This window comes from Methanosarcina sp. 1.H.A.2.2 (assembly GCF_000979975.1).
GTDB lineage: Archaea > Halobacteriota > Methanosarcinia > Methanosarcinales > Methanosarcinaceae > Methanosarcina.
Map to the genome: position 1 here is coordinate 1 of NZ_JJQL01000063.1, position 57,671 is coordinate 57,671.

Genomic DNA, 57,671 nt, shown 5'->3' on the forward strand with positions numbered 1-57,671 from the left:
ATGTGTATAAGAGACAGTCTAATATTCATAATAATAATTATAATTATTATACTTTTTTTTCTTATGAAAATATCAAAACTTATTTATATCGGTACGTTCCCTAAACCAATTTACACAGTAAACGCTGTAAACCGTTTTCATGATTTTTTTCAGGAAAGGAATAAATATGATTCTCACATTTGAATATTTATCAATAAATTCTTTGATTTAAATAATATTCATCCTTATTTAAAAATAGTTCTGGACTTGCTTCTGGAAGCCTGATACTATTAATATCATGGAATCATACCATTACATTATTACATTAAAAAAGTTCGAGATTCAAGATTGCTTGTTTCCAAAGTTGGGGGTCAAAACCAATCAATTTGATTTTCTGAAATTTGCAGTTAATCACTTTGCTTATCGGGTTTTTCAATATTTGAGATTTAAAGTACAGGATTCAAAATGTAAGAACTTCTAAATTTATAACATGAATTTTTGGGATCGGCTTAAAGTATGAGATTCTCTTACGGCAGCTTTTTCAGGCTATGAACCTTGCTATGGATCAATTTACGTACCTGTTATTTGTTCCTGAGCTTATGTTTGGATAATATTCTTGTGTTTGGACAACATCTTGTATCTGAATAACATTTCCTGATCCACTTTGAGACATTCTAAGTTGCCTTTTAAAACTTGCCTTATTATTCAGGTGATTTTATTCAATACTTTTATACTGGATTAAAATAGAGAGTAACTGGAACATGTTTAACCGTGATACACCATACGAGTCTCGAGGCGGAACAACCGACAGAATCAAAAGTTCTGTTTCTACAAGCCCATCGATGGCAATTATTGCCCTGTGCGTAATTTCTTTTTTTCTGGAAATGGTTCCGGGCATGGGGTCTCTCTATATAAGCGCTTTTCAGTTTGATCCCGGTTCTATACTGGCAAGGCCATGGACGCTTGTCACATACATTTTCCTGCACAACGGATTATGGCATCTTTTTTTTAATATGCTCGTCCTGTATTTCTTCGGGACTGCACTCGAGAGAAGGGTAGGGAATAAACAACTCCTGGGGATCTTTTTCACTGCAGGAATTCTATCTGCAATAGGGTACACTTTCTTAAGCCGGCCTATTTTCAACATTTACCCTGGTCCTATGATTGGGGCTAGCGGAGCGATTTATGGGGTTTTTGCAGCCCTTACCGTACTTGAGCCAAATATAAGGGTGTATGTATATTTTATCCCTATGCGTTTAAAGCATGCCTTATTGCTGTTTGCTGCTTTTGATTTTCTAATGGTCAATTCGTCGGATATGATAGCCCACACAGCTCACCTGAGCGGACTCTTCGTAGGGCTTTACATGGGTTTTCGTATGAAGAAAATCCATGAAAAATATCTGAAATCGAGGTATACCGGCAGGTGGTGAGTCTGGAAGGAGAGATTTTTTCTCAGGACAGGTATTATTATACTAGGCCCGACCCCGGGGAAAAAGTTCCAATACAGGTTTTAAATTTCAGGCGGGTTTTTGCAGCCTGGTCTCCGAAGCTGAAAAACACTCTCTACTTTGAAAAAGCACCTGAAGAGCCTGAAGAAGAAGGTCTAAAAAGAGTAAGAGAAATTGTCCTTCTGCAGGTCTATGACTGGTTAGCGGGGAGAGAAGGGTTAATAGAGCTTACGGAGTCGGAGTTCGAGCAGTTTATGAGGATCTATGAAGTTTTCCTCCAGCAGTCAGGAGAAATCCGGTATAGCAGGCAGAAGAAGGGAAGAAAAACTGAAAATCTCTTTGAACTTCTGGAGTCCCCTTACATCATTCGGGAAGTTAAAAAAGGCCCCTTTTCCGATAAATTATAATTATATAAAATATATATCGTGTTTTATAGTTAGATCGTTTAATTTTGAGAGGTTTAATTATATCTCATACAATTATATCTCATACCTTACCTTTTCCAGGGCAGATCAGGTTTTTAGTCCAATCTCTCAGATCAGGCAAAATTAAGACCTTTAATTGTCAAAGTATGCAAATGTTTTACTACAGAAAAGCAAATATTTAGATATAACAGATTATTACCCGAACTGCCGGGTATCAAGCTTTAAACCTGATAAACCATAGTTGTAAACTCATGGCTATGAACACTAAAACTGCGGTCTTTCGAAGGTTAAAGCAAAATCTCAGTACCGATTGACATGAGAGGGCTGCTGGAATCTCTACTGCCCTCAGATCAATTCTCCCCGATGATCGGGAGCATTAAAAGTAAAAAGATGCAGGTCGAGTAAAACTGTAAGGATCACAGAGGACATTAATAATGAAGCCTGTAAAAAGCGGACTTGATTCCATTTCTAGATACCTCCGTACTAAGAAAGAAGTCGGCAGGAGGAAAATAGGACTTCTGGTGGATGGGCCGAATATCCTCAGAAAAGAGTTTGATGTAAATCTTGAGGAAATAAGGGACGTTCTGAAAGATTACGGGAATATTAAGATTGGACGTGTTTTCCTGAACCAGTACGCCTCTGACAAGCTTGTCGAGGCTATTGAAAACCATGGCCTTGAGCCCATCATCTGTTCCAGTGATGTGGATGTGCGCCTCGCAGTGGAGGGCATGGAACTGGTCTACAACCCCAACATAGATACCCTTGCAATCGTGACCCGAGATGCGGATTTCAAACCGCTCCTGAACAAAGCAAACGAGCATGGGAAAGAGACCATTATCTTTGGGGTTGAGCCCGGATTTTCCACCGCGCTCAAGAACTCTGCGGATTATGTCATTCTCATGGGCAAAAATCGCATGAGTGGTTATGATGATGAAGTCAAAGAGGGAAAACTTGAAGCCTCGGAGTTCGAAGAATATAATGAAGAAGAGTATGAAGAATCTGTGGAAAAGACCTGATTCTTCTCTTTAAGGATAGCCTTTCTCCACTCTTTAAGGATAATCGACATCTACCCCGAGGATCTGTTTTTTTCCGGCAGAAACGTCCCTTGCTATCTCGGCACAGCCGATTGCAGCGTGCCACTTCCCGAGGCTCCGGCACTCCTGGTCCAGGTGTGTGCAGATCTTTTTCTGTACGTACTCTACTTCCCCGACCGAGCCTGCCAGAAAGACTGCTCCGGTAACCCCATAGTCTTTCATGAGAAGCTGCATCGAAACGATTTCCATGGCTGCAAAAAGGGCTATCGTATCAAGGGCAAGCAGGGCAGGTTTTTCTCCTTTTTCGGCTGCATTGAGCAGTTCTTCCCTGTCTTTATATGGAGTCATCTTCAGGGTCCCTGCTTCTATAAAAGCCTGGTTTGCTGTCTGGCGCCCGTCGTCAACGTTCCTGATTGCCTGCAGGTCCAGAGGTCCGTGGTGAACTCCCGGAGCAAAAATACAGGCGTCAATTGCACCAATTACTTTTCCTGAAGCAACTGCAAGGGTCACAGTGTTAGAACTTATATCGGAAACTACAAAGTCTTCATAGCCAAGACACCGGATATGATATGCAATCCCAAGCTTTTCCGGGCTTGTGAGATGGGAAAAGACCTTCATTCTCGGATCTACTTTACTTCCCACGTGAAGGCCAGGAATTGCTATTGCCGGAATTCCGGAGTTTCTGACGGCATCAAATACTCGTGTGCCTCCTCCTGTCTTTTTTCCTGCACCTTCGGTACTCTGAAGCCCTCTCCCTTCAAGTTTCCTTACGTCCTTGATTGCAGAAAAGCCGTCTCCCATAGAGTAGGTCAGAGCGATCAGGTCGATGTCTCCAATCTTGATTCCAAACTCTTTTTCAATGGATTCCAGAATTTCGTTTTCTGACATTGCAGCCGCTTCAGCCCTTCCGAGTTCAAAGGTCAGAACCTTTTCATCCCCAATAAGTGCAAAACGCATCGCTGTTGTTCCGTGGTCAACCCCTATGAATGCCAAGTAATAACCTCTCCCTCAACGCCTCAGAGGGCATTTTTTAAGATCTCATTTAATTCGTTCATGATTCTGTCCCCTTCATCAGCGGTACCAACTGTTGTCACCAGCCTGACTTCCTGGAAACTTCTCCCTTCTGATAGCAATAGCCTCAGGTTCCCTCTGGCGTCAGTACGCAGGACTTTTCCAGCCAGTTTTCCTCCTGCAACACCTTTTACGGAAATTACTGACGGAATTACTTTTTTTATTTCGGGGTGCTGGCTTACAAGCTTTATGAGTTTTTTTCCAGCTCTCCCTCCAATAATTGTAGTATGAGATCCGCCAAGTTTATTCTTTGAAAGGTTTTGAGTATTTTCCTGCAAGCTATTTTTATTCTCTGTCATTTTAGTCAAACCGGCTGACTTTACTTTTTTGTCGGTCAAATCCCTGTTTACTGTTGTATGGATTGCCTTTTTTATTCTCAAAAAAGTCTTTTTCTGTTTGCTCTTTTTATATTTATAATGGTATCCTGCATTCAGCAGGTGTTTTATATTTTTGGAATATTTTTCCGATGCCGTTTTTTGCCATATTTTTAAACCAATCTCCAATATCTGTTATTCCATACACGATCTCTTACTGATTTCTGAACCGAGATCTCGAATATATGTACACATTGTCAAAAATTTTAAAGTAGATCTTCTAGTTTCAAAAATAGTATCCGGAAAAATGTTTTACTTTTTATATCGACCTGTCGAATATTGGATGTATATCTATTCCGAGTATTGGATGTATATCTATTGTATGTATATTTATTTACACAGGAGAGGCTCAGAAAATCTCTTATAAATACTTACGGCTACAAGTCTCTCCTGGCTGCAAAATCTTCTATATATATCAATTGCCACTCAGGCAAGAATCTGTAAAAAGAGAACTTCCAGATTGCTCCGGCACATCAATATAATGTGTCGGGCTCTGGATTATTTCCTGTTTTTTTCTTTAAAGTTGTCTTCCCGGAAAATCCGGTGCACGATCAAAATCAGATCTTTTCAAGTTCCTTCTTGCCGATTAGTTTTATATTGTTCTCTTCCAGCGTTTTTACCGCCTTTTCAATCTCGTTTACCCGGACTATAAGAAGGGCTTTCTGTTCCCTGGTGACAAAAGCATAGGCATAATCAAGGTTGATATTAGCTTCTCCGAAAACTTCCGCAATCCGGGACATGCTGCCGGGGACGTCTTCCATTTCGATTCCAAGAACGCTGGTTTCTGAAACTGTGAACCCGGCATCATGGAGTATACTGTGAGCATAGTCTGACCTGTCCACAACCATGCGAATGATCCCGAAGTCTCCGGACTCGGCAATGGTAAATGCCCTTATATTTATGCCGGCGCTTTTCAATTTATTTGCCACACTTGCAAGTCTGCCAGGTTTGTTTTCCGCAAAAAGGGAAATTTGTTTTATAATTTTGTCTTCCATTCCAGCACCCATACCTTTTATCCCGTATTCTGTTACATCTTTTATTCTTTTTTCTATCGAATTAATTAAGATTCTTTAATTTTTTTCCGTCCCTTCTTTTTCAGTTCCTTCTTTTTCAGTTCCTTCTTTTTCAGTTCCTTCTTTTTCAGTTCCTTCTTTTTCAGTTCCTTCTTTTCTCAATATTTTTCTCAGAATATAATATAAGTTTCTGTGTATATTTTAAGTTTATATATGTATTGTTTTAACAGTATAAAGACCCGTTCCGGATTTAAAAGAGGGGCTTAAAAAAGGAACCGAAATTAGGAATCCCCGGAGGGAAGCATTACTCTATAGTTTTTCCCGGGCATTCCTTTTTTCTGGAATTTTAAATTTCTTGACCTTTTAATTTTCAGATTTCAAACTTCAGATCTTTCGTTTATCGATGACTTTCTTTGATTTCCCTTCCGAACGCGGCAGAGAACCATGTTCCACAAGCTCTACCTCTACTGCAAGGTTCAGCACGCTCTTTAAAGCGCCTGCGATTTTCTTTTTGAGTGCCATCATGTCCGACATCCGGTCGCTGAAGGCAGACTCATGCATTTCGATCTGGACCTTCATTGAGTCGAGGGGTCCTATCCTGTCCACGATAATCATGAAATGGTTCCCTACTTCAGGGATATTCATCAAAACCGACTCGACCTGTCCTGGGAATACATTAATGCCGCGCACGATAATCATATCGTCTGAGCGCCCGCTGATACGTGTGATCCTTGGGTGGGTCCTGCCACATTTGCAGGGCTCCGAAAGTTTTCTGGTAAGGTCCCTTATCTTGTAGCGAATAAGGGGATTTGCTTCTTTTGCAAGGGTGGTGATTACGAGTTCCCCTGTTTCTCCATCAGGAACAGGTTCTCCTGTTTCGGGATTCAGTATCTCTACCAGGAACAGGTCTGCCCAGATATGGATGCCGCACTGTTCCTTACATTCTGTAAAGAGGGGGCCGCTGAGTTCTGAAGTTCCATAGATATCGTAGGCTTTAATCCCTGATTCATCTTCTATTCGTTTCTTGAGTTCCTCAGACCAGGGTTCAGCCCCGAAAAATCCCTTCTTTAATTTTGTATCGTTCCTGATACTGATGCCTTCTTTCCTTGCAGTTTCAATCATGTATAAAAAGTAAGAAGGAGTGCAGGCTATAGTTGTCGTACCAAGGTCTTTTATGAGTTCAAGCTGGCGTTCGGTGTTTCCCGAACTTGCAGGGAGGACGGTTGCTCCAACTTTTTCACTTCCATAGTGGGCGCCGAGTCCGCCTGTAAAAAGTCCGTACCCGTAACTTACCTGGAGGATGTCGTCTTTCCCCACCCCGACGGATGTGAACGCCCTGGCCAGGGACTCTGCCCAGTCATCAATATCCTTGCGGGTGTACCCGACTACCGTCGGTTTGCCCGTTGTGCCCGAGGAAGCGTGGAAGCGGGTGAGCTTTGAGTTCGGGACGCAAAACATTCCGGTAGGGTATGTATCTCTGAGATCCTGCTTAAAAGTAAAAGGTAACTTTCTAATATCTTCGAGAGTCCGGATGTCTTCCGGGCGAACGCCGTGTTCGTCAAACCTTTTTCTGTAAAATGGAGAATTCTCATACACGTAATGTACGAGTTTTTTCAGTTTTTCTTCCTGCAACTTTTTCAAATCATCTACAGGCATTGTCTCGATTTCAGGATCCCAGTATTCTGGCATTTTTTTCACGCTCTGTGTTCTTTATATTGAGACCTTTCATTTTCAGGTCGCGTCTCTTTCGACCTTCTCGTGCGTATATTTTTCATTTCATGCCCCTTTAAGGTCATGCTTTAACGACGATATCTCTCATTTCATAAACCCACAGCAGGAAACCCGTTAAATCTTTAGATTTAGCGGGTAGTTGACGCTGGTTTTTCATTCCGGAAGATCGAGGTACTTCCGGGCGGATACGACCTTCCGGTAGATATGATAATGTGAAGATTAAGTTGGATTCTCATATTAATAATAGTTGTTGTTATCAAATCTAAAAAAATATATTTTTCAGATTAAATTAAAAAAGGTACTTGGAAAAATATGCTGAGTTGGAAAAATATGCTGAATTGGAAAAATATGCTGAATTGGAAAAATATGCTGAATTGGAAAAATATACTGAATTGGAAAAATATACTGAATTGGGAAAATATGCTGAATTGGAAAAAATATACTTAATTGGAAACATATGCCGAAAAATAATATTTTTCAGGCATTGGGAACAATTATAGTTATTCTAACCACTTTTTATTATCTATTCATCTTCATTGACTTCAACTTCATCCTCAGAAATCTCTGTTGAGGTTGTTCCAAGGGAATTTTCAAGGATTTTCTTTGTCATTTCCCTGCATTTGTGCAGCACTTCTTCCATATTAGCGATTATATCTATTCCAGCAGCTCCTGAATGTCCGCCTCCTGTGCCATTATATTCATTACTGATATCTTCCATCAGCTGGCCAAGGTTAACCCCGACATTTACAGCATCGCGTTTTGCCCTTGCACTTACCCTGACACTTTCTCCTTTGGTAGTGCCAACAAAAGCCACATCAGCTCCGATGTTAATAAGCATGGAAGATGCCGAGCCTCCGAAAGAACTCACGTGAGAAGTAGCTATAAGCATATTTCCTACCCTCTCGAGTTCAACCCTGCTTGCTGCTTTCAGGATAGCTATGCGCATTGAGATATCCTGTGGGGTGGCAGCCATCAGGTCAAGCACTTCCCCGTATTCAACTCCGCTAGCCTCAATGATTTTCGCCACTGTTCGGAAAGTATCAACTGATGCGTGCTTGAAATGCCCGGTGTCTGTTACGATTCCTGTGAGCATACCGATTCCTACCCTTCGGTTAATCGGGGCTCCCATTGCTTTCAAAATATCATATACTATCTCTACAGTCGAGGTCGTGTTCCGGTGCAGGTAAAATTCTGCATTCTCGGTAAGGGCGGTGGTTGTATGGTGGTCAATTACGCAGTAACTGGTCAGCTCGATATCGTTTAGCTGCGCTTTTGTCGAAGTATCAACCACGACAACAAAACCATAATTTGCAGGGTCTGGCTTATCCACTACCTCTATTCCGAGCCTGTCGATCAGTACGGTAGCTACACGGTTGCAACCGTCTACGAGCCCTACCGTACCTCCCAGTGCCTCAGAAAGGGCAAAAGCACTGCTAACAGCATCCGGATCTGCATTCCGATGACACAAATATAAAATGTTTCGATAGTCAAGGAGCCGGTTGTAAAACTCCGCTTCATCAACTTGCATTGTCCACTCTGGCTACCGTTTTTTATAGGTATCAAAATTCCCGGAGTTCCGGGATTTCGGCACAATCTCCATTTCTATCTATAGCCGTTAGAGCTATAGATCTTATAACTATAGCCATTATGGCTATAGTTATGTCCTGCATTCTATTTACGCAAAAGAAAAATAAAAGGTTATTGTGCTCTGGGTCCAAGAGCCTGCTGGATCTGCTCCTGAAGCTGTTTGAAGCGGGTAGTGAGCCTTTCTTCCTGCCTGGAAATAGATTGAAGCCTGAGTGAGAGGGTTTCTTCTCTGTCTTTAAGTTTTGAAACTGACTCCTCTTTGCTTGTTTTTATTACCAGTTCTCCGACATTACGGTAGACAACCGCATCGTCAGCCAGTCGTTCTAATTCGTCAAGAGCCATTTTGGACTCTTTCTGCATAGCTTCAATCTGAGATTTCTGCATGGTCAGAGCCTGAACTTGCTGCTGGACCTGCTGAAGCTGTGCTATCTGGTTCTGGATTTGAGGAGGTAATTCTGAAGTCATATAATTTTCACCTGAGTCCTCAATAAACCTGAAATGATTTTAATGTTTCTGTCCTTACAGCTTCCGAAAATAATCCCCCCTCAGAAAGTAGCTTAAAAGCTCCTGCCAAAAACTTCAACAACAAGTTAAACTTAAATAAAGACATCCGAACAATTAAATTAATATAGAAAAGATCATGTGGAAAAGTTATGGGCCGAACATGGTCGCGGCCACGAAACATGTGTTAAACCTACGGGGACTAAAAAGCCTCAAAAGTCTTTCAGCAAAGGATAATCATAAATGGGCATTTATAATATGTTATATTAAACAGATTATTTAGCAAATCAATTGAGTGCACTTCAAACTGAATAAGCATCCACCAGAATTAAGATGTGCGCACTCAGACTAACACTCCAGATTAAACCAATATTCAGGAGATTTTCTTATATGGAAGCAAATATGGAAAAAGGCGGAAACCTTGACGAAATAAAATCTCTTCTCGAAATGTTCACAAACGCCCACGGAATTTCCGGTTTTGAAGGTGACGTCCGGAAACTGTTTAAAAAAGAGCTCGAACCCTATGTTGAAAGTATGCGGGAAGATGTCATGGGGAACCTCATTGCCGTTAAAGAGGGAAAAGGGCCTTCTGTAATGCTGGCTGCCCATATGGACGAAATAGGGTTAATGGTCAGATATATCGATGATAACGGATTCCTGCGCTTTGTCGGGATAGGGGGATGGTTTGACCAGACTCTTCTGAACCAGAGAGTCGTGGTTCATGGCAAAAAGGGTGCCATCCCTGGAGTTATAGGTTCCAAACCTCCTCATGTAATGAAAGATGAGGACCGGAAAAAACCCGTGAAACTTGAGGATATGTTTATCGACATAGGGGCAAAAGACAGAGAGGATGCCGGCAATCTGGGAATCGAGATAGGCACCGCAGCTTCAATTGACAGGGCATTCGTACCCCTGGCAAACGGGAAGGTTACCTCCAAGGCTTTTGATAATCGCGCAGGAGTTGTAATTCTCCTTGAGGTCATGAAACAGCTCCACAAACGTAAAATTGAAGCAAATGTTTATGCCGTGGGCACGGTTCAGGAAGAAGTAGGGCTCAAAGGAGCAAAAACCTGTGCTTTCGGGCTCTGTCCGAATGTTGCCCTTGCCCTTGATACAACTATCCCGGGAGATCATCCGGGTATCAGCAAGACCGATTCAGCTCTTGAATTGGGAAAAGGACCCGTAATAACTGTAGCAGACGCTTCGGGAAGGGGTCTTATAGCTCATCCCCAGATTCTCAGATGGCTCCGGGAAACCGCTGATACAAATGAGATACCCTATCAGCTGGGCGTAGGTTCTGGCGGCACCACCGATGCTACGTCAATACACCTCACAAAGGAAGGCATTCCTACAGGTACGGTTAGTATAGCCACACGCTATATTCACTCTCCAGTGGAAGTTCTGGATACGGCAGATATAGAAGCTTGCGTTTCCCTCATTGTGAAGGCAATCGAAAATGTCCAAAAATATTTCTAAATCCTCATTCTCAATTTTTTAAGGATAATTGCCGGGAGCACAGCAGGACCATTTTCCTGCAGTGCAACTTGTACGGACAGTTTTCTTAAGGGTAATCTTCAAAGGTGTTTCCGCAGGAGCAACTGCTATTGGCTGTTCCTGCAGATTTGCGAGAAACTCTCAGGATCCCATTTATCTCTCTTTTCAGTTTTCGGACTGCAAAGCTTCTGACCTGTGCTGGCCTTTACTTTTTTTATAAGTAAGGGGTATTGTTAACTGGAAACTAAAAATACTATGGTCTACCTATTGAAGAGAAGTTTCAGAGAGCCCGGGAATAAATTCGGGGAGATTCCCGGATAGAACGGGGATTCTGAGCTAAAATATCTGTAATATAATAAAATGGGTTTTGCAAAATGCGATAAAATAATATAAAATAATTCAAAATACTATAAAATAGTATTTATATTATATTCTGTCGTGCAGAACTAATCTATTGCAATAAACACCAAAACTGAGGGATTGTATTATTCGAAAATATTCGCTTTCTTGATACTACTTTGAGAGATGGTGAACAAACACCTGGCGTAGCCCTGACCAAAGAGAAGAAACTCTTAATTGCCCGGGCCCTTGATGAGATGAAAGTCTCTGTAATCGAGGCAGGCTCTGCAATTACTTCCGAAGGTGAAAGGGAATCCATCAAGGCTGTAGCGAACGCAGGGCTCAATGCCGAAATCTGCAGCTACTGCCGGATTGTAAAAATGGATGTTGACCATGCTCTTGAATGCGACGTCGATTCAATCCACCTTGTAGCTCCGGTTTCGGATCTGCATATCAGGACGAAAATCAAAAAGGACCGGGATGCAGTAAGGCAGATCGCAGCCGAGGTCACTGAGTATGCTAAAGACCACGGCCTGATTGTGGAGCTGAGTGGAGAAGATGCCTCGCGGGCAGACCCTGAGTTCTTAAAAGCCATTTATGCTGACGGAATCGACGCCGGAGCTGACAGGTTATGTTTCTGTGATACTGTAGGGCTTCTGGTGCCTGAAAAGACCACCGAGATTTTCCGGGACCTGTCTTCCTCCCTGAAAGCTCCTATAAGCATTCACTGCCACAACGACTTCGGTTTAGCAACTGCAAATACAATTGCTGCGCTGGCTGCAGGAGCAAAGCAGGCACATGTGACAATTAATGGTTTAGGGGAAAGAGCTGGAAATGCTGCTCTTGAAGAAGTTGTAATGAACCTGGAGTGGCTCTATAAATATGACACCGGCATCAAGCATGAGCAGATATACCGGACTTCGAGGCTTGTAAGCCGGCTGACCGGAATTCCCGTGTCCCCTAACAAAGCCCTTGTAGGGGGAAATGCGTTCACTCACGAAGCAGGAATTCATGTGCACGGGCTTCTGGCTGACAAAGCAACCTATGAGCCGATGAGTCCCGAATATATCGGACGGCAGCGCCAGATCGTACTTGGTAAACATGCTGGACGGAGCTCTATTACTCTTGCCTTAAAGGAAACGGGGCTTGAGGCTGATGAGGCTCAGACTGAAGAAATCTTCAACAGAGTCAAGCAGATGGGTGATCAGGGTAAACATATAACCGATGCTGACCTGCAGACCATCGCAGAAACCGTGCTTGATATTTACAAGGAACCTCTGGTAAAATTAGAAGAGTTCACCATTGTATCTGGCAACCGGGTAACTCCAACCGCTTCCATAAAGCTCAATGTAAAAGACAAAGTTATCGTACAGGCTGGAATCGGAAACGGACCTGTGGATGCTGTGATCAATGCTATCCGAGTAGCTGTAAGTTCCTGTGCTGAAGACATTATCCTTGAAGAGTACCATGTAGACTCAATTACCGGCGGAACTGACGCCCTTGTAGAGGTAAGGGTAAAACTCTCCAAGAACGGAAAGGTAATTACCGCAAGCGGAGCAAGAACGGACATTATCATGGCCTCTGTAGAAGCCGTAATGAACGGGATGAACCGCCTTATCCGGGTAGAGTAAATCATAAAAGGATGCGGAACTTCAAAGGGTTCTCAGGAGGACTTTTCTGTCCTCTCTTCTTTTTCCTGTTTGAAGAAATTTTTGAAATTGGGGATCTCTGACACTCTTAATACCCGGAGAAACCCTCAACCATATATAACATGATTGATTATGATGTATTTGCAGAATTCGCAATAAAAAAAGTGTGAGTGTGAGAGATAAGGTAGATAAAAAAGTATTTCTTATAAACACACCCTAACTGGAAAGGTGCTCACCTGAAATGTGAGTGTCCAGTTAGACCAAATCTCAAGAAATAAATAAGGAGATAAATAATGACAACCGGGTCAACAGAAAAAGTCAACGGCGCAAAGGCTCTTATAAAGTGCCTCGAAAAGGAAGGAGTTGACACTCTCTTCGGATACCCCGGAGGGCAGATCATTCCTTTCTACAACGAACTCTATGATTCAGATCTGCGCCACATACTCGTACGCCACGAACAGGCAGCGGCTCATGCTGCGGACGGGTATGCTCGTGCTACTGGAAAGACCGGGGTCTGTGTTTCTACTTCAGGCCCTGGAGCAACCAACCTGGTAACAGGTATTGCTACTGCATATATGGACTCAGTGCCAATTGTAGCCTTAACCGGCCAGGTACCAAGATCCCTTATCGGAAACGATGCTTTCCAGGAAGCAGATATTACGGGCATTACTCAGCCAATTACCAAGCACAATTATCTCGTACAGGATCCACAGGAAATCCCGAGGATTGTGAAAGAAGCCTTCCACATAGCATCCACCGGAAGGCCTGGCCCGGTATTAATTGACCTTCCAAAGGATGTACAGAATATAGAGATTGACTTACAATATCCTGACAAGGTAGAGCTTAGAGGCTATAAGCCCACTTACAAGGGTAATACTCAGCAGATAAAACGAGCCGCCGAAGAAATTGCAAACTCCTGCAGGCCTATAATCTACGCAGGAGGGGGAGTAATAAGTTCGAACGCGAGTGCAGAACTCATTGAGCTTGCCGAGACTATCATGGCTCCGGTTACTACCACTCTTATGGGTATAAGCTCTATCCCGACTGAACATCCTCTCTATGTCGGAATGCTGGGGATGCACGGGTGCAAATATGCAAACTATGCAATTCAGGAGTCCGATCTTATCATTGCCGTGGGAGCAAGGTTTGACGACCGCGTGACCGGTAAACTCGAGTCTTTTGCCCCCAACGCCAGGATTATCCATATTGATGTTGATCCTGCCGAGATTTCCAAGAATGTAAAGGTGCATGTCCCTATTGTCGGGGATGCAAAACAGGTACTTAAATCCCTGATTAAATATATCCAGCGCTGCAATTCCGCGGAATGGATTGAAAAGATAAATCAGTGGAAAAAGGAATATCCTCTTGGCTACAGTCAGGTGTCTACGGATGTAATAATGCCTCAGTTTGTTATCGAGCAGATATCCGAAGCCTGCAAGGACGCAATCATAGTTACGGAAGTTGGACAGCACCAGATGTGGGCGGCTCAGTTCTTCAAATACAGTACGCCTCGTACCTTCCTTACGTCAGGCGGGCTTGGCACAATGGGATACGGGTTCCCTGCAGCCATGGGCGCCAAGGTCGGCAGGCCGGATAAAACCGTTATCAATATCTCAGGTGACGGTTCTTTCCAGATGAACTCTCAGGAGCTCGCAACTGTGGTCCAGAACGATATCCCGGTTGTTACCGTGATCCTGAACAACGGTTATCTGGGTATGGTCAGGCAGTGGCAGGAACTCTTCTACGACAAGAGGTATTCCTACACCTTTATCAAGGGCAGTGTTGACTTCGTAAAGCTTGCTGAAGCCTACGGAGCTCTCGGGCTGCGCGCAGAAAAGCCGTCCGAAGTCAGGCCTGCAATCGAAGAGGCTATCAGGTCCGGCAGACCTGCTGTTGTCGACGTGATTGTTGAATGCGAAGCAAATGTCTACCCCATGGTGCCGGCAGGAGCTGCAATTAACGAGATCATTGACATGGAGGAACACTGATGAAACACACACTTGCAGTTCTTGTGGAAAATAAGTCCGGTGTGCTCTCCAGAGTGGCTTCGCTGTTCTCAAGGCGTGGATATAATATCGACAGCCTGGCTGTGGGAGTTACTGAAGACCCTGATATTTCGAGAATAACTATTGTGGTTCAGGGGGATGACCATGTGGTCGAACAGGTAACAAAACAGCTCAACAAGCTCATAGACGTTATCAAGGTCACGGATATCGGAGGTGACGATGCGGTTGAGCGGGAACTTGTCCTTATTAAGGTCGCAGCCGATGTGAACACAAGGGCAGAGATTATTCAGATTGCAAATATCTTCAGGGCCAGGATCGTGGATGTTGCTCCGAAGTCCATGACTGTTGAAGTTACAGGGGACGAAGGCAAGATCCAGGCAATTGAAAAACTTCTCCGCCAGTTCGGGATCAAGGAACTGGTCAGGACAGGCAAGATTGCACTGGTGCGCGGGTCAAAGAAGGTTTAAATATTAAGGGCAGGTAAAGAGAGGTAGCTGCTCAATTATTTTTTCACAGATTGGGGCAGCCGGAAGCCTTTTCTAATTCAAAAGGTCTTCTTAGAAACTTTCCGGGTTTCCGGCCTCTCTCTACATCTCAGAAGGCTGCTCAGACCCAGAGACAGTAACTTTTCGAAAATCAGTTTGTTTAATTTCAGGGAAGTATGTGTGTTCGAAATTTGAACACTTCCCCGAATAATGCAGGGAATTCTCATTACATAATTAAAGAATCAATCAGAAAAATTAATCAGAAAAATTAATCAGAAAAATTAATCCGTAAAATCAATCAGAAAAATTAATCCGTAAAATCAATCAGAAAAATTAATCCGTAAAATCAATCAGAAAAATCAATCCGAAAAATCAACCAGGAGAATTTAGTAATGGCAACGATAATTTATGATAATGAAACTACCTTTGATGCACTTAAAGATAAAACAATCGCAATAATGGGCTATGGAAGCCAGGGCCACGCACACGCAAGGAACCTCCATGAATCGGGGCTCAATGTCGTTGTGGGGCTCAGGAAAGGCAGTTCCAGCTGGGCAAAAGCTGAGTCTGATGGCCTGAAGGTTATGACTGTTGAAGACGCTGCAAAAGCTGCAGACGTTATCATGATCCTCCTTCCGGACGAAAAGCAGTCCTCTGTTTACTATTCTCAGATTGAGCCCAACCTGAAAGCCGGCAACGCCCTTGTTTTTGCTCACGGCTTCAATATCCACTACAACCAGATAGTGCCTCCAAAAGATGTGGACGTCTTCATGGTCGCCCCCAAAGGTCCCGGGCACATTGTCAGGAGAACTTACACAGAAGGCATCGGAGTACCGGGCCTGATTGCAGTCTACCAGGACGCAACCGGAAAGGCAAGGGAACTTGCTATCTCCTACGCCAAGGGTATCGGTGCAACCAGGGCAGGAGTTTACGAGACTACCTTCCGTGAAGAAACCGAAACCGACCTTTTCGGAGAACAGGTTGACCTCTGCGGAGGGATTTCCTCGCTTATCAAGACAGCTTTTGAGGTGCTTGTGGAAGCCGGGTACCAGCCTGAAATGGCATATTTCGAAACCTGCCATGAAGTCAAACTCATTGTGGACCTTATCTACGAAGGCGGGCTTGAGAGAATGTGGCACTCTGTCTCCAACACCGCAGAATACGGCGGCATGACCGTTGGCCCGAGGGTCATCAACGAAGAATCCCGCGAAGCCATGTACGTAGCCCTTGAAAGGATCCAGAACGGGGAATTTGCAAAAGAATTCATCCTCGAAGGCATGGTCAACCACCCTGTGCTCAAAGCCATGGAAAACCAGGAAAAGGAACACCCGCTTGAGGTTGTCGGCAAGGAAATCAGGGCAAATATCCCCTGGCTCAACAAGAAAATTGATGACGACTGAGCCTTAAGTTTCTTTTTTCATTTTTAGGCCCGGCCATTTAGGTGGTCTGGCCGACTTCTTTTTTTCCGGACTTTTTTTTCGATTATTGTGTCTTTCTATCTTTTTTCGGTTTCATGAGGGTGATTCCTTACTGTTTGCCGGTAACGTTTAATAACTTGATTTTAATCTTTTAACAGAAAGTTCATAAATTTGAAATTGAAACTTCAATCCGGAGAGTAAATATGCCAGTAACAGGAGAAAGCAAAGTCATTGACACGATCCTCAACAGACGGAGTGTCCGGGAGTTTACAGACAGGCCCATCAGCAAGGAAGAAATCAACACAATCCTGAATGCAGGTCGTTGGGCTCCTTCCGGATTGAATAACCAGCCCTGGCGCTTTATAGTTGTCAGGAACCCTGAAACCATCCATAAGCTCTCGGAATGCACTCATTATTCCAGTATTATTGCAGGAGCTCCCCTGCTTATTGCCGCTTTCCTGGATACCGAACATTCGTACAACAGGACTAAAGATATCCAGGCAATAGGGGCTTCTATCCAGAACATGCTCCTTGCCTGCTGTGAACTTGGCCTGGGCGCGGTCTGGCTCGGGGAGATCTTAAACCAGAGCGAGAAGGTCAATTCAATTATCGAGTGTTCCTCTAAACTCGAACTCATGGCCGTGCTGGCTATCGGGGAACCGGTCTCAAAAGAGAGGACTTCAACACGCAAGGCCCTTTCTGAAATCGTGTTTGAAGAAAAGTACGGGCAAAAATGGGCAGAATAAGATCCTGAATTCAAAGATCCTGAATTCAATACCGAATTCGGGAGTTTTAAGTTAACCTGCCGGAAGTTTATTCTGATAAACTTTCTTTAAGAAAATATTTATAATTTGATTGAGGATTAAATTTATAAGCTATTTGGCACTATAGCCAGTTAACTGATCATCGCTTTATATGTCAGTTAACCGAGCATAACTTTTTCACAATGAAGGTCTGTGGTGTAGCGGATATCATTGGAGCCTCCGGAGCTTCGTACCTGGGTTCGATTCCCAGCAGACCTGTTAATTAATTTTCTTGCTGAACTTCCAAACATTTAGACTGGAATTTTTTTGAAAAACATCCGGGTTTTAATTCCTATCTTACTTTTTGTGTTCTCTACTTAATAATTTTGATTTCATTTAGGGTTAATATTCTGGAAGCTTTTCAGGATATATTATCATCTACGGGCAAAAAATATAATACAAGAATTGAAGTATACATATAACAAAAAGAGAACTCTGGAAGGTTTACAGCATGGCTCATGGATTTAATCGTCGTTTTCTGCGTGTGGGGAGAAGGAAACTGTCCTTAATTCAGTTACTCTTCATAGCAATAATACTGTATTTCCTGCTCAAAGCTCTGCTTCCACTTGTGTGGACGCTCTTTTTAATTGTAGCTTTGATTGTCCTTTTGAAGATAGTTGTGGAAAGCCTTTGATTTCAAGCCAATCTAGAGTTTTTAACGGTGAATTTACAAATTTGGTAAAAAAGGAATGTTCTGATGTAAGCTACTTTTTATGTTGAAAAAAATATGGGAAGAAAGAGATACTGAATATATTTTTCAGCTCTCTGTTTTTTCCTCTTTTGACCTTAATTTCTTTTCAAAAACTCATCAATTGCCTTTGCAGCTTTCTTCCCCGCACCCATTGCACTGATTACGGTTGCTGCGCCTGTTACTATATCTCCGCCGGCAAAGACTCCGCATTTGGAGGTTGCACCGGTTTCCTCGTCAGCAACGACAGTTCCCCGCCTGTTCTGTTCAAGGCCTTCCGAGCCTTTGAAAATGATCGGGTTGGGGGAGGTGCCTATGGCAATAACTACAACATCCGCAGGCACAAGGAACTCCGAGCCGTCAACAGGGACAGGGCTTCTTCTACCTGACTTGTCAGGTTCGCCAAGTTCCATTTTTATGCATTCGACGCCTGTTACATTGAACTTCTCGTCGCCGAGGATGCGGACAGGGTTTGTCAGGAGCCTGAAGGTTATGCCTTCTTCTTTAGCGTGCTCGACTTCTTCCCGGCGGGCGGGCATCTCGTCTTCTCCGCGGCGGTAGACTATGCTTACCTCTTCTGCGCCCAGACGGAGAGCAGAGCGAGCGGCATCCATTGCCACGTTTCCGCCTCCGACTACAACCACATTTTTCCCAAGCCTGACCATTGTGTCGTATTCGGGGTCATAGGCTTTCATGAGGTTTACGCGGGTCAGGAATTCATTTGCAGAATATACGCCGTTGAAGTTTTCGCCTTCTATTCCCATGAAGTTAGGGAGTCCGGCACCCGTACCCAGAAATACGGCATCGAAATCGTCGCAGAGTTCGTCAAGGGTCTTGATCCTGCCTATGATATAATTGGGCTTGACCTCTACACCGAGTTTTTCGATGTACTCTACTTCCTGCCGCACAATTTCTTTTGGCAGCCTGAACTCGGGGATGCCGTAACTCAGGACTCCTCCGGCTTTGTGCAGGGACTCAAAGATTGTTACTTTGTGGCCGAGCTTTGCAAGGTCTGCCGCGGCAGTAAGGCCGGCAGGGCCGGAACCCACAACTGCTACCTTCTTGCCGGTTGGGGGCATAGCTTCAGGAGCCTTCACGCCTTTTTCGTGCTCATAGTCCGCGCAGAAGCGCTCAAGCCTTCCGATTGCAACAGGCTGACCCTTCTTTCCGAGTACGCAGCGGGCTTCGCACTGAGTTTCCTGGGGACAGACGCGGCCGCAGATTGCAGGGAGAGCGTTTGTGGCTTTGATTCTCTCGATTGCCCCTTCGAAGTTTTCCTCACAGACCATTTTAATAAAGCCAGGAATGTCCACATTCACAGGGCACCCCTCAACACATTTTGGGTCCTTGCAGGTGAGGCAGCGAGAAGCTTCGGCAAGGGCATCTTCTTTCGTGTAGCCGAGAGTTACTTCATTAAAGTTCTTTCTGCGCTCTTCTGCAGGCTGCTCTGGCATTGGGGTTCTTTCTTTCTTTGCGTTTCCTGTTTTTTCTCCGTGTAGTTCTTGCATTTTTCCTCCCCTCCTTCTCAGTGCAGTCCGCACTTGCATTTCTCTTCGTAGTTTTCCACAGCTTTTGCCTCTTCGCCGCGGTACATTGCAAGCCTGTTCATGAGCTGGACAAAATCGACCTTCCGGGCATCAAATTCAGGTCCGTCAACACACGTAAACTTCGTTTCTCCGTCGACCGTAACCCGGCATCCTCCGCACATTCCTGTTCCGTCTACCATTATGGCATTAAGGCTGACAAGGATTTCCACATCATAGGGGAAAGCAACCCCTGCTCCCACTTTCATCATGATTGGCGGACCTATAATTACAACCCTTGCAACCTTTTCGCCGCTGTCCAGGATCCTTTTCATGATATCGGTCACAAACCCGTGGTGCCCTTTTGACCCGTCATCGGTTGCTATGTACAGTTCGGAACTGGCTTTCTCCAGTTCGTCTTCAAGGATCAGGAGGTCCTTGTTTCGGGCTCCGATAATTGAAATTACCTTGTTGCCTGCATTTGTATAAGCCTTTGCCTGGGGGTAGATAGGGGCAACTCCTACTCCTCCTCCTACAAGAATTACAGTGCCAAGTTTTCTTACGTCGGCAGGGGTTCCGAGGGGGCCGACAAAATCCTCAAGGGAATCGCCTGCAGAAAGCTTTGCAAGCTGTTTTGTTGTCTTGCCCATTTCCTGATAAATTACAGTAACTGTGCCTGTTTTGCTCTCAAAATCCGCAATTGTAAGAGGAACTCTTTCCCCCCTTTCATCAATCCTGAGGATTATGAACTGTCCGGCTTTTGCAGCTTTTGCCACGTCAGGGGCATCAATAACCATTCTGTGCACCGACGGGGCGATTTCTTCCTTTTCCAGTATTCTATATGCCATGAGATCACATTTTCCTGAGTAAAAGCATATTTTCTGAACAAATGAATCGATAAATTTAACTATAACGGAGCTTCACAAAGGTTTTTCAGCTATGTGGCTTCCCGCTTGGACGTTCTCCTTATAATGATTAATGGGATATATATTCGACTCTGTTCCAAAATCTAGTGATTTTTATATTTCTTGATTGAAATTCTGAATTCGCAAGAAGAATCAGGTCTTTAATCAAAATCAATATTCGAGATCTAAAGACTTCGATCCAAAATTCTTCTCACGAGAATTGTAACCAATCATAAAATCCAGTGATTTTCAATTTTACATTCATCACTGGATTTTGGTACTGAGTCATATATTCTCCCAAATAATTTTAATAATTCTACCTGTTTTGCACTATCTTTTTAGTTAAATTATAAATGCCTGCCTTTTTGACATATTTTTTGAAAAAGAACGACCACTTTTCCAGGTTCTTTTATCCTTTTCACAAAAATTTAATAAATCTGGCGGGTGTAATTAAATTAAGGGAAAATTCCCAAACTCGGCTGATCCGTGGGTTGGATTGGCAGAAAGGAGGGGTAATCAAAAAGGTACTGCAAACTATGGCCATAGCTGAAGCTGCAGATTCTAACATCCTGAAGAAAGGAAAAGTCTATTCTGATGGGGTACTGGCAGAATGGGATATTTTTCTTTTTTGAAGGCAAAATAAAAAGACAGCATGAAGTTACGAAATTGCTGAAAAGAATCTTTCCATAAATAAATGAATAAATAAATGAATAAATAAATTATAAAAGGAGTTGGGTATATGCCGGAAGAACGAAGAGAAGGGGAAAAGGGAGAAAAACTGGAGAAGAAAGAAGGAGAAGAGGTCGCAGACGTCGATCCTATTCATCCAACCGAAGCGCGGGGCGGCAAGAAAAGGTCGCTTCTTGATACCTGCAAATAACCTTAATACCTTTTCATTTTTTGAGGTGAAATAAGTTAATAGAGGATGTTATGGATATTAAGGAATATTAGTGGATATTAGCGGATATTAGCGGATATTAGCGGATATTAGTGGATATTAGTGAATATTAGGGGATATACTGGTCCCATTCAGCATCAGTGTGTCCTACTGGTCTCATCCTGCACCTGTTTTTCATGTATCTTTAAATCCTACTACCCATCTTTTCATTAAATATATATGGTCATATGCGCATATACTCATATAATCATGCTTGATAGCAAAGTAAAGTTCTTTAAAGCTCTCGGAGATGAGACACGGCTTACTATTCTTTCTTACTTGCTGGAGCACAGTTACTGCGCCTGTGATTTTTCTTCCCTTACAAATAAGGATCAGACAACGGTTTCAAAGCACCTGAAGGTTCTTGTCGAAGCTGGAATTTTAAAGTACGAAAGAAAGGGACGAAACATCATCTACAGCATTAAAAACGAGGAGATCGGGCGTTTGCTTGAATCTCTTGGAATAAGGGATATAAAGCCCTGTTGTAATGGGCAGCAGGTTTCCAGATTTTGTTCTACGGATAATACTGAAAACCTAATCACCAATATCATTGACGGGAAAACTAATTATCTAGCTGAAAACAAAATTACGGATAAACCAACTGAAAATAAATCTCAAGATAAAAAACCAACTGAAAATAAATCTCAAAATAAATCTCAAGATAAAAAACCAATCGAAAATAAATCTCAAGATAAAAAAGGAATATCTGAAAAATAAGGAATGGGGTAAAAGAATGGATGCCACTGAAAAAAAAGAAGTTATCAAAAAGAAGTATCAGGAAATTGTAACTTTAGGGGGCTCTTGCTGTTCTGGCGGTGGGTGCTGCGGTGATTCGAGCTCAGCAGACCTTTCTAAATCTTTTGGCTATTCGGAAGCTGATGTTCAGGCTGTTCCGGATGCAAACCTGGGTCTTGGCTGTGGCAACCCTACAGCTTTTGCGGAACTGAAACCCGGCGATATTGTCCTTGATCTGGGTTCAGGTGCGGGATTTGATTGTTTCCTTGCTGCACAGAGAGTCGGAAGCTCAGGAAAGGTTATTGGAGTCGATATGACTCCTGAAATGATTGAAAAAGCACAGGCTAATGCCCAAAAATATGGATATTTAAATGTTGAGTTCCGCCATGGGGATATTGAAGCTCTTCCGGTTGATGATAGTTCGGTGGATGTTATTATCAGCAATTGCGTGATTAACCTGGCACCGGATAAAGAAAAGGTTTTCAGGGAGGCCTTCCGGGTGCTGAAGCCAGAAGGCAGGATGTATGTTTCGGATATGGTCCTCCTGGCTGAGCTTCCCGAAGATCTTAAAAATGACACAGAACTGCTTGCAGGCTGTGTCGCTGGTGCTGTATTAAAAGAGGAGTATCTGAATCTTTTAATAAATGCAGGGTTTTCGGTTAAAATCCTGGCTGAAGATTCGGATATAAGTAAAAGGCAGTACGGAGGTCTGCCAGTTGAAAGCCTGAAATTAAAAGCCTGGGTATGAGAAGAATTTATATAACGAAGCGTAAAACCCCTATATGTTTAGCAGAGGGAATATCAGCGTCAACTCCCTCCGTTTTCGTTATCTGCAACCATTAATATCTTCTCCGACCAATTATATATTAATTTCTTACTGCGAGAATAAGGCTAAAGGAATTGCACCAGTTAATACGGCATTTAGAGGGTCTGAGTTAGTGCCTGAGAAATCGGGAAACCGAAACGTAGCTCAAGCAAACCGCTGACACCCACGGAACATGGGGATGAGCCTGTATGATTTCTGGCAATTAACCGGAAGAATGACTCAGGAAGCCCGTTAAATCTTTAGATTTAGCGGGTAGTTCACATTACTATTCAATTATTATTTTTTATGATCTGCATACTCCAGGCTTGATTTTCTGAAGGTATCTCCCCTTTTGAATACGGGGAACAGGGTGATAGGGGCGATCTCTTTGAGGTGATATTACTGAAAACCATAAGATCCGTAAAAATCTGTTTTGCAATAGGTTTTGCACTTTTGTTGCTCAGCTCAGGCTCTGTGGCTGCCAGAAGGATCACTGTGGGGAGTGATGACAATAAGGACTTTGCCTCAATTCAGGAGGCTGTGAATGCAGCAGAGGCTGGTGATACGGTTTATGTGTATAATGGGCTTTACATGGAGAATATATATCTTGACAAAGAAATTTCCGTTCGTTCAATCTCCGGAAGGCCTGATACAAACATTGTAACGGCAAAAAACCCTGATGATCATGTATTTCATGTAATTGCAAATAACGTAACTATAAGTGGTTTTTCCATAAATGGCGCTAATGAGACTCAAAAAGCTGGCATTTATCTGGAGAATACGCAGGGAATTCTGATAAGCAACAATAATCTTTCCAGTAATCGCCTGGGAATCTATCTCGAATCTTCTACAACTAATATGTTGAATCTAAATGATGTTTCTGAGAATGAGGTGGGCATTTTTCTCAATGCTTCACAGGACAACTGGATTATCAATAACAAGGTAAATATGAACAGTCTGGAAGGAATTTTTCTTGAAGCTTCTGATGAAAACCGCTTAAAGGGAAATCTTTTGCATTTTAACACAGAGTATGGTCTTATGCTCTCAAACAGCAGTAAAAACCTCATTTACGATAACTATTTTCAGAACTCCGAAAATGTTGGCTATAAAGGGGTCAACTTAGAAAATGCCTGGAATATGACTCTTAAGAGGGAGATTAATATTGTAGGGGGTTCATATCTCGGCGGAAATTACTGGACTGGCCCTGAAAGTACGGCCCTGTGCGTTATTGAAGATATGGATGACAATGGCTTCTGCGATGCTTCCTATGACCTGGGGGAAGGAAATATCGATTATATGCCTCTTATCCGGCACCCTCAGGCCTTTCAAAGCAGTGGTCATTCCCTTACGTTTTCTCTTTTGGGATTTGCTTTATTTGTATTCTCTCTCGGAATATTTATCATAAAAAGGGTCATGGGTTGGGGCAGGGACGAGCTTACAAGAGATGATGACGTAAAATGAGCTCGAGGAAGCCCATCATTTGACTTTTCATCAATTGATTTGAGTTTTATCATATCTATATTTTTTATAATTAATGGACGATCTGTTCACCTTTTTCCTGTTTGATAGTCTGATATACTTATTTTGTTTCAGTGATCTCAAAGCCAAAGGTTATATATTGACTTCTTATCATATACTGCTAAAAAATAATCTAACTTCAAAAATAATCCTATTCTAAAAATCCGATTTCAAAAGGAATTTATTCCAAAAGTAATTTATTCTAAAAGTAATCTATTCTATTAAAAATTATATTCAGAAAATAATTATGTCCTAAAAATAACCTTATTCCACAGTATATCTATAATTCCTTTCTGTCAAGACAATGTTGACAGTTTTTATACTCTTATTGAATATTTTTCAAATAAATTCCCCAGGGAGATGACAGGCATAAAGTCAATAATTCTTGCAGGCGGCTCAGGGACCCGGCTCTGGCCTCTCAGCCGGGAAATGTATCCCAAACAATTTTTAAAATTTGGTGACACCTCACTTTTTCAGGAGACAGTTCTTCGATGTCTTGAGGTTTCGGATATTTCTGAGATTTTTGTTGTAACGAACGAAGCCCAGAAATTTTTCGTGATTGGACAGATGAAAGAAATAGGATACTCAATTCCTCCCGAGAATGTCCTGATCGAGCCTGAGGGCAGGAATACCCTTCCAGCAATCTTCTTTGGAATGAAGGAGATTGAATTAAAATTCGGGAATTCAATCGTAGGGGTATTTTCCTCCGACCATGTGCTTGACAGAGCTGCAATGGCAACGATTTCTTCAGCTGAAAAGCTGGCTTCGGATTATCTGGTCACTTTCGGGGTTATTCCTACATTCCCTCATACGGGATACGGCTACATTAAAGCCTCAGAGTCCTGCGAGCCTGGTTACAGGGTTTCGGAATTCAGAGAAAAACCTGATTTAGAAACTGCACAAAAATACATTGAGGAAGGCTGCCTCTGGAATAGCGGGATGTTCCTCTTTGAGACGCGGCTCTTCTTTGAAGAAGTAAAAAAGCACTCGCCTTCGGTTTTTGCCTGCTTTGAGAAAGGGGGCAATATTAATGATATTTATGCGGGTGTGGATAAGGTTTCCATTGATTATGGCATAATGGAAAAGTCAGATAGAGTCGCTGTTGTAAAGCTGGGCCAGAAATGGAGCGACCTTGGAAACTTTGAGGCAATTTATGATGAACTGGAAAAGGATTCAGTAGGAAACGTGATCCATGAATGCGATCCCATGCTTCTTAACTCCGATGGGAATCTGGTTTATTCGAAATGCGGTAAAATCGTTTCCCTTATCGATATTAAAGACATGGTTATTGTTGACACGAGCGATGCCCTGTTAATATGTCCCAAATCCAGCAGTCAGAAAGTAAAGGAAATAGTCTCCGACCTCAAGGTCAGGAAAGACGAAAGAGCATTTGTCGGGCAAACAGTCTACCGGCCCTGGGGTTCATACACACTGCTCGACGCCTCCCCCGGTCATAAGATCAAGAATATTACTGTGCTCTCTGACCATAAGTTAAGCCTGCAACTGCACTACCATAGGAGTGAACACTGGGTGGTTGTAAAAGGCATGGCCTGCGTGGAAGTGGATGGAAAGCAGTTTTTCCTTAGACCCGGGGAAAGCACATTCATCAGAGCAGGACAAAAGCACAGGCTGTCGAATCCCGGAAAAATCCCTCTTGAGATTATCGAGGTACAGTTAGGAGAGCTTGTGAACGAAGGGGACATTGTCAGGTTTGATGATGTTTATGGGAGGAAGTGAGAGAAAGGCTATTGGTTCAACGTTTAAGATGTCAGGGTCGGGGGGACGGTCCCTCAAAGGTGAAGGCATCACAAGATCCGGGAATCATGTGATTCGTCCTTCCAATAAACTTTTAACAAGGATATAATTTTTTGAGATATTTTTGTTCTTTTTGGAAGTTTTACTCCGAGGATGGCGGATGTGTTCAGGATTTTTTATTTTTTCGGGGTTACTGTAATTCCATCTGCTTCCCTATCTTTATAACTTCACTGCGGATATTGGGGTCAAGTTTTAAGAGCAGGAGAACGTACAAAATAGCACCCATTATTATATTGGGATTAGTGTGAGCCATACGCTTGATATGGGTACTAAAATGCGGTAACAACCCACCCCCAGTCCTGTTATCAGAGTGGATCACAGGAAAAGGGTAATAGTGATAGAGCTTTAATCAAAAAAAGATGAATGTGTATAGAGACAATTTTTAAGAAATCAGGCACACTGCTAGCAGATCTTATAATGGTGGCTAAACTTTGAATCAAAAAGAGAAGGATCAAAAAGAGAATAATCTTTTGTTATTATTTACTTCCTCCTATCCATATGGAGATGTGGCGGAATCTTTTTTAGATTCTGAAATCCTCTTTCTGAGTAGATCATTCGATAAAGTCATATTGATTCCACAGTCCCTTCCAAGTTTACTTGAAAGAGTAAATAGGAAGCTTCCAGAGAACATTGAAATTGAGGATTCATTATTAAATGAACAATTGCCTCTGAAGGGCGTGCGAAATAAAATTTCACTGGCATTAAATGCTTTTATTTCAACCGACTTTTACAGAGAAATTCTTAGCAAGCCAGAAATTCTTTTCCAGATCTCTTTGTTCAAAAGTTCTGTTATTTTTTTCGGCAACACTGTAATTATAAAAAGGTGGCTTCAAAAGTACATTGAAACCCATAACTTCGACTTTTCAACTACAGTCTTTTATACTTATTGGCTGTCTCTGCCAACTTCCGGAGTTTCGATGGTAAAAAAGAAGATTCCATCTCTCAAAATCGTCTCAAGAGCTCATGGTCTTGATCTTTATAGTGAAAGACACGTCCCACCTTACATTCCTCATCGCCCAGAGGTATTTCAGTATTTGAACAGGCTTTATTTAATCTCGGACCACGGGAGAAAATATGTTTTAGATAAATATCCAATGTTTGAAGATATCTGTAAAGTCTACAGGTTAGGGGTGAATGACCTGGGTTTCCTAACAGAGGCATCCTCTGATGGCATTTTTAGAATTGTATCTTGCTCCTACCTTGTTCCTGTAAAGAGGATAGACCTGTTGATTCAGGCTCTTGCAGAGCTTGGAAAAATCAAAAGTTCCCGAACATTTGAATGGACACATATAGGATATGGAATTCTTCAAAAGGATTTACAAAATCTTGCAGATTCTCTTTTGCCCAAAAACGTAATTCCTAAATTTATAGGCCACTTGCCTAATAAAGAAGTAATCGCATATTATCAAAATAATTGTGTGGATGTTTTTGTCAATGTAAGTGCTTCCGAAGGGATTCCCGTTTCAATAATGGAAGCCCAAAGTTGTGGAATTCCAGTTATTGCTACGGCAGTTGGGGGTACACCTGAAATAGTATCCAATGAGGTTGGGGTATTGTTAAGTGAAAACCCGTTCCCGAGAGAGATTGCTGAAGCGATATGCAGCATGATGGAAAATGAAGCTGAAGCCATGGTTAAAAGGATAAATAGTAGAGATAACTGGGAAAATAAATATAATTCCAATAAAAATTTTGAAATTTTTGTCCAGGATTTAAAAAAGCTATGATCTAAGTTTCAAAATTCTAAACGTATACAGATCGTGTCTCATGTTTTAAAAATAAGTGACAATTCGGTCAGGACAAAACCGCATCAATAACCTTCTTTTTAAAATTCCGTGAAAATATTTATGTGAACTCATTTTCTGGTCGTCCCCTGCTACATGGTTGATATTTTGGTATTAGAGCTCCCAGCACTGGTCATAGAGTTTGTTTTTATCTACTGTACGCCGGTGGGCTCAAGCCTTGCGCGGCGAGTGAATGAAATAATGTGAGATTTTTTTATAATGTTTGCTTGCAAAATAAAACTATTTTTTGTTTGTCTTCCGAATGGATATAATATTTGAAAAATATTACTGCTTGCAGTATCATCGAAATAAGCCCCAAAAGAAGATTAGAGGAACTCATCAGATATATTATACTCAATAAGCTTGAGATTCCAAAGATTCCAAAGTACCATTGGGTATCAAAGCTTATTCCCAGTAGCATTTTCATATAGTGAATCATCAGTCCCATGCTAATGATCAGAGAAAAACTTGTGGCAAAAGCAGCGCCTGCAATGCCATAAACTGGAATTAAGAGAGCGTTTAAGATAATATTTATGATTGCTGAGACAAGGGGGATTCTGTACACTAACTGAACCTTACCGATACCTGCAAAAATGGAGCCTATGGATTTTGTCGTCCCGTAAAATAAGATTCCAATCAGTAATATAATCAGGGGGAAATACGCTTTTCCAAATTCGTTTCCATAGATTAAGGTCAAAATTTCCTTCCCAAAAAATACAAGGAATGTACTGGAGAATATCAAAAAAAGATAGCTGTATTTCATGCACTTGTCTACAAGCATTTCAATTTCTTTCTTTTTTCCTTTTGCGTAGTATTCCGAAATCATCGGATAGGTAATTTTCTGGATAGTATCGGGAAGCATCCAGAGGATCTTTCCCAGGATTACAGCCACACTATAAACCCCAACATCTGTTGCTGATAGGAAATAACCTATCATGAGCACGTCAGCCTGATAATTTACAATGTTGATCGCATTTGAAATAAATGTTTTGGATCCAAATGAAAACAGCTCTCGGCTTGTAGCTAGATAGTTAGCTGGACTAAGTTTACCCCATTTATGTACATATAACAGTGTTATTGTTGTAATGAAGGAAGAAATTACTATGGCAGCAACTGTGCCTTTCACTTCATATCTAAAAAAGAGTAGGAATGTACCAAGTAGCAGAAAAACTCCGTTTGCAATAGTTACTGCAGCTTGCTTTTTCATCTCCCTAAAGCCTGTAAGGAGTCCGAACATTACACTGTTCAGGATCGCAAAAGGTAACGAAAAGGCCAGGATTTTTAGTAAATCATCCAATCCTGGCATATTGAAAAAGTCTGCTAAAAAGCCAGCACTCAAATACATTAAGCTAAGAGCCAGAATACCTAGAACCAAACTATTTATAATACTCGAAGAGATGAATTCCTCTTGTTTTCGGCGGTTTCCAGAAAATTCAGCTACGTATTTGATTGCAGCTGCAGGCAGTCCAACCGTACCAAATAAGATTAATATCCCGAAAATGGTGTTTACCATTCTATAAAGTCCAAGATCTCCAGCCCCCAGATACCTGCCAATAAGGATTGATAGTGGAAATCCTAAAAGCATAGATACGGCAGAAGCAAAAAATGTCACTCCTATATCAGAGATGAATTTTTTAAGTTCGGACACTTAACCACACCATTCTTTTTAATAGTCGAAGGATTTCTGTTTACTTGCAGGTTCAATATATATAACTGATTTGGAGCGTTGAAGGTTGATCCCCTTTATATCAATGGCGGGATACAGCCGTCAACTGTATTCATTTTTGTAATTCTTATATACCACAACTTTTTTGATATATGTGTATTATTGTTTTAAGCTAGAACCTGAATTATTAAGGAATCATATGGATAATAAAGGCGATATAAATCTCAAAAATTTAAATGTTATTTTCCATATCCCCTGGAAATTAATTACTTCAGCCCCTTCTGGAAGTCAAATTCGTCCCTTGAGGATGTTAGAAGCATTTAAGTCATTAGGTTGCAAAGTTGACGTGATTATGGGGTCCGGAGCTGAGCGACTCAGACAGATAAATCTGATTAAACAAAATGTTAAAAAAGGTAAAAAATATGATTTTGTTTATTCGGAAAGTTCCAGCTATCCCACATCGCTAGCTTATGGTGTAAAAGACGCTGTGAAATATCCATTTCTGGATTTCAGATTTTTTGTTTTTTGTAAAAAGAACAATATCCCAATAGGTCTGTTTTACAGGGATATCTATTGGAGATTTCCAGAACTTTTAGATAGACCCTTTGCAAAAAAACTGGTTCTTAATATAATGTATCGATTCGATTTAGTTGTTTATCAAAAATACCTTGATGTATTGTATTTACCTTCTGAAAAAATGGCTAAATACCTGGCTTTTGACTTTCCTGTAATTAAGTCTCTGCCCCCAGGTGCCTTTATGTATCCTTCGAGCAGACATGTTACTAATAATAAAAACAATTTTATTTTTAATGTTCTGTACGTTGGGGGGATAGGCAACCTTTACGATCTTCGTAAGTTAGTAAAGGTTATTGGAGAAATTCCCATAATATCTTTAACTATTTGTTGCAGGGAAAATGAATGGCAGAATAGTCTTAACGATTATGAAAATCTATTAAAACCCAACATTAACATCGTACATCTAAGTGGGGATGATTTGTTTTCCCTCTACGAAAAGGCTGATGTAGCAAGCATGTTTTTTGAAAATGTGGAGTATCGGGATTTTGCAATGCCAATAAAACTTTTTGAATATATTTCTCATTGTAAACCTCTAATTGTAACAAAGGGAACTGCAGCAGGAGATTTTGTAGAAATAAATGGAATTGGATGGGCAATTCCCTATGACGAAAAAAGTCTTCTCATATTGCTGAACAAACTTCTAAATGATCGCAATGAGTTAGAAGAAAAAAGGAACAAAATCATTGAAATCTTGCCTTTACATACCTGGGAATCAAGAGCTTTGCAGGTTTGTCAAGATTTAACCTATTAACTGTTATCATCAAATTCTCTTCAAATTCTCTTCAAATTCTCTTCAAATTCTCTTCAAATTCTCTTCAAATTCTCTTTAAATTCTCTTTAAATTCTCTTTAATATGTCCTGCATTCAGCAGAGGGCACAAAAGAGCCATTTATTTTAAGATTGTTCTTTTATATAATGTGAGAAATTTCTGACATAGCACCTTGTTATTATGAACTTTCTCTACGTATTTTCTTCCGCTTCTTCCAAGATTTTCCCTTAAATTTTCATCACGTATTAATTCTTCCAATCTTTGCTTTAGATTGTCTTTTGTAACATTTACTATTCCACTGGGCTCTTCCAGATAAGGTTCTAATCCAGGCTTAATCCATGTACAGCATGGAATTCCCATCTGTTGGGCTTCATTGGTGAGAACACCATACCATCCGACCTGTCTTTTATCATAAAAACCAACAGAATCAACAACTATATCACAGGTCTGAAGCAATTGCATTACTTCCTTATGGGGTTTATTTTCAATCAATAAGCAGTCAACATTTGGATATTCCTTTTTGAGCTGGGCCATGGCTTCCAGAAAATATTCTGTACCTTTGTAGAATCTGTTTGTTGGAGCATGCCCGATTATGATTTTATCATCATTTCGATTGACTTTACTTAACCCGTGCCAGGGGATACAGTTTGGAATCCATATAGCATCCGGTGAATAGTCAAGTAAATCCGGGGTCGAAACTATTTCAACATCTGCGAATTTTGATCCAAAAATTCTGCCATTATTTCTTAATTTACTGCCGTGCCAGTGGACAACAACTTTGCCGAAACGTTTAAAAAAAAGCGGTATGTCTATATCCTGGGGAAATATTCCTGCATCGTGAAGATGAAATATATCAAATTTCTCTTTCAATGTGATTTCTACAAGGTTTTTCGATATGATCTGGAAACGGCGAGGAATATCTTTTTTTGAATATTTTAACGGGAGATTTAGAGAGATATCGGTATTTTCGCTGGTATAATTTTCAGTTATCTCAAATAAACGTACCTCATGGCCCATTTTTTTTTGTTGAAGAGACAGATTATATGCTACATTTGCAATATTCCTTATGTGCAGTATCTTCATGTTTTCCCAGAGTTCATTTTTTGAGAGATTTTACCACTTGCGTTCCCGTCCCCAAATACTTCATTTCTTCTCTTAGTGCCCTCAAAATTTTCAATAGCATGTTTGATTTTCTCGTAATCTGCTCCTGTAAGTATATTCCAGCCTTCTTCAACTGTTTCTACCCATTCCGTATTATCTCTTAAGGTTATGCAGGGCACTCCCAGCATATAGGCTTCTTTCTGTACCCCTCCGGAATCGGTGAGTATTTTTCTGGCATTTGATTCGAGTTTTAACATGTCAAGATAGCCAACAGGGGGGATTACTTTTGTGTTCTTAAGGATTTTTTCCCACAAATTGTATTCTTTCAGGTATTTTCTGGTCCTTGGATGCATTGGAAACACTATTGTCGTTTCTACATCAGAAAAGGCTTCGACAATTGATGAGAGGTTTTTTATATTGTCCGTATTGGAGGCACGGTGTACGGTTGCTAAAAGGAACTCTTTTGGATTGAGATTAAGATCCTGTAAAATCGTTGATTTTTCTTCTGCAATTTTCTGGTTATACTTAAGGGCATCCACCATTACATCCCCAACATTGTATACACCTTCAGTAATGCCTTCATTTTTCAGGTTCATCACTGCAGTATCAGTCGGGCAGAATAGTATATTCGAGATGTGATCGGTTATGACTCTGTTAATCTCTTCAGGCATGGCCCGATCAAAAGACCTCAGTCCAGCTTCCACATGTGCCACCCTGATGTGCAGCTTGGTAGCAGCAAGTGCGCCTGCAAGTGTAGAATTTGTATCTCCATAGACAAGCATGATGTCTGGTTTCTCTTTCAAAAGTACTTTTTCTATTTCTAGAATCATCTTGCCGGTTTGTTCCCCCTGGGTACCCGAGCCTATACCAAGGTTGTAGTCCGGCTTTGGGATATCGAGTTCTTCAAAAAAGACCTCGGACATTTCAGGGTCATAATGCTGGCCTGTGTGGACAAGTATTTCTTCATGGTGCTTTCGGATGGTACGGGACACAGGAGCACATTTTATAAATTGAGGGCGGGCACCGACTACTGATACAATCTTCATAAAACCTCAACAGGAAACCCATTAAATCTTTAGATTTAGTGGGTAGTTGACTTTAATTACCATTGCCAGCGAAGTATATAATCTCTAATTTTTATTTAAATTTCCAATCTTCACGATAAATTAAGGAAGGACGCCTATGACTTTAGTCATAGGAGGAATTCCGTCAACTTCCAAATGCTCTGTGGCATATTCGTATCCATCTGCTCTACTCAAAATATTGCAATATTTATGATTGATTCCCTGCACTATTCTAACACCTTCTTTATTTTTAATATCAAAATAACCTGTTTTTCTACAAGCTACAGCACCAAAATGAATTCCTTTGTATTTTCCTTTCGGCACAACTGCTTTAACAATATCTCCTGTCTGGAATCCAAAGAAACTCTTTTGTCTACTCAGATACCCTCTCGGAAATCCGTACTTATCAAGATTGGTTCTGCAATGTGATCCTCTACCTTTTGCTTTTATGTGTAGAACCTGGTTTGTTTTGAATATTATTTTATTTGGTGTTGAAGCACCAACACAAATTGCATCAAAATGATGATCTTTGGGTAGATTCAACCGTATTCTATTCATCTTCGTCCTTGCACCTGTGCCACACTCGATATTGAGTGCAGGTTTGGAAAGAACATTATATACTTTCCATCTTGTAGCTGTGACAAGTGCAGCGTCTTTTAGTGTTTTCCTTGCTTGTTTTTGAATCTCAGGATACCCAAATTCTTCTGCTGTCTTAGTCCCTTTTGCTTCATTGCAGGTTCTGCAAGCTAATGTCAAATTGGAAACTCTGCTCGTTCCATGTCTCGCTTTTGGTATGATATGCTCTATTTCAAGCGGAACATTTTCTGCTCCGCAATATGCACATTTTCTATTCCATTTTTCAAGGAGATACTCTCGGACTTCATACCCCTGAAGTTCTCCTTGCTGATATTCAATACCTGAAATTTCAGGATTTTGCATTAGCTGAGTGTCAAACTTAACATTTTCATATGAAATATGAGTCAAAGGACACAGTTTTTGCAGTCTATTAACCCAATTTTGGATGTTGTCTACCCTGCTTTGCAGGGATGGGGGAAGCCAATGTTCTTTTCGTTTTCTGTTGTTGAATCTGGGTTTTCTATACCTGGTTGTTCTATTTCGTCGAGTTCTCCGCATTGCTCTGCGGTTATCCATATTGCTTTTAATACTGGTTTTGTGATGGATGTGAGCAAGCCCAATTACTTTAGAACCATTTAAGATAGCTAAACCTGTATGTCGGCTTCCATAGTCTATTTTTAATCGGAATTCAACTTTATTTATAGAGGTTTTCAACTCTTTTAGTCGAATTGTGAATGGATATTTTTTATGAATAACTGCTTTTCCTGTTTTCAGCAATTTTCTGGCAACTGCTGAATGACAGGGGCTTAACGGTTGTTTGTTTTTGTTTAATACAAAGATCATAATTGAATTTCTCCTATCTCAGAAGTAAGATGAATCCTGCTTCCGGTAACGCACTTTCGTGTCTCCTCTCGCTAATGTTGGAAATGCTTGTTAAGCATAATACACCGTTCCTACCCGACAGAACTTTTAATATTATACAACAGAGCTACAAGCTGAGGAAGCACCTGTAGGTGTTATGACAAATCCAACGTAGTAAATTAATACTTAAGCTGGTCAACCGAAGCACTATTACATGCCTGCCAATTTATTGGTGGGTAGTTGACTGGATTTTTTCATAAACTTCTTTTATTTTCCTGGTGTTTGACTCCCAGAAACGATAATCTTCAGAGTTCAATTTCTCTGGTTTTTTGTCAAGATACTCTCGGACAGCATTTTCGAGTTCAGAACTTTTTACAATCAGCAGGTTTTTTCTGTCCTCTTCCTTCGTGATCCCCGAAGCTATTACCAGTTTCCCAAGGTTCAGGTATTCGTTTAGTTTCCAGATGCTTTTATCCGTCGAATAAGGGGTCAAATTATTTTCTTTTCTGGGTATCATACATATTCTGGCTTTTTTGACTATCCCTGCTACCTTCTCATGAGGTTGCCATCCCAGAAATTCTACATTAGGGGATTTTTTTGCCAAATGCCACTTTGAAAAGGGGCCGTCTCCCACGATCCTGAATTTTTCATCAGGATACTTTTTTGCCAGATTCAGGAAATTTCCTATCCCTTCCTGCTCGCAAACCCTCCCCAGAAATGTTATGGCTCCATCTTCTGCCAGATCCTCTCCCGTCAAAAAACTATTTTTGGGGTAATTCGGGACCTCATATACCTCTTGTTTTTCGTTTTCGGTATATGTTTTTACTTTTTCTCCCAGAGGCCCGTTTACCGTGGTTATAAGGTCCGCACTTGTCGCCATTTTTTTTTCAAAATATTCAGCCATCATCCTGCTGGGAGCCCCTAAATTCATTTCAAGTTCAATACCCCAGGGAGACCTGTAGTCATAGATCATCTTTTTGTAGTAAGTTCCTTTTAATTTAGACAAATCGTGATATATTATATCCGGCACATTAAAAATGTGAATTACATCTGGTTTTTCTTTTTTTATGAATTGTTTGGCAAGGCCTGAGATCTGTATCCAGTTTCTGGTATTAAATTTGGGGATGAACGTGTCATACCCCAGTTCTTCAAGGGTACTCTGGAACATCTTGAGCCTTATGGTATGTTCGGGCTGGTTAGCAAGCAATAAAATTCTCATATGGATTTCCTCAAGACCTCTTCATATTTTCTGGCAAGGACTTCCCAGTCAAAAGTCTTTGCAATTTCTCTATATCTATCCTCATTAGTCGGAGTCTCCAGAATCCTTTTTACCTCACGGATGAATCCATCTTTATCATCGTAGTAATATAAGTCATCTCCGAGCATTCTGACAAGGGAAATTGTCCTGCTGGATAACACGGGTCTTCCGCAAGCCAGGTAGTTAAACACCTTTCCTCCAGCTGCATATTCGTTTTTATCCATTTTTTTCAGTGTATTGAGCCCTATGTCCATAGCTGAAATATAAGGGCCTAAATCCTCGTAGGGCACTGCTCCTGTAAATGTGATTTTTTCCGAAACTCCCAGCTTGTTTGCCAGCTCTTTGATCTTATCACCGTAATCTGTAAACAGCCCCGGACCCACAACCAGAAGGCTTACTTCCAGATCAGGGAGTGATTCTACAACCATTTCAAGATCTACCCAGTGCTCAAGTGACCCTACATATCCTATGACAGCACCTTTTAAGCCCAATTCCTTTTTTGCCTCCTCTTTTGGGAGAGGTCTTAAAAGGTTACAATTTACTCCATTAGGAATTACTTCTATATTTTTGACCCTTATACCTTCCAGAAAATTTTTGAGTTCCCGGGTTACGGTTATAACGGAAGTTGCATGTCTTAAATTATACCTTGTAATTTGCCTTACCCCATTCTTAACAATTTTTCCAAAAAATGAGTCTGGGTAATATATTGAAGCAGATTCCTCTAAGTGGTCCAGATAGTCAAAAACAACAGGCACATTTAAAAAATTAATTATAAATGATGGAAGGATGTTTGCAGAGAGAACAACATCTATGCCTTCTTTTTTTATTACTTTTCTCATTTCCAATAAATGCTCTGGCCAGTTTAATAAGTAATATAAAGAAGGATCTCCCACATCTATAAATTTTGTATCTACAAGTTTGCAAGCTGTTTTTCTTGGTCTGTTATTTCTGAAATTCTCCAGGTTGAAATGCAGTACATACACTTCATGTTTTTCTGCAAGAATATCAAATATGAAGTTAAGCCGATTCGGAAAAGGGTGCCTGATCCAATCAGTAGTAGGTATCACAAGAATTTTCATGGGATTTCCTTTCAATTTTCCACATTTATCAATATAAGAATTAAATTTGGAACAGTACCTATATTATTCTTTCTTATTTATATTAGTCATTTATAATATTTGCACAGAGATCTCATGCTGCAGTGACCCGCCTGATGTTAAAGCATTAAAGACTTCCGGCTCCATTTCCCTGATTACTTTTTTCCAGTCCGGTTCAACCTCACATCCCGCTGGCGTATTAATGGTTCCTTACTGCCTGGTTGCCACATAAAGAAATGAAAGGTAATTGTTCAAGTATTATATAAACATATTAAATGAATATAAATAAGCTTGAAATGTTATGGGGAGACATGCCATTTATCCCAATTCCAAAGTTTTTGGGTTTTAGGAAAAGTAAGGGCTAATCACCACCATTTCAATGGTAGATACAGCCCGATCCGAAGAAAAAACTACTTCATTCCTTGAAACAATCCACCACCGGAAGACGCCGTTGCCCGTCATGGAATTCTCCCGCTGTCGAAATAGTTACAGGCAAGTTATATGAGATGACCATCATTCCCAGGGTGAATAAGGGTTATGTCAAGATTTTCAAATAAATAAGGGGTGCAAAATAACCGGAACCGCCTCGCCGAATGAAATGGTCAAAATAAGCATAATTCGTTGAGATCTATTTAAAAATATTGATTTTATAAAGCTTCAACTTACTAAGTATATTCCAGGCAAACGGCCCCAACTGAATTAATTTTTTGGCATGATTTGAATTATCGTGGTCAAGAACCCTTATTTTTCAGGATATTAAAAATTCCAGTAAAACAACTCAGTTAACGCTCTTCTGGGAGTTCAGGCAAAACTTATTTAATAACTTCCCACATATATTGACCTGCTACAAAAATATTTTCTGACATGTATATAAACCATTTATTCAAGAAGTCTTTATACACTTCTATTGAATACGTTTCTAAATATATACACGCAGGAGATGACAGGCATCAATTCAATAATTCTTGCAGGTGGTTCGAAGACAGAGATCTGGCCTTTCAGCTGGGAGATGTGTCCCATGAAGATTATAGAGGTGCAGTTCGGAGAGCTTATGGAAGAAGGGATATGGAAGAAGGGATATGGAAGGTTTGACGGATATGGGAGAAGATGAATGTCCCGACAGATATCCAGACAGTAGTTTAGCAAAATATTTATAAAGCTTTGGTCCCCCTACTAATTGTTACTAAGTAAACCAGGGTAATAATATGGAAAAAGTCGCCTTAATCACCGGGATTACAGGTCAGGACGGTGCATACCTGGCTGAGTTTCTTTTGAATAAAGGATATATTGTGCATGGAATTAAGCGGAGATCCTCTTCTTTCAACACTGCAAGAATAGATCATCTTTACAAAGACCCTCATGAGAGAAATGTGAATTTTTTCATGCACTACGGCGACCTGACCGATTCCACAAACCTTATCCGTATTATTCAGGAAGTCAAGCCTGACGAGATCTATAACCTTGCCGCCCAGAGCCATGTCCAGGTTTCTTTTGAGACCCCGGAATATACAGCAAATTCTGACGGCCTTGGAACTCTCAGGCTCCTTGAAGCAATCCGCATCCTTGGCCTTGAAAATAAAACAAAATTCTACCAGGCTTCAACCAGCGAACTTTACGGAAAAGTCCAGGAAATCCCCCAGAAAGAAACAACTCCATTTTACCCGAGAAGCCCCTATGCGGCAGCTAAGCTGTACGCCTACTGGATCACAATCAACTACCGGGAAGCCTACGGAATTTTCGCATGTAATGGTATCCTCTTCAACCACGAATCCCCGGTCCGCGGCGAAACCTTCGTCACAAGAAAAATCACAATGGCTGCTGCAAAGATAAAATACGGCATGCAGGAAAGGCTCTACCTTGGAAACCTTGATGCAAAAAGGGACTGGGGCTTTGCAAAAGACTATGTAGAAGCCATGTGGCTCATGCTCCAGCAGGAAACCCCCGACGATTACGTTATAGCAACAGGCGAAACCCATTCGGTGAGGGAATTTACGGAACTTACATTCAAAGAGCTGGGAATAGAGGTTATCTGGCAGGGAGAAGGGATCGAAGAAGTAGGAATCGATGCCAGTACAGGCAAAATCATAGTTGAAATAGACCCTGGATATTACAGGCCAACTGAAGTAGAACTCCTCATCGGCGACCCCTCAAAAGCCAGAGAAAAACTTGGCTGGCAATCAAAAGTCAAAATGGAAGAGCTGGTAAAAATAATGATAAGATCCGATGAGGAAGAAGTCCTGAAAAACTACCCCTCTGAAAAATTAGCAGCCTGCCCGGAACTTGAAGAAAACCTGGCTGAAAACCCTTTAAATTTAAAGAGTTTATAAAAGTTGCTGGAACAGACAGCAAATCCCTCTCCTAAAAATCCTCCTTTAACCCCCAAAGGCGATAACATGGAAAAAGAATCAAAAATTTACATAGCCGGACATCACGGCCTTGTAGGTTCAGCCCTGAAAAGAAAGCTTGAATCAAAAGGTTACACAAACCTAATCTTCCACACCCACAGAGAACTCGACCTTATCAACTAGCAGGCGGTAAACGAATTCTTCGAGAAAGAAAGACCTGAATACATTTTCTTAGCCGCTGCAAAAGTTGGTGGAATCCTTGCAAACAGCACATATCCAGCTGAATTCATCTACGAAAACCTGATGATAGAATCGAATATTATCCATGCAGCCTACAGGTACGGCGTAAAAAAGCTCCTTTTCCTCGGTTCTTCCTGCATCTATCCAAAACTCGCTCCTCAGCCCCTTAAAGAAGAATATCTATTGACAGGTCCTCTCGAAGAAACCAACGAAGCATATGCAATTGCAAAGATCGCAGGAATCAGGCTCTGCAAACACTACAATCAGCAGTATGGGACCAACTTCATCTCGGTAATGCCGACCAACCTCTACGGACCTAATGATAATTTTGATCTTGAAACCTCGCATGTGATGCCTGCTCTGATCAGGAAATTCCATGAAGCAAAGGTGAGTAACAAACCTGAAGTTGTTGTGTGGGGTACGGGAAAGCCACTCAGAGAGTTCATGCATGTGGACGATATGGCGGATGCATGTGTGTATTTGATGGAGAATTATGATTTTACGGATATAGGGGAGTTTGTGAATATCGGAATTGGAGAGGATATCTCAATAGGCGAATTATCTGAATTGATCAAAGAAATTGTTGGGTTTGAAGGGGAAATTAAAAAGGACACTTCAAAACCTGATGGAACTCCTCAGAAACTGCTTAATGTTACAAAATTAAATTCACTTGGATGGAAAGCTAAAATCTCATTGAAAGATGGGATTGAACGAACTTATGAATGGTATCTGGATCAAATCAAATAAACAGCTTGATAAATATATTGGATGAGTAATGGGATCAAATGAAGCCACAGAAAAAAAACAGGTAAATGTGTTTTTCCATGACTGAACATGCAACTGACTACGAACTGATAATCCGCCCAAAATACGGGCTTCTTGATATAAACTGGCAGGAATTAAAGGAATACAGAGAGCTTCTTTTCTTCCTGGCCCTGAGGGAGATCAAGATCAGATATAAACAAACGGTCATGGGAGCATCATGGGCTTTGCTGCAACCGTTCTTTACGATGATAGTTTTTACCCTGATCTTCGGCAGGCTTGCAAAAATTCCCTCTGAGGGAATTCCCTACCCGATATTTTCATACTCAGGTCTTCTTATCTGGACTTATTTTTCGAATGCCCTCTCTCAATCCAGTAACAGCCTTGTTAGCAATGCCAACCTTCTCTCAAAAGTCTATATGCCAAGGATATTCATCCCAACAGCTCCCGGACTTGCAGGCATTGTTGACTACGGAATTGCTTTGAGCATCCTTGCGGTAATGATGATCTACTACAGGTTTGTTCCAAATATTACAATAGTCCTGCTTCCGGTTATAGTGCTGATGACATTCCTGCTTGCTTCAGGAATAGGTTACTGGCTCTCATCCATCTGTGTGAAATACAGGGATGTGATTTTTGTCCTCCCGTTCTTCATCCAGTTGATTATGTTTTTATCCCCGGTAATCTATCCTGCTAATATTGTGGGAGAAAACCTGCAGTGGCTGCTCTACCTGAACCCCCTTACAGGAATAATAAACGCACATCGTGCATGCATACTCGGATACACTTCAGTGGACTTTGTCGGCCTCGCAATCTCGGCAATTCTGACGATAATTATCTTTGTAAGTGGAATACTCTACCTCAAGCATACAGAAAAATATTTTGCGGATCTGGTCTGAATGGCGGCGTCAAAAAAGGAAAAACCGATAATCGAGGTAAAACACCTCTCAAAACAGTACAATCTCGGCGTGGATAAGACATACAAGACGCTCTGTGAAAGCCTTACCTCTGCTGTGAAGAACCCGTTAAAAACACTGAAGGATTGTCGCAGGCCGAATGATACCTTTTGGGCGCTCAAGAACGTTAACTTAGAAGTTGAGCGTGGGGAGGTTGTTGGAATTATTGGCAGAAATGGTGCGGGCAAAAGCACGCTCTTGAAAGTCCTTTCACGTATCACCCATCCTACTGAAGGGGAGGTCCGGATGCGTGGCCGGGTGGGAAGTCTCCTTGAGGTTGGGACTGGTTTCCATCCTGAACTTACCGGTCGGGAGAATATCTACTTCAACGGTGCCATCCTCGGTATGAAGAAGCGAGAGATTGACGACAAGTTCAACGAGATCGTGAAGTTCTCAGGTGTCGAAAAGTTTTTGGACACTCCGGTGAAGAGGTATTCAAGTGGCATGAATGTGAGGCTTGCATTCTCGGTAGCTGCGAATCTGGATCCAGAGATTCTTGTGGTGGATGAAGTGCTTGCTGTAGGTGACGCGACATTTCAGAAGAAATGCCTTGGGAAGATGGGGGAGGTTGCTGAAGATGGAAAAACGGTGCTGTTTGTTAGTCATAATATGTCTATGATTTCCTCACTATGTGATAAGGGAATTCTGCTTGAAGAGGGGAGTCTAAAAAAGAAAGGAACAATGGGGGAAGTGATTGATGCTTATCTAAATTCTGGTCAGGAAGCAACAGGACAGGTTATATTCTCTAAGAACCATCCTGGGGATAGCGAGGCAATTTTACTTGCTGCACGTGTTTTGAACAAAGATGGGATTCCTACCACTGAAGCATGTATTAATGAGGATATATTCATTGAGATGGACTATAAACTGTCTAAAAATGATATGCGTGTTTATCCTAATTTTCATATTTATGATCAGTATGGACAACTTGTATTTGTTACTTCTGACTCAAAGCTTGATCATAGGTGTGAATTAAAAAGTAAAGCTGGAGACTATGTGTCCAGATGCAAAATACCTGCTAATACCTTGAATAATAATACATATTATATTACGTTCGCTTTGACAACTATTTATCCACTTCATATTCATTTTTGTGAAAAAGATCTGCTTTTCTTTACAATTAACGATCCTATTGAAGGAATTTTTTCAAGGTCTGAAGGTTATTCCGGGCCAATGCCGGGGGCAGTTCGTCCATTATTGGAATGGGAATTATATGGACCTAAAGATAGCAGATTAGGTGATAAAACATGAAAACCTTAATCCTTGCTGGCGGATTTGGCACAAGACTTGCAGAAGAGACGCATACCATCCCAAAACCTATGGTTGAGGTAGGTGGGAAGCCTGTCTTATGGCATATAATGAAGTTGTATTCTTTTTATGGGTTCAATGATTTTGTAATTCTGCTTGGTTATAAAGGTTATATTATAAAAGAATACTTTGCAAATTATTTTCTTCACCAGAGTGATGTGACAATTGATCTATTAAATAATAAAATGGAAGTGCATCATAATCATAGTGAACCATGGACTGTTACACTGATCGATACAGGATTGGACACAATGACTGGTGGTCGTATATTGAGGGCAAAAGATTACGTTGGTGATGAGACTTTCATGCTGACCTATGGAGATGGTGTTGCTGATATTAATATTGAAAAACTGGTTTCGTTCCATCGTTCTCATGGTCATCTGGCAACTGTAACTTCAGTGCAGCCTGAAGGACGTTATGGTTCGATTTCGGCAAATGATAGCGGAAGAATAGAACACTTCGTTGAAAAACCTGCAGGTGACGGAGCCTGGATCAATGCCGGTTTTTTTGTCTGCGAACCTAGTGTTTTTGATTACTTGCGTGATGGAGATGCAACCGTTTTTGAAAGGAAACCACTTGAAGATCTCAGCCATGATGGGGAGTTGTTTGCCTACAAACACACAGGATTCTGGAAATGCATGGATACACTACGCGATATGCAACAACTAAACCATATGTGGAATGAAGGTCAAAGCAAATGGAAATTGTGGGATTGATGATCTATGGAGTTAATGTCAACCTACAAAGGTAAAAATGTCTTCATCACAGGTCATACTGGTTTCAAAGGCTCATGGCTTTCTCTATGGCTTGCTAAAATGGGAGCCAATGTATTTGGTTATTCACTCTTCCCGGACACCACTCCCAATAATTATACTGTATCTTCAGTGACTGATTTCTTTTCCGAGGAAACGATTGCTGATATTCGTGATAAAAAATCGCTGAAAAAAGCTATTAAAGAAGCAAATCCGGACTTTGTATTTCATCTTGCTGCTCAACCTTTGGTACGGAAAAGTTATAGTTGTCCTGTTGAAACATTTGAAACGAATGTTATTGGCAGCTTAAACGTTCTGGAAGGTTTACGTGAACTTGGGCAGCCCTGCTCAGTAGTTATGATAACCAGTGACAAATGTTATGAAAATAAAGGGCATATATGGGGCTATCGCGAAAATGATCCTCTTGGGGGTTATGATCCTTATAGTGCAAGCAAGGCAGCTGCAGAAATCGCTGTAGCATCATACAGACAATCTTTTTTTCCAAAAGATATCTTGGATAAACACGGAGTGCAAATTGCTACGGTGAGAGCCGGAAACGTCATTGGAGGAGGAGATTGGGCAGATGACAGAATCATACCCGATGCTGTAAGGGCTTTGTCAAGTGGTAAAACAATTCCAGTTAGAAATCCTAATGCGGTTCGCCCTTGGCAGCACGTCCTGGAGCCATTGTTCGGTTACTTAATGCTTGGAGCAAAAATGTCAGATGGGAAAAATCCTGAGCTTTGCTCTGCATGGAACTTTGGTCCTCGTTGTGATGAAGAATGTCCGGTTTCTGACCTGATGGATTTATTTTGCAAAGAATGGGGATATGGCAACTGGAATCAGGTTTCCCTCACAAATGCGCCCCATGAAGCTTCCATTTTGCGTCTTTCTATTGATAAAGCAGTCAACAAGTTGCATTGGGCACCAAGATGGGATCTACATGAAACCATAAAAAGAACGGCTGCCTGGTATCAAAAATACTACAATGGGGATGAAGGGTCCATGCGGGATGCATGTTTTGCAGATATTGATGCATATCAGGGGAGATAATAATGAAGATTGAAAAATTACCAATGTGTGGCGCAGCAGTTATTGAAGCAGAACCCTTTATGGATCACAGGGGCGTTTTCGCACGATTTTTTTGCGAAAAGGAACTTTCAGAAATAATTGGGAATCGGCATTTTGTGAATGTCAATTTCTCCAGAACCCTTAAAAAAGGAGCGATAAGAGGCCTTCATTTTCAGTATCCTCCTAAAGCGGAAATGAAGCTTGTGCGCTGTATACGCGGTTCAGTATATGATGTTATAGTTGACATTCGCAAGGACTCTCCAACGTTTCTCAAGTGGTTCAGTATAGAACTGAGTGCTGATAATATGAAGATGTTGTGTGTTCCCGAAGGTTTTGCTCATGGATTTCAGGTACTTGAAGAGTCTTCTGAAATGCTCTACCTTCATAGCGAGTTTTATTCTAAAGAACATGAAGGGGCATTGAACTACTCCGATCCATTGCTTGCAATAACATGGCCTGTTGAATCGGCAGATGTATCAGAGAGAGACAAAAACCATAAAATGATCTATGATGATTTTCGAGGTGTTATACTATGAAATGCCGGTTTTGTGGTCACACTCTGGAAAATGTATTTATTGACTTAATAAATGCACCTCCATCAAATTCCTATCTTACAAAGGAACAGTTGAATGAGCCGGAGATATACTTTCCCTTAAAAGTATTTGTTTGTGAACATTGCTGGCTTGTGCAGCTTGATGAATACAAAAAATCAGAGGAGATTTTTAGTGAAGATTATGCTTACTTTAGTTCTTACTCAAAATCTTGGGTCAAACATGCCGAAGACTATGTTGAAATGATCTGTAAGAGATTATCGCTTAATAAATCATCAAAAGTGATAGAGATTGCATCTAATGATGGATATTTACTTCAGTTTTTTGTAGTGAAAGGAATACCCTGCCTTGGAGTTGAACCTTCTGCCGGAACGGCAAAGGCAGCAGAGGATAAAGGCGTTGAGTCAGTAATTGAGTTCTTCGGTTCAAATCTGGCAAACCAAATCGTTAAAGAGCGCGGGAAACAGGATTTAATCATTGGAAATAATGTTCTGGCTCATGTTCCTGACATAAATGACTTTGTCGGAAGCTTAAAAACTGTGCTTTCAGATACAGGAACAATTACAATGGAATTCCCTCATCTTTTAAAGTTAATTCAGTATAATCAATTCGACACAATATACCATGAGCATTTTTCATATTTTTCATTGAATACTGTTGAGCGGATATTCCTTGCGCACGGATTAAAAATATACGATGTTGAAGAACTGTCAACTCATGGGGGTTCATTAAGGATTTATGCCAGCCATGTAAAAGATGAATCACATAGCATGACTTTAGGTGTGGAATCCATTAAGAAAAAAGAAAGGGAAATGGGTCTACTAGACCCCGAAATTTACGCTTCTTTTCAGGAAAAAGCGAATATTGTCAAATATTCCTTTCTTTCATTCCTTTTTGAACAAAAAAGAATGGGAAAAAAAATCGTTGCCTATGGGGCGGCAGCAAAGGGAAATACACTGTTGAATTATTGTGGAATTAAGGGAACAGATCTGATTGAGTTTGTTGTAGATGCCTCTTCCCATAAGCAGGGTAAATATCTGCCAGGGTCACAGATTCCGATATTGTCTGAACAAAGAATATTTGACGATAAGCCAGACATTATAGTTGTTTTTCCCTGGAACATAAAAGAGGAGATTTTTGCTCAATTGTCTTATGTAAAGGATTGGGGATGTCAATTTGTTGTTTCTGTTCCTAAATTGAAGTTAATGTAAAGGTATCGTTTGAATTATACTAACTACTTTGGTATGGGTGCGTATGAGAGTCTTAGTTACTGGTGCTACAGGATTTATAGGTCGTCATGTTGTCCCCAGCTTATTGGATCAGGGACTGGAGGTTATTGCTACATCACGGAATAAAAACAAAGCAAAAAATTATGACTGGTATAATGAAGTGGAATACATCGAATGTGACTACCATAATGATGCCCTAGATTACTACAATGCCCTCGGAAAACCAGATGTTATCATTCACCTTGCCTGGAATGGTCTCCCAAATTATAAAGATCCGTTTCATGTTGAAAGAAATCTTCCTGCAAATTGTCTTTTCCTAAAGAACTTCATAGAGGGAGGAATTAAAAAGATGGTAGTAACAGGGACCTGTTACGAATATGGTATACGATGCGGTTGCCTGCATGAATCGGATAATACTCAACCAGTAACTCAATATGGCCTTGCCAAAGATACGCTCCGCAAGTACCTTGAATTTTTAGTCAGTGATACTCCAACCTCTTTTAATTGGGTCCGGCTTTTCTATCTTTATGGAGATGGACAAAATCAAAATTCTCTTCTTCCTCAGCTTGAAAGGGCTATATCCGAAGGTGAAAAAGTATTCAATATGTCTGGTGGAGAGCAGTTACGCGATTATCTCTCCGTAGAAGATGCGGCACGAAACTTGTGTACAATTTCACTTCAGAGCGAAGTTGATGGAATTGTTAACTGTTGTTCGGGCAATCCGATATCAATTCGTCGCTTGGTGGAAAATAAAATAAATCTGCTAAACTCTGATATCGAATTAAATCTAGGATACTATCCGTACCCTGATTATGAGCCAATGGCTTTTTGGGGTGGAATAGATAGACTCATGAAAATAAAAAATTTAAGTTTAAAAAATTAAGACATTTTGGAGATTCAGCATATGGACAAAAATTTAGAGTTTAAGGAAGAGTGCCGCTTACGTGTTGCAAATTATGGAAATGATGTTCTTTTGAAGGATTCAGTTAAAAGTTTCGTCAATGAATCCATAAGAGCAAAATATTCATACAACTTCACGTGGCTTGGTCGCCCCATCATCCAATACCCACAGGATATAATTGCGATGCAGGAGATCATCTGGCAGGTGAAGCCAGATTTAATTATTGAGACGGGTATTGCACATGGAGGTTCTCTTATATTTTATGCCTCCATGCTCGAACTATTAGGGGGAGATGGACATGTGGTCGGGATTGACATCGATATCCGCAAGCATAATCGGGCGGAGATCGAGAAACACACGATGTTTAAACGAATTACAATGATTGAAGGTTCCAGTACGGATGAAGAAATTGCTGAAGAAGTACGCAGGTTGGTGGAAGGAAAAAAAGTGTTGGTGTGCCTTGATTCAAATCATACCCATGAACATGTGCTTCGTGAACTTGAGCTGTATGCGCCTCTTGTATCGGTAGGGAGTTATTGTGTGGTTTTTGATACTATCATTGAAGATATGCCGAATGGTACCTATAATGATCGTCCATGGGATGTAGGCAACAACCCAAAGACTGCTGTATGGGCATATTTGAAGGAACATGAGGAATTTGTGGTTGATGAGGATATTGAAAATAAATTGTTGATTACTGTTGCGCCGAGCGGGTACCTGAAGAGGGTTAAATAATGATGAAAAACCCTCTTGTATCGGTAGGGATTCCTTGCTATAACCGGCCAGAAGGTTTGAGGCGGACGCTGGAATGTATAACGGGGCAGACGTATAGGAATCTGGAGATCATTGTATCGGATAATTGCTCCCCTGATCCTGAGGTTGAAAGAATTGGAAGGGAGTTTGCGAGCAAAGATTCGCGGATAGAATATTATCGACAGGATGTTAATCGGGGACCAACATATAATTTCCAGTTTGTTCTTGAGAAGGCTACCGGTGAATATTTCATGTGGGCAGCAGATGATGATGAATGTAAATCCACATATGTTAAAGAATGTATTTTGCCTCTTTTAATGAATGATGCCCTTGTTTTAGCTTATTCAGAAGCAATAATTCGTAACTTTAATGGAAAAAAAGAATATTTGTGGCCTTCTGACCTAAATACTGTGGGATTAAATTTGAGTGAAAGATTGAAAAAAGTACTATTTAATCAACATCGTAATACTGAATTCTATGGTTTAATGAGAACAAAAGTAATTCAGCAGTACAATTTGAAAAATTTTTTTGGTGAAGACCATGTTGTTGTTTTTTTCCTTGCAATGCGGGGTGAATTTATAAAAGTAAAGCCCGGATTATTTGTTTCAGGAGAGGGTCAAACAGGTTGTTCTAATGAGTTAATTGTAGCTACATTAGGATTAAAAAAAGGAAATCTCTATTTTGGATATCTCAATCAGATGAAATATATGATTAAAACATTGTTTAGATATGGAAGTGATTTATCCAGATGTGAAAAAATGAATCTTTGTATCATCATATTAAAAAGGTATTTTTTTGTAAAAAAATATCGGAAGGCCATAATTTCTGGATTGTTAGTTTTATTTAAGGATATTAAGAGGAATATCTAATATGAAAGTAGCAGTAATTTCCGCCTTCCCCCCAACTAAGGATAATTTAGGGGCGCCAACAGCTTTACCTTATCAGATATTAAAGTATGCTCCCGATAATGTGGATATCGAACTTTTTTACTATCCCGCATCTGAGAAATACCGGTCGGTTGTTAGTAAAGACTTAAAAAATCTGCGACTGAAAAGTGTGGAAATACCATCCCCAAACATTTTCATGCAAAAGTACTCTTCTTATAGGGCTAAGAAACGAGGTCTTCCATGGGGGGTGGGGGGATTTCCAGTCAATAAAAAAATCATAAAGGAAATTAATAATTCAAATCCAGATTATGTCTGGATATATCCCCATTGGCTTATTGATTGGATTCCACTTATCAAATGCAAAAAAATTATTGTAACTGGGCCAGATTCTGCAGCGTTACATTGTGAAAGAGCGATACGTTTTGGGAAGTGGAATTCTTGTAAGGAAGTTTACAAAAAATTTCGTTCTTTAAAAGAAAACATTAACCTCGAAAAAAAATATGGTTCGATGCCAGTAAAATTACATCTAGTAGGAAAAGAGGACGTTGCAAAATATATTTCGTTAACAAATCGGACAGACCAAGCGTTCTTTATACCACATCCCTATTATGATTATACTCCAATCGAAACTTCGATTGTGAACACAAAAGGAAAAATACGCATATTAATATCTGGAGGTGGAGATACAGTATATGTAGGGGATCATTTAGCAAAAATCATAAAAGAATTAATTAGAGCTGCTCAGGATCTATTGCCACATTATGAATTTTTATTTTTAGGAAAGGGCTACAATGACTCTATCTTAGATCTTCAAAATTCAGGATTTTCTGTTGCTCAAAAGAATTGGGTTGATGACTATGCGAATGAAATTGCAAAATGTCAGATTCAATTGTTTCCAATAGCCGTTGGAACAGGCACCAAAGGAAAAGTATTGCAGGCACTAGCATCAGGGCTCTTGGGCATAGGGTCTGAATTTGCTTTTGAAAATATTGGAGCAGTTCCATATGAAGATTATATCCTGTATCATAAAGCAGAGGATGTCACATATTGCCTTAAGGATTTAATAGCCAACCGACTGAAATATGAAAAAATTGCTATCAGTGGGTCACAAAAAGTCGTAGAAAAACATTCCCCTGAATGGGTCTGCAAGTTATTTTGGGAAGTGGTACTTGTAAATTCCTAACTATCAACATGAACTTCAAGAAGAGATTAAGAGTGCTATTCACAAAGAAGAAATATAATTCAAATCTTCAACTCTTAACTTGCAGAGCTGGTACGGTGCATACCATCTGTCAGCGAAGAGTATGCGGGCAAAAAACCAACATTCATCAGTCTCGTGCCATGAAAATTTTGCTTTCAATGTTGGATCAGTTTACAAAGGTGGGTGCCGGGTCATCGGACCTTCTCCACTTTGGTCGTCAGGTCCATGCCATAAAAAATGATTGATAGTATGATTAAAAAGACGCTGAAGTATTTGGCCAGCATCAGCGGCCATCAGCATGTTGACCTCTCTGAAACTCAATGGTGGACTCTCGAAGAACTCCAGGAACTTCAGGAATTCCAGTTTCGGAAGATCGTCAAATCTCCAGAGCAGATTCGTTCCCGGGCGGTTTCTCTAAAATCCCTGTGGCCACTCCGATGCCTGAAGAAGCAATTACATTGATGCTGGAAAAACCAAATTTTGGGGGTATAAATTGATCATTGTTAGACTTATTGGTGGTCTCGGCAACCAGATGTTTCAATATGCAACTGGGAGGCGTTTGGCACATAACTATAAGACTGAACTAAAACTTGATATTCAAGATTTTAAAGGTTATACGCTTAGAAATTATGACCTTAATCATTTTAATATCGTTGAGAATTTTGCTACTACTGCGGATTTGTCTCGCGTATTACTTCATTCGGACGGACTTGCTGTAAAAATCTTCAAACATATCATAAGGAATATCCCTCGTGTACAAGCGATAGAATACATCAAAGAAAAAGAATTTAGTTTTCAGCAGGATATCCTTGATCTACCAGATGATGTTTATCTTGATGGTTACTGGCAGAGTGAAAAATACTTTTTGGATGTTGAGGACATTCTTAGAAAAGAATTCAGTATTGTAAATCCACTCACTTTGAGAAGCAAGGATATTGCAGGACAAATCAAGGATTGTGAATCTGTGAGTATCCATGTGCGAAGGGGAGATTATGTGTCTGATCCGAAAACGAACAGTGTTCATGGGGTTTGTGGGCCAGAATATTATCGTGCGGCTATAGATATGATTAGTGCAGAGATTGACAATCCTAATTTTTATGTCTTTTCAGATGATCCTGAGTGGGCATGTCGTAATATCAAACCCGATGCTCCAACAATTTATGTGAGGCGTGACGACTGCTCAAAAGACTATGAAGATATATGCTTGATGAGCATCTGCAAGCATCACATTATTGCAAATAGCTCCTTTAGCTGGTGGGGCGCTTGGTTAAATGAAAATCCTGAGAAAATTGTCATTGCCCCTAAGAAATGGTTTAATTCAAAAAATATGGATACACAGGATTTATTACCTGATAAATGGCACAAATTATAAGCGACAATTCTGGGTGAGAACATTCCAAAAATCTCAGTTCTAATGCCGGTGTATAAAGGTGACGAGTACCTTTCAGAAGCTGTAGACAGTATTCTTAATCAAACATTCTCTGATTTTGAATTTATAATAATCTGTGATGACCCTACAGATGAAACACATCATATCTTTGATAAATATCAGCAAAATGACTCCAGAATAATGGTTTATTATCAGGAAAGGCAAGGATTGGTTAATTCACTCAATAAAGGCATTTCCCTTGCAAGAGGAGAATATATTGCTAGAATGGATGCAGACGATATAAGCTTATCAACTAGATTCGAAAAACAAGTTGAATTTATGGACAAGAATCTTGAAATAGGAATTTGTGGTACTTGGGTGAAAACAATAGGTGACTCCTCAGGGAGCGTTTGGAATAATCCATGTGATCATGATACTATAAAGTCTCGAATGTTGTTTGAGTCTGTAATCGCCCACCCAAGTATAATTTTAAGAAAAGATATTTTTTTAAGTAATAATTTGGCTTATAGGCAAGATGAAACCTATGCTGAAGACTATGGATTATGGGTTCGAGCCATAAAAAAATTAAAATTTGCCAATATCCCTGAAATTCTTTTACACTATAGAGTGCATAATTCAACCTCCAATAAGTATAAACAAAAAGAAATATCCAATAGAGTGAGACTCTCACAAGTAAGAGAACTGGGCATCAGTCCAACAAATGTTGAAATTGAAATCCATGAAGCACTCAGTTGTTATAGATTTGATGTAAATGACGACTTTATTTCTAATGCTAAATCATGGCTCCAAAAGTTACAAAATGCTAATTTTAGCATGAAAATTTACCCTGAACCTGCTTTTTCAAATGTTCTCGCAAATCGTTGTTGGTATCTCATCTGTTATAACTTTAGATACTTAGGTTTAGGTTCATGGAATTGTTTTCATAATCCTAAACTAAGTCAATCTGTAAATCTTTCATACGTCCAAAAAGCTAGACTATTATTAAAAAATGAAGTCAGATTATTTCTATTGTTTGGTAGACTTTTTATATAATATCTGGATAAATTATTTGCTTAAGCATATTTATGCATCTTTGTTAAGTGATAAATCTTTCTATAGATTGTGGACTGGAACTAAAAATCGATTTTACATTATGAAATCAAAATTTGATACCAATTCTTACTCAAAAAACGATAACTTTCAGACAGGACAATTCCTTTACTGATGATGAATGAAATCAATTTCGTTCTCACTAAATGTATTTGTACACATTATTAAATTATCACTCCAAAGTTGAGCATTATGAATGACTACTTAAGAGATCTGAATAACACTGAAATCATCTCGAAAATAATTGATCCTGATATAAAAGATGGTTTGCCGGTACTTTCTGTTGTTATTGTAACATATAACACTAATAAAGATCAATTGGAACAATGTTTAAGTTCCTTAAATAATCAAACATTTAAAGAATTTGAAATTTTACTTGTGGATAACAATGATCAATTGGATATATCGGATCTAGTATCTAAATATACAATAAAATATATCAAGTTGAAACGTAATTACGGAGTCAATATTGGGAGAAATGTAGGAATAAACTTCTCAAAAGGAGATATAATCGTATTTCTTGATGATGATGCTATTCCAGCTCGTAATTTTGTTGAGGCGCATTTTAATGCACACAACGAGTGCAACATGTTGGGATTAAGAGGTAAATCATTGCCAAAAACCTCTTCAATATATAATCATTTTGCATCACATTACGACCTCGGAGAAAAAGTAATCCCCTGGCTGATGGATTTAGAAGGTAACTCTTCTTTTAAAAAAGAAACTCTTATTGAAGCTGGAGGTTTTAATCCTGAATTGTGGGGGCATGAAGGAATCGAGCTATCATATAGGATTATTAGCAGATATAAAGATAAAAGCAAATTAGTATATCACCCAAAGCCCATAATCTATCATGATTACTCTGATACTTTTATTAAGTATGCAAAAAAGCAATTGAGGCATGATAGACATAGAGTTATGTTAAATTATTATTTTCCAGATTTATTCAAATTTGCAAGCAAATATAAGCTTGACTCAATAAAATTGAAGAAAGATACTCCACCGTTACTTGTCAGAGTAAAGTTGTTTGCAATATTTGCTCTCACCTTCTTAATTGTTAATGTTGTGAGGTTGAAAAGACTGCTGTTTAAGTGGAAGCCTACTTATTGATCCAAATTTAAATCCTTGAATTCTTTAAATTGTTTACCTCATAAATGCACTTACTTTTAGGTGTCATTCATCGTTTCAAATTGTCACTAAATCTAGAAGAGTTAAATTAAGGACTATACATTTAAGGATATATCGAATGCATAAGGGTTTGTGAGATTTAGCATGTATTAGACGGTTTGATGTTTATTGTTGCTGAGTTTCTAGTACCTCTTGGATACCTTGATTTATTTTGTCTACAACACTTTCCCAAGAAAATTTCTCTTGAACTGCATTTCTTCCACTTTTCCCGTACTCATATCTGATATCTTCATTTTCCAGAAGCAATTTTATTTTTTCCGCTATATCTTCGGCATCTCCGGGCTTTGCCAGCAGTCCACATTTACATTCCCTTATTACTTCCCTTATAATGTTTACATCACTTGCTACTATGGGTTTACCGCATGCCATGTATTCAAAAATTTTTATTGGAGAGAAATAAAATCCGTATTGATTCATTTTTTCGGAGTTTCTTGGATCATATGGAGCAACCGCTACATCTGCGGCAGCAATATATGCCGGAACTTCATTATTCGGAACAAAACCGGTGAATATAAACTTCTCTAAAACACCTTTCTTTTTTGCTTCCTCTTTAAGAATCTCCAGATCTTTACCGACCAGTAAAAATGTGATATTCATATCTTTTAATTTCACAGTAACATCTATTAGGTGTTCCGCACCGTGCCATGAACTCATCGAACCAACGTATACAACAACTTTACCTTTAATAGTGTATCTGGACCTTATGTTTGCAGGTTTTGCAGACATAAATAATTCTGTGTCGACTCCTGCATGTACAATCTCTGTTTTACTGTGCAAGGGGGCGGGTACGATTTCTTTTGTATAGGCAAATATCTTTTTACTCAATTTAAGGGCAGATTTACTGTATTCCGGATCTATCAGTTCGACCAATGAAGGTATTCCAAGTATGATCCCACTAAATACTCCAGCACCTTTTGCTGAATTCCTTTCTAAAATAACGTTAATTTTGTGTTTTTTAGAAATCTTTGTCGTCATTATCATTACTGAGAAGCGATATAAGGTATTCAGATATGTATTTTCTAAAAATTTTCTAATCTTATTTTCTTTTGATTTATTAGGGTTTAATTTATTTTTGAAAGGAAAGAACAAAGCTCGATAAATTCTATAAGTGTATACTCCTTCAGATACCTTTTCAAAGGATGATTGACCCCTCATACGGTTTGAGACTATATACACGGTATTCCCTAGCTTAGCTATTTCTTTTGAAACTTCCAGGGTATGGGTACTTCCCCCTATATAATCTCCTGTATGCGGTACTGGAATATCTGGAGCTACATAAAGAACATTCATTTTACCACTACTATTCTCAAATCTTCATATTTCTAAAATCATTAATGTTCTCGCATTTCTTCATAACTACGAAGAATTTCATTTGTGACTTTGGCCCAATCCATCAGTAATTTTTTGCTATTGTACCTCTTCATGTCTGCAATTTCCTTAAATTCATTCAACTTCTTAATTATCTTATCTGGCATAACAGGACTTTCAATCCCTACACAATTAATTCCATCCACAAACTCTTCAAGAGCACTCCCCTGTGCAACCACACAGGGAGTCCCTGCAGCCAGCGACTCTGCAACCGTTATCCCATATGCTTCATGGGAAGAAAGCATCAAGAATACATCCGCAGATGCATAGCATTCAAGTAATTCTTTTCTGGAAAGATCTTTTAACCATTCAATCCTCTCAGTTACTCCAAGCCTTTCTGCCATATTACGAAGTTCTTCTTCATAGGGACCTTTCCCAACGACCCTCAAACGGAACTCCTGAAGTTCAGGCAGGCTCTGAACTATATACTGAACTCCTTTATACTCTTCCAGACGTCCCACATACAGGAGGATTTTCTCTCCGTTTGTATTTTGCTTGCGGTTTAAATGTTCAAATTCTTTGAGATTTATCCCATTTGGAATTTTTACAGTTTTTCCTGCAACTTTGAAATCAGCCTCAACAAGCCTTTTTTCGAACTCTGATACGCATATCACAGTATCTGCACGTGAAAAAATCAATTTCCCAAAGAACCTGTAAGGCTTGTGCAGTAAATTCCTGAAAGCTGTGTGACCACTTCGGTGATAATGGGGTGTAAACACGAATTTCCCTTCACATTTACCCATAGCTGCAAAAAATGCTGGAAGTGCGTGGTAACTGTGAGCATGAATTACATCATAATTTTGCTTTTTCAAATATACATAGATCTGAGGAGAAACATAATATGCGTTTCCAGGTGCAAACGATCTGAACCTTGTAACCTTCACGCCATTTATCATGTCCCTTTTGTTCAGTTTTCCCCCTGAATCAGTCGTGATAACTTCGACTTCGTGACCTGCCAGAACAAGTCTTTCGCTAATCTCTTTTACATGAGTTTCCACTCCCCCAATATCCGGGAAGTAGCGGGGACATATTTGGGCAATTTTCAAGGTCTGAACCTCACATATATAAACTTATGTATAAGTTTAATATAAAGATAATGCACCGGAGTTACTGCTCATCCAATATCCAAGAAGTAGTGGGAACATATTTGGGCTATATTCAAATGCTAAACATCACTTGCACAAAGTTATGCACAAGTTTAATATAAAGATAATGCAATAGTTAGCTTAAATGACAGTCGCATCAGATATTTGCATAGTCGGACCTTCCAAACGTTTTTTAAGTGGCATCAGTTATTACACGATCCGTCTGGCAAATGCCATGTCCGTAAAAAGAGATGTTTCTATCATCTGCTTCAGGCAATTACTTCCTACATTCCTGTTCCCCGGGAAATCCCATGTTGGAAAGAATATATCCAGTTTAAGTTTCTCATCAAAAATCCCCGTTTTTGACGGCATGGACTATAACAACCCTATTACCTGGGCTGATGCCTTCTATTTTATTAAAAAACAAAATCCGGATGTCATTATTTTACAGTGGTGGACATCTTCGGTAGCCCAGATGCATCTCTTGCTCAAACTTTTTGCAAGTCTGCTCAATAAACCGAAAATAATTATAGAGTTCCACGAAGTTGTGGACCCGTTTGAAGAGTCCATACTTCCGATCCGTTTATATTCAAAAATAACGGGAAAACTGCTGCGTAAAAACCTTGATGCATATATTACTCATTCCGAATCTGATAAACAACTTGTTGCCGAAAGGTATGCAATTGCCCCTGAAAAAATCCATGTAATTCCCCACGGGCTCTATGACCAGTACGGGGAAGTGCTTGACAGTAAAAAGGCAAAAGAAGCTCTCTCAATAAAAGAGGAGTTTGTTATCCTTTCTTTTGGCTTGATCCGGAAATACAAAGGGATTCCTTATCTGATCAGGGCTTTCGAACAGCTTCCTCCCGAAATCATCGAGAAAAGCAGGTTGCTCATTGTCGGGGAAATCTGGGAAGATCGCAAAGAATTGGTTGAGCAGGTCGAAGCCTCTCCTTACTCCAGTCAGGTCACGCTTGTAGACGAGTATGTTCCCGATGATAAAATAAGCCTTTACTTCAGCGCTGCAGATGTAGTGGTTCTGCCCTACCTGAGGGCTTCACAGAGTGGGATTGCTCATATCGCCATGTCTTTTGGAAAACCGGTTGTAGTTTCCGAGGTAGGCGGCCTGAAAGAATCGATGGCTGGATATGAAGGTACTTTTTTTGTTCCCCCAGGAAATGTTGAATCTATTCGGGAAGCTGTCCTGAGCCTTTTCGGAACTAGCGAGCGTTATGAAGCTCCGGATCAAAAGTGGGATAAAATTATAAACCGTTACATCGAATTAATACAATCTATTTAATTTCTTTTTCTGTAGTTCTATATTAGTTGCATGTACTTCCTGAAGGGGATTACTATGGTTTCTCAGGATCGTCCTGTATCAACATTTAAGTCTAAACTAAAGTCCAGCTTGCCTTATACTCTGGCAGTTGCAGTAATTGGTTTTGTAGCTCTATGGATCCGAACACGTCCTTATGATTCTGTGTTTTTATCCAATGGATTTGTAAGGTTTGGGGGCAACGATCCCTGGTATCATATGCGGACCTTAAATGTTCTGCTTGAAAA

Annotated in this window: 54 protein-coding genes, 1 tRNA gene and 1 pseudogene (1 of these 56 running past the window's edge); 40 read left to right on the plus strand and 16 right to left on the minus strand. The window is 40.3% G+C overall.

Annotation, left to right across the window (positions count from 1 at the left end; translation table 11 throughout):
* Positions 1-740: 740 nt before the first annotated feature.
* The 3 genes from EO93_RS09545 to EO93_RS09555 all read left to right on the plus strand — a co-directional run bounded on the left by EO93_RS09545 (position 741) and on the right by EO93_RS09555 (position 2,868).
* Positions 741-1,409, plus strand: a complete 669-nt coding sequence (locus tag EO93_RS09545) for a rhomboid family intramembrane serine protease (RefSeq protein ID WP_048162247.1) — start codon at positions 741-743, stop codon at positions 1,407-1,409.
* Positions 1,406-1,834, plus strand: a complete 429-nt coding sequence (locus EO93_RS09550) for a hypothetical protein (RefSeq protein ID WP_235282966.1) — start codon at positions 1,406-1,408, stop codon at positions 1,832-1,834. The genes EO93_RS09545 and EO93_RS09550 overlap by 4 nt, the downstream gene beginning before the upstream one ends.
* 452 nt (positions 1,835-2,286) lie before the next feature.
* Positions 2,287-2,868 carry a TIGR00288 family NYN domain-containing protein gene (locus EO93_RS09555; protein WP_048134594.1) on the plus strand — a complete coding sequence of 194 codons (582 nt, stop codon included), beginning with the start codon at positions 2,287-2,289 and terminating at the stop codon, positions 2,866-2,868.
* Between the two features lie 33 nt (positions 2,869-2,901).
* On the opposite strand, the gene EO93_RS09560 is transcribed toward EO93_RS09555, so the two are convergent.
* From EO93_RS09560 to EO93_RS09575, 4 genes are all read right to left on the minus strand, one after another.
* Positions 2,902-3,879: a methanogenesis marker 12 protein gene (locus EO93_RS09560; RefSeq protein ID WP_048162248.1), complete on the minus strand. Its 978-nt coding sequence runs from the start codon at positions 3,877-3,879 to the stop codon at positions 2,902-2,904.
* A 23-nt stretch (positions 3,880-3,902) separates the two neighbouring features.
* Positions 3,903-4,256, minus strand: coding sequence for a DUF2103 domain-containing protein (locus EO93_RS09565; protein WP_048134673.1), 354 nt, complete (start codon positions 4,254-4,256; stop codon positions 3,903-3,905).
* Between the two features lie 632 nt (positions 4,257-4,888).
* Positions 4,889-5,326: an ACT domain-containing protein gene (locus tag EO93_RS09570; protein ID WP_048134675.1), complete on the minus strand. Its 438-nt coding sequence runs from the start codon at positions 5,324-5,326 to the stop codon at positions 4,889-4,891.
* 402 nt (positions 5,327-5,728) lie between these two features.
* Positions 5,729-7,033 carry a phenylacetate--CoA ligase family protein gene (locus EO93_RS09575; protein ID WP_048134598.1) on the minus strand — a complete coding sequence of 435 codons (1,305 nt, stop codon included), beginning with the start codon at positions 7,031-7,033 and terminating at the stop codon, positions 5,729-5,731.
* Positions 7,034-7,377: 344 nt separating this feature from the next.
* Between EO93_RS09575 and EO93_RS09580 the strand changes: the two genes are divergently transcribed.
* Positions 7,378-7,575, plus strand: a complete 198-nt coding sequence (locus tag EO93_RS09580; protein WP_048162250.1) for a hypothetical protein — start codon at positions 7,378-7,380, stop codon at positions 7,573-7,575.
* Positions 7,576-7,598: 23 nt separating this feature from the next.
* Here the strand turns inward: EO93_RS09580 and EO93_RS09585 are convergent, their stop codons facing one another.
* Complete coding sequence (locus EO93_RS09585) at positions 7,599-8,603, minus strand: bifunctional oligoribonuclease/PAP phosphatase NrnA (protein WP_048134600.1); 1,005 nt, start codon at positions 8,601-8,603, stop codon at positions 7,599-7,601.
* A 170-nt stretch (positions 8,604-8,773) separates the two neighbouring features.
* Entirely contained in the window at positions 8,774-9,127 is a 354-nt protein-coding gene (locus EO93_RS09590) for a prefoldin subunit beta (RefSeq protein ID WP_048134602.1), read from the minus strand.
* A gap of 426 nt (positions 9,128-9,553) precedes the next feature.
* Between EO93_RS09590 and EO93_RS09595 the strand changes: the two genes are divergently transcribed.
* The 8 genes from EO93_RS09595 (at position 9,554) to EO93_RS09635 (ending at position 17,991) form a co-directional block, all read left to right on the plus strand.
* Positions 9,554-10,639 (plus strand): M42 family metallopeptidase, encoded by a 1,086-nt coding sequence (locus EO93_RS09595; protein WP_048162251.1) that lies wholly within the window; start codon positions 9,554-9,556, stop codon positions 10,637-10,639.
* A gap of 497 nt (positions 10,640-11,136) precedes the next feature.
* Entirely contained in the window at positions 11,137-12,627 is a 1,491-nt protein-coding gene (locus tag EO93_RS09605; RefSeq protein ID WP_200895036.1) for a (R)-citramalate synthase, read from the plus strand.
* 311 nt (positions 12,628-12,938) lie between these two features.
* On the plus strand, positions 12,939-14,633 hold the full coding sequence (locus EO93_RS09610) for an acetolactate synthase large subunit (protein ID WP_048134608.1): 1,695 nt from the start codon (positions 12,939-12,941) through the stop codon (positions 14,631-14,633).
* Entirely contained in the window at positions 14,633-15,118 is a 486-nt protein-coding gene (ilvN, locus tag EO93_RS09615) for an acetolactate synthase small subunit (protein WP_048134610.1), read from the plus strand. The genes EO93_RS09610 and ilvN overlap by 1 nt, the downstream gene beginning before the upstream one ends.
* 410 nt (positions 15,119-15,528) lie before the next feature.
* Complete coding sequence (ilvC, locus tag EO93_RS09620; protein ID WP_048162256.1) at positions 15,529-16,536, plus strand: ketol-acid reductoisomerase; 1,008 nt, start codon at positions 15,529-15,531, stop codon at positions 16,534-16,536.
* Positions 16,537-16,757: 221 nt separating this feature from the next.
* A complete protein-coding gene (locus EO93_RS09625) occupies positions 16,758-17,300 on the plus strand; it encodes a nitroreductase (protein ID WP_048162258.1) in 543 nt (180 codons plus the stop codon).
* 204 nt (positions 17,301-17,504) lie between these two features.
* Positions 17,505-17,576, plus strand: a tRNA-Arg gene (locus EO93_RS09630).
* 232 nt (positions 17,577-17,808) lie between these two features.
* Complete coding sequence (locus EO93_RS09635; RefSeq protein WP_048162260.1) at positions 17,809-17,991, plus strand: hypothetical protein; 183 nt, start codon at positions 17,809-17,811, stop codon at positions 17,989-17,991.
* Positions 17,992-18,143: 152 nt separating this feature from the next.
* Here EO93_RS09635 and gltA read toward each other — a convergent pair whose 3' ends face one another.
* Both gltA and EO93_RS09645 read right to left on the minus strand, forming a co-directional pair.
* Positions 18,144-19,553, minus strand: a complete 1,410-nt coding sequence (gene gltA / locus EO93_RS09640) for an NADPH-dependent glutamate synthase (protein WP_048162262.1) — start codon at positions 19,551-19,553, stop codon at positions 18,144-18,146.
* Between the two features lie 17 nt (positions 19,554-19,570).
* Positions 19,571-20,416: a sulfide/dihydroorotate dehydrogenase-like FAD/NAD-binding protein gene (locus EO93_RS09645; protein ID WP_048162264.1), complete on the minus strand. Its 846-nt coding sequence runs from the start codon at positions 20,414-20,416 to the stop codon at positions 19,571-19,573.
* A gap of 548 nt (positions 20,417-20,964) precedes the next feature.
* Here EO93_RS09645 and EO93_RS17425 point away from each other — a divergent pair.
* The 7 genes from EO93_RS17425 to EO93_RS09670 all read left to right on the plus strand — a co-directional run bounded on the left by EO93_RS17425 (position 20,965) and on the right by EO93_RS09670 (position 28,007).
* On the plus strand, positions 20,965-21,105 hold the full coding sequence (locus EO93_RS17425) for a hypothetical protein (protein ID WP_156161283.1): 141 nt from the start codon (positions 20,965-20,967) through the stop codon (positions 21,103-21,105).
* A 107-nt stretch (positions 21,106-21,212) separates the two neighbouring features.
* A complete protein-coding gene (locus EO93_RS17430) occupies positions 21,213-21,353 on the plus strand; it encodes a hypothetical protein (protein WP_156161007.1) in 141 nt (46 codons plus the stop codon).
* Between the two features lie 267 nt (positions 21,354-21,620).
* Entirely contained in the window at positions 21,621-22,127 is a 507-nt protein-coding gene (locus EO93_RS18165) for a helix-turn-helix transcriptional regulator (RefSeq protein ID WP_082107618.1), read from the plus strand.
* 16 nt (positions 22,128-22,143) lie between these two features.
* Positions 22,144-22,893, plus strand: coding sequence for an arsenite methyltransferase (locus EO93_RS09655; protein ID WP_048162266.1), 750 nt, complete (start codon positions 22,144-22,146; stop codon positions 22,891-22,893).
* 450 nt (positions 22,894-23,343) lie between these two features.
* Complete coding sequence (locus tag EO93_RS09660) at positions 23,344-24,411, plus strand: NosD domain-containing protein (protein ID WP_162198694.1); 1,068 nt, start codon at positions 23,344-23,346, stop codon at positions 24,409-24,411.
* A gap of 417 nt (positions 24,412-24,828) precedes the next feature.
* On the plus strand, positions 24,829-26,205 hold the full coding sequence (locus tag EO93_RS09665; RefSeq protein WP_048134624.1) for a mannose-1-phosphate guanylyltransferase/mannose-6-phosphate isomerase: 1,377 nt from the start codon (positions 24,829-24,831) through the stop codon (positions 26,203-26,205).
* A gap of 509 nt (positions 26,206-26,714) precedes the next feature.
* The gene (locus tag EO93_RS09670; RefSeq protein WP_048162269.1) at positions 26,715-28,007 is read left to right on the plus strand and encodes a glycosyltransferase; all 1,293 of its coding nucleotides are present in this window, start codon (positions 26,715-26,717) and stop codon (positions 28,005-28,007) included.
* A 271-nt stretch (positions 28,008-28,278) separates the two neighbouring features.
* Here the strand turns inward: EO93_RS09670 and EO93_RS09675 are convergent, their stop codons facing one another.
* Positions 28,279-29,712 carry a flippase gene (locus EO93_RS09675; protein WP_048162271.1) on the minus strand — a complete coding sequence of 478 codons (1,434 nt, stop codon included), beginning with the start codon at positions 29,710-29,712 and terminating at the stop codon, positions 28,279-28,281.
* A 217-nt stretch (positions 29,713-29,929) separates the two neighbouring features.
* On the opposite strand from EO93_RS09675, the gene EO93_RS09680 reads away from it, so the two are divergent.
* Entirely contained in the window at positions 29,930-31,057 is a 1,128-nt protein-coding gene (locus EO93_RS09680) for a hypothetical protein (protein ID WP_048162274.1), read from the plus strand.
* A gap of 138 nt (positions 31,058-31,195) precedes the next feature.
* Here EO93_RS09680 and EO93_RS09685 read toward each other — a convergent pair whose 3' ends face one another.
* The 5 genes from EO93_RS09685 to EO93_RS09705 all read right to left on the minus strand — a co-directional run bounded on the left by EO93_RS09685 (position 31,196) and on the right by EO93_RS09705 (position 37,014).
* On the minus strand, positions 31,196-32,158 hold the full coding sequence (locus EO93_RS09685) for a glycosyltransferase family 4 protein (protein WP_048162276.1): 963 nt from the start codon (positions 32,156-32,158) through the stop codon (positions 31,196-31,198).
* The gene (gene wecB, locus EO93_RS09690) at positions 32,155-33,222 is read right to left on the minus strand and encodes a non-hydrolyzing UDP-N-acetylglucosamine 2-epimerase (protein WP_048162278.1); all 1,068 of its coding nucleotides are present in this window, start codon (positions 33,220-33,222) and stop codon (positions 32,155-32,157) included. Before wecB ends, EO93_RS09685 begins: the two co-directional genes overlap by 4 nt.
* Positions 33,223-33,342: 120 nt before the next feature.
* Complete coding sequence (gene iscB / locus EO93_RS09695; protein ID WP_082107620.1) at positions 33,343-34,659, minus strand: RNA-guided endonuclease IscB; 1,317 nt, start codon at positions 34,657-34,659, stop codon at positions 33,343-33,345.
* Positions 34,660-34,903: 244 nt separating this feature from the next.
* The gene (locus EO93_RS09700; protein WP_048162281.1) at positions 34,904-35,896 is read right to left on the minus strand and encodes a glycosyltransferase; all 993 of its coding nucleotides are present in this window, start codon (positions 35,894-35,896) and stop codon (positions 34,904-34,906) included.
* On the minus strand, positions 35,893-37,014 hold the full coding sequence (locus EO93_RS09705; protein ID WP_048162283.1) for a glycosyltransferase: 1,122 nt from the start codon (positions 37,012-37,014) through the stop codon (positions 35,893-35,895). Before EO93_RS09705 ends, EO93_RS09700 begins: the two co-directional genes overlap by 4 nt.
* A gap of 958 nt (positions 37,015-37,972) precedes the next feature.
* Here EO93_RS09705 and EO93_RS17440 point away from each other — a divergent pair.
* From EO93_RS17440 to EO93_RS09780, 18 genes and pseudogenes are all read left to right on the plus strand, one after another.
* On the plus strand, positions 37,973-38,143 hold the full coding sequence (locus EO93_RS17440; protein ID WP_200898104.1) for a hypothetical protein: 171 nt from the start codon (positions 37,973-37,975) through the stop codon (positions 38,141-38,143).
* A gap of 94 nt (positions 38,144-38,237) precedes the next feature.
* Complete coding sequence (gmd, locus tag EO93_RS09710; protein WP_048162285.1) at positions 38,238-39,359, plus strand: GDP-mannose 4,6-dehydratase; 1,122 nt, start codon at positions 38,238-38,240, stop codon at positions 39,357-39,359.
* A gap of 3 nt (positions 39,360-39,362) precedes the next feature.
* Positions 39,363-39,560 carry a hypothetical protein gene (locus EO93_RS18570; protein WP_342764200.1) on the plus strand — a complete coding sequence of 66 codons (198 nt, stop codon included), beginning with the start codon at positions 39,363-39,365 and terminating at the stop codon, positions 39,558-39,560.
* Between the two features lie 15 nt (positions 39,561-39,575).
* Positions 39,576-40,364: pseudogene (locus EO93_RS09715) on the plus strand (GDP-L-fucose synthase family protein); the annotation flags it as partial.
* Positions 40,365-40,441: 77 nt separating this feature from the next.
* Entirely contained in the window at positions 40,442-41,278 is an 837-nt protein-coding gene (locus EO93_RS09720; protein ID WP_235284191.1) for an ABC transporter permease, read from the plus strand.
* The gene (locus EO93_RS09725; protein WP_048162290.1) at positions 41,279-42,586 is read left to right on the plus strand and encodes an ABC transporter ATP-binding protein; all 1,308 of its coding nucleotides are present in this window, start codon (positions 41,279-41,281) and stop codon (positions 42,584-42,586) included.
* Positions 42,583-43,359 (plus strand): glucose-1-phosphate cytidylyltransferase, encoded by a 777-nt coding sequence (gene rfbF / locus EO93_RS09730; protein ID WP_048162291.1) that lies wholly within the window; start codon positions 42,583-42,585, stop codon positions 43,357-43,359. The genes EO93_RS09725 and rfbF overlap by 4 nt, the downstream gene beginning before the upstream one ends.
* A 15-nt stretch (positions 43,360-43,374) precedes the next feature.
* Positions 43,375-44,448, plus strand: coding sequence for a CDP-glucose 4,6-dehydratase (rfbG, locus tag EO93_RS09735; protein WP_200898105.1), 1,074 nt, complete (start codon positions 43,375-43,377; stop codon positions 44,446-44,448).
* A gap of 2 nt (positions 44,449-44,450) precedes the next feature.
* Positions 44,451-45,002, plus strand: coding sequence for a dTDP-4-dehydrorhamnose 3,5-epimerase (gene rfbC, locus EO93_RS09740; RefSeq protein WP_048162295.1), 552 nt, complete (start codon positions 44,451-44,453; stop codon positions 45,000-45,002).
* A complete protein-coding gene (locus tag EO93_RS09745; RefSeq protein WP_048162298.1) occupies positions 44,999-46,228 on the plus strand; it encodes a class I SAM-dependent methyltransferase in 1,230 nt (409 codons plus the stop codon). The genes rfbC and EO93_RS09745 overlap by 4 nt, the downstream gene beginning before the upstream one ends.
* Positions 46,229-46,271: 43 nt before the next feature.
* On the plus strand, positions 46,272-47,129 hold the full coding sequence (locus tag EO93_RS09750) for an NAD(P)-dependent oxidoreductase (RefSeq protein WP_048162300.1): 858 nt from the start codon (positions 46,272-46,274) through the stop codon (positions 47,127-47,129).
* Between the two features lie 21 nt (positions 47,130-47,150).
* On the plus strand, positions 47,151-47,882 hold the full coding sequence (locus tag EO93_RS09755; protein ID WP_048162302.1) for a cephalosporin hydroxylase family protein: 732 nt from the start codon (positions 47,151-47,153) through the stop codon (positions 47,880-47,882).
* Complete coding sequence (locus EO93_RS09760; RefSeq protein WP_052735424.1) at positions 47,882-48,769, plus strand: glycosyltransferase family 2 protein; 888 nt, start codon at positions 47,882-47,884, stop codon at positions 48,767-48,769. Before EO93_RS09755 ends, EO93_RS09760 begins: the two co-directional genes overlap by 1 nt.
* A 1-nt stretch (position 48,770) precedes the next feature.
* A complete protein-coding gene (locus EO93_RS09765) occupies positions 48,771-49,970 on the plus strand; it encodes a glycosyltransferase (protein WP_048162304.1) in 1,200 nt (399 codons plus the stop codon).
* A 267-nt stretch (positions 49,971-50,237) separates the two neighbouring features.
* Complete coding sequence (locus tag EO93_RS17445) at positions 50,238-50,450, plus strand: hypothetical protein (RefSeq protein ID WP_156161285.1); 213 nt, start codon at positions 50,238-50,240, stop codon at positions 50,448-50,450.
* Positions 50,451-50,481: 31 nt separating this feature from the next.
* The gene (locus EO93_RS09770) at positions 50,482-51,360 is read left to right on the plus strand and encodes an alpha-1,2-fucosyltransferase (RefSeq protein WP_048162306.1); all 879 of its coding nucleotides are present in this window, start codon (positions 50,482-50,484) and stop codon (positions 51,358-51,360) included.
* 30 nt (positions 51,361-51,390) lie between these two features.
* Complete coding sequence (locus tag EO93_RS16545; protein WP_255350214.1) at positions 51,391-52,410, plus strand: glycosyltransferase; 1,020 nt, start codon at positions 51,391-51,393, stop codon at positions 52,408-52,410.
* 249 nt (positions 52,411-52,659) lie between these two features.
* The gene (locus EO93_RS09780) at positions 52,660-53,577 is read left to right on the plus strand and encodes a glycosyltransferase family 2 protein (RefSeq protein WP_048162309.1); all 918 of its coding nucleotides are present in this window, start codon (positions 52,660-52,662) and stop codon (positions 53,575-53,577) included.
* Between the two features lie 183 nt (positions 53,578-53,760).
* On the opposite strand, the gene EO93_RS09785 is transcribed toward EO93_RS09780, so the two are convergent.
* Both EO93_RS09785 and EO93_RS09790 read right to left on the minus strand, forming a co-directional pair.
* The gene (locus EO93_RS09785) at positions 53,761-54,945 is read right to left on the minus strand and encodes a glycosyltransferase family 4 protein (RefSeq protein WP_048162312.1); all 1,185 of its coding nucleotides are present in this window, start codon (positions 54,943-54,945) and stop codon (positions 53,761-53,763) included.
* A gap of 41 nt (positions 54,946-54,986) precedes the next feature.
* Positions 54,987-56,069 carry a glycosyltransferase family 4 protein gene (locus tag EO93_RS09790; protein WP_048162314.1) on the minus strand — a complete coding sequence of 361 codons (1,083 nt, stop codon included), beginning with the start codon at positions 56,067-56,069 and terminating at the stop codon, positions 54,987-54,989.
* Between the two features lie 184 nt (positions 56,070-56,253).
* Between EO93_RS09790 and EO93_RS09795 the strand changes: the two genes are divergently transcribed.
* Positions 56,254-57,408 (plus strand): glycosyltransferase, encoded by a 1,155-nt coding sequence (locus EO93_RS09795; RefSeq protein WP_048162315.1) that lies wholly within the window; start codon positions 56,254-56,256, stop codon positions 57,406-57,408.
* Between the two features lie 54 nt (positions 57,409-57,462).
* Positions 57,463-57,671 carry the 5' portion of an oligosaccharyl transferase, archaeosortase A system-associated gene (locus EO93_RS09800; RefSeq protein ID WP_048162317.1) on the plus strand. It continues 2,323 nt past the right edge of the window, so only the first 209 of its 2,532 coding nucleotides appear in the window; it begins with the start codon at positions 57,463-57,465; its stop codon lies beyond the right edge, outside the window.

Bases quoted from the DNA above. Each gene is read 5' to 3' on its own strand.
- EO93_RS09545 (WP_048162247.1), top strand. From the start codon at position 741: ATGTTTAACCGTGATACACCATACGAGTCTCGAGGCGGAACAACCGAC.
- EO93_RS09555 (WP_048134594.1), top strand. From the start codon at position 2,287: ATGAAGCCTGTAAAAAGCGGACTTGATTCCATTTCTAGATACCTCCGT.
- EO93_RS09565 (WP_048134673.1), bottom strand. From the start codon at position 4,256: ATGACAGAGAATAAAAATAGCTTGCAGGAAAATACTCAAAACCTTTCA.
- EO93_RS09570 (WP_048134675.1), bottom strand. From the start codon at position 5,326: ATGGAAGACAAAATTATAAAACAAATTTCCCTTTTTGCGGAAAACAAA.
- EO93_RS09575 (WP_048134598.1), bottom strand. From the start codon at position 7,033: ATGCCAGAATACTGGGATCCTGAAATCGAGACAATGCCTGTAGATGAT.
- EO93_RS09585 (WP_048134600.1), bottom strand. From the start codon at position 8,603: ATGCAAGTTGATGAAGCGGAGTTTTACAACCGGCTCCTTGACTATCGA.
- EO93_RS09590 (WP_048134602.1), bottom strand. From the start codon at position 9,127: ATGACTTCAGAATTACCTCCTCAAATCCAGAACCAGATAGCACAGCTT.
- EO93_RS09595 (WP_048162251.1), top strand. From the start codon at position 9,554: ATGGAAGCAAATATGGAAAAAGGCGGAAACCTTGACGAAATAAAATCT.
- EO93_RS09610 (WP_048134608.1), top strand. From the start codon at position 12,939: ATGACAACCGGGTCAACAGAAAAAGTCAACGGCGCAAAGGCTCTTATA.
- ilvN (WP_048134610.1), top strand. From the start codon at position 14,633: ATGAAACACACACTTGCAGTTCTTGTGGAAAATAAGTCCGGTGTGCTC.
- ilvC (WP_048162256.1), top strand. From the start codon at position 15,529: ATGGCAACGATAATTTATGATAATGAAACTACCTTTGATGCACTTAAA.
- EO93_RS09625 (WP_048162258.1), top strand. From the start codon at position 16,758: ATGCCAGTAACAGGAGAAAGCAAAGTCATTGACACGATCCTCAACAGA.
- EO93_RS09635 (WP_048162260.1), top strand. From the start codon at position 17,809: ATGGCTCATGGATTTAATCGTCGTTTTCTGCGTGTGGGGAGAAGGAAA.
- gltA (WP_048162262.1), bottom strand. From the start codon at position 19,553: ATGCAAGAACTACACGGAGAAAAAACAGGAAACGCAAAGAAAGAAAGA.
- EO93_RS09645 (WP_048162264.1), bottom strand. From the start codon at position 20,416: ATGGCATATAGAATACTGGAAAAGGAAGAAATCGCCCCGTCGGTGCAC.
- EO93_RS17430 (WP_156161007.1), top strand. From the start codon at position 21,213: ATGCCGGAAGAACGAAGAGAAGGGGAAAAGGGAGAAAAACTGGAGAAG.
- EO93_RS18165 (WP_082107618.1), top strand. From the start codon at position 21,621: ATGCTTGATAGCAAAGTAAAGTTCTTTAAAGCTCTCGGAGATGAGACA.
- EO93_RS09655 (WP_048162266.1), top strand. From the start codon at position 22,144: ATGGATGCCACTGAAAAAAAAGAAGTTATCAAAAAGAAGTATCAGGAA.
- EO93_RS09665 (WP_048134624.1), top strand. From the start codon at position 24,829: ATGACAGGCATAAAGTCAATAATTCTTGCAGGCGGCTCAGGGACCCGG.
- EO93_RS09680 (WP_048162274.1), top strand. From the start codon at position 29,930: ATGGATAATAAAGGCGATATAAATCTCAAAAATTTAAATGTTATTTTC.
- EO93_RS09685 (WP_048162276.1), bottom strand. From the start codon at position 32,158: ATGAAGATACTGCACATAAGGAATATTGCAAATGTAGCATATAATCTG.
- wecB (WP_048162278.1), bottom strand. From the start codon at position 33,222: ATGAAGATTGTATCAGTAGTCGGTGCCCGCCCTCAATTTATAAAATGT.
- iscB (WP_082107620.1), bottom strand. From the start codon at position 34,659: ATGATCTTTGTATTAAACAAAAACAAACAACCGTTAAGCCCCTGTCAT.
- EO93_RS09700 (WP_048162281.1), bottom strand. From the start codon at position 35,896: ATGAGAATTTTATTGCTTGCTAACCAGCCCGAACATACCATAAGGCTC.
- EO93_RS09705 (WP_048162283.1), bottom strand. From the start codon at position 37,014: ATGAAAATTCTTGTGATACCTACTACTGATTGGATCAGGCACCCTTTT.
- EO93_RS17440 (WP_200898104.1), top strand. From the start codon at position 37,973: ATGACAGGCATCAATTCAATAATTCTTGCAGGTGGTTCGAAGACAGAG.
- gmd (WP_048162285.1), top strand. From the start codon at position 38,238: ATGGAAAAAGTCGCCTTAATCACCGGGATTACAGGTCAGGACGGTGCA.
- EO93_RS09720 (WP_235284191.1), top strand. From the start codon at position 40,442: ATGACTGAACATGCAACTGACTACGAACTGATAATCCGCCCAAAATAC.
- EO93_RS09725 (WP_048162290.1), top strand. From the start codon at position 41,279: ATGGCGGCGTCAAAAAAGGAAAAACCGATAATCGAGGTAAAACACCTC.
- rfbF (WP_048162291.1), top strand. From the start codon at position 42,583: ATGAAAACCTTAATCCTTGCTGGCGGATTTGGCACAAGACTTGCAGAA.
- rfbG (WP_200898105.1), top strand. From the start codon at position 43,375: ATGTCAACCTACAAAGGTAAAAATGTCTTCATCACAGGTCATACTGGT.
- rfbC (WP_048162295.1), top strand. From the start codon at position 44,451: ATGAAGATTGAAAAATTACCAATGTGTGGCGCAGCAGTTATTGAAGCA.
- EO93_RS09745 (WP_048162298.1), top strand. From the start codon at position 44,999: ATGAAATGCCGGTTTTGTGGTCACACTCTGGAAAATGTATTTATTGAC.
- EO93_RS09750 (WP_048162300.1), top strand. From the start codon at position 46,272: ATGAGAGTCTTAGTTACTGGTGCTACAGGATTTATAGGTCGTCATGTT.
- EO93_RS09755 (WP_048162302.1), top strand. From the start codon at position 47,151: ATGGACAAAAATTTAGAGTTTAAGGAAGAGTGCCGCTTACGTGTTGCA.
- EO93_RS09760 (WP_052735424.1), top strand. From the start codon at position 47,882: ATGATGAAAAACCCTCTTGTATCGGTAGGGATTCCTTGCTATAACCGG.
- EO93_RS09765 (WP_048162304.1), top strand. From the start codon at position 48,771: ATGAAAGTAGCAGTAATTTCCGCCTTCCCCCCAACTAAGGATAATTTA.
- EO93_RS17445 (WP_156161285.1), top strand. From the start codon at position 50,238: ATGATTAAAAAGACGCTGAAGTATTTGGCCAGCATCAGCGGCCATCAG.
- EO93_RS09780 (WP_048162309.1), top strand. From the start codon at position 52,660: ATGAATGACTACTTAAGAGATCTGAATAACACTGAAATCATCTCGAAA.
- EO93_RS09785 (WP_048162312.1), bottom strand. From the start codon at position 54,945: ATGAATGTTCTTTATGTAGCTCCAGATATTCCAGTACCGCATACAGGA.
- EO93_RS09795 (WP_048162315.1), top strand. From the start codon at position 56,254: ATGACAGTCGCATCAGATATTTGCATAGTCGGACCTTCCAAACGTTTT.